Here is a 57671-nt window from a genome sequence, read left to right as displayed (position 1 = left end):
TTTTTTCTTTGTCATTCACCATTATCAATTTCCAGCTATAGCTACCTATAACGGGAGTTTCTTTAAAATTTTCATGATAAACACGAAGTATCCCCTCATCCTTCCACGTTTCAGATTTACCGGACACCAGTTCAAAACCACCATTAATTGCAACCGGAAAAGTCTCCTTCATTCCATCGGCTATTTCAGCTTTTTTTTCATCCGTCACCTCTCCATTGACAATGATTCCTTGAGCATTCACTACCATTCTTTTTCCATACTCTCTGACTTTCACTTTTAATGCGGCAGTCTTACCATCGCCATCAGAAATGATTATCGTTGTTTCACCCAATGTTTTAGGAGTAATCTGCAATCTCTTGTACTTCTCAGAAACAGTCATTACAACAGCAACCACTGCTTCACCTGTATTATCGATTATTGAATAATCTCCATTTCCGCCATCAATACCAATATTTTCTCCCTCAGGTTTTATTGGATAAAGACTCACAGAAGAGATCAAATTAGCACATGTCCCAGTCTGGTATATAGGAGCATCACCTGTAAAAAAAACAATATCACGTTTATCATCACTACACGAAACCATACTCAAGCCCAACATAGCCAACAATAGAAAAGTATAAATGTGTCTCATCTTGATTTAAATAATTAATTTAGTTAGTCATTAACAGCTAAACGTACTTTCTGGGCACGTTGTACTAATTTTATAGTAGGATAATCTGTTCTATACCGGTCGGTAACATCTTCCACCAAATAAAATGGGTTCCGGTATTCTGTGCGGGTGACCTCTTGAAATCCGGTTTCACTATACATTATCATGTAATGAATATTTTTCCCACCAAAAGTCAAATCATAATATTCATGATCACACACAAAAGTACCTTCTTCCATCTTTGCATCCGGTGTACAGACTGTCAGTTTTCCTTTTTTCTTTTCTGAATAAGTTAAACGATAATAACCACCCTTTCTCAGAAAAACATCATCATAAAGATGCTCGACAATAAGCAAACTATCTTCCTTACTCACTCCTTCTATATGATTCAGCTCTCCACTCCATACATCCAATGTACGTACCGAAGTTCCTACAGTGACGGGAATATATATTTTATCACCTGTCTCACTGGATACAGTCACAACCGCCTTCCCTTGTTTCAAAGGATATACTGATAAATAAGAGTAAGATGCGCCTTCCGGAATTACCTTTTCTGCCTTAACAACAGCCTCATCACTGGAAACTACTGTCCAATCGCCACCGTCCTTTACTTCTAAAGCCTCAAGACTAAGAATTCCCAAATCCAGACTTGTACAAGGTTGATAACCGGAAATCACTTGTCCGCCCAATGGCCGAAGAACCTGAAACTCCTCATCATCCTGACAAGAGACCAAAAGGAGGGAACAGAGAAAGAATAATAGTTTTGTCTTCATAAACGTTATAGTTTTAGTTATTTACAAACAAAAGTAATTGTTTCGTCTGTAAATCATACAATCAAACAATTTGTTCTTTCGGGTAATTAACTAAATACAACGTTTGGGTCGCACGCGTAAAAGCAGTGTAAAGCCAACGAAAATAATCAGGTGTCAAATACTCATCCGTCATGTACCCCTGATCTAAAAACACATTCTGCCATTGCCCACCCTGCGCTTTATGACAAGTAATTGCATAAGCATACTTCACCTGCAAAGCATTATAATGTGGGTCCATCTTCATTTTCTTCATGCGGTCACGTTTGACAGGAATATCCGCATAATCTTCAAGAACACTGTAGAATAAACGATCATTCTCTGTTTTCGGCAAAGCCGGAGCATCTGAATGAAGGGTATCCAACAACAAGTTTGCTTCCAACTCAAAATCTTCATGGTCCGGAAAGGTCAGCACGACTTCTGCAAAACGAAAATCATACAATTCGCACGTACGGCGTACACGACGAACGACGGCTATCTCTCCATTCGCTATAAAATCCATTTCCTTACTTTTTTCCGTCCAATAATAATTATTCCTGGCTATCATAAGCATATCACCGGTATTCAACTCATCTTCCCGATACAATATCTGTGCCCTTATACCTTTATTATATATATTAGCCCGTTTATTGGAACGGCAAACGACAATTGTTTCATCCATACCGTCCCGTTCATAACAAGCAGTAAGCGTATCGATCAGCTCTCCTCCCGGGACCATCCTTATATCAGCAAAACCCAAAATCCTGATTTTGGGAAGAGAATTACATTCATCCTTCGCTATCAATTCACGAAGACGGGTGGCATTCCATAAAATACCGGAATCCTGTACCTGTCTCACTACTTGTGTCAAGTCTACCTCCCGTACTTCAAGGCCGTATCCTTTCAATGCATTTGTGAAAAGTGCCGGACTTTGTTCTTCTCCTACAGGAGGAAGCTGGGCCGTATCTCCCATCAATAACAAACGACAACCTGTACCGGAATAAACAAACTGTATCAGATCATCCAGCAAACGTCCTGTACCAAACATAGCTCCTGACAATCCTTCATTAGAAATCATGGAGGCTTCATCTACTATAAATAAAGTATGTGTAGCAAGATTGTCATTCACAGAGAAATTACTTATTTCATTCGAAAAAGACTGTTGCCTGTATATCTTTTTATGAATTGTAAACGCCGGATGTCCGGCATAAGCAGAAAATACTTTGGCAGCTCGGCCCGTAGGAGCTAATAGAACAGATTTCTGCTGTAACTTATCCATCGTTTTCACCAATGCTCCCACTAATGAAGTTTTACCGGTTCCTGCATACCCACGAAGTACAAACACGGCATCATTGGTCTGAGAAAGCAGAAACTCTGAAAGAGATTTTACAGCTATTTCTTGTTCAAAAGTTGGTTGATAAGGAAAATTTTCCTTAATTTGCCTTTCTAAATAGTTATTTATCATTTTTGTACGAGAAAAAAGTTCCCGGAACTATAGAATTTAGATTTATTTATTTTAATTTTGCGATGCGAATATAACAACTAAAAAACATATTTATCATGAAAACTGTATTTAATATCGTATTAGGTCTGTGTGCGCTTGCTTTGATCTATATTTGCTATTCGAGCATCATGGGGCCTATCAACTTTGAAAATGCTAAAAAGCAAAGAGATCAGGCTGTTATTGCACGCTTGATCGACATCCGTAAAGCACAGATGGAATTTCGTAATCTAAACAAAGGTCAGTATACTGCCAGCTTTGATACTTTGATTGACTTTGTAAAGAATAAGAAACTTCCTTTCCTTTATAAAGTTGGTGAGTTGACAGATAAGCAGTTAGACGATGGTATGACAGAGAAAAAAGCAATGGCTATCATCAACAAAGCTAAAAAGACAGGTAATTACAGCGAGGTTGAGAAAATGGGGCTTACAAATTTTAAGCGTGACACAATGTGGGTAGCCGTATTGGATACAATCTATCCGAGAGGTTTCAATGCTGATTCTATGAGATACATTCCTTTTGGAAATGGCGCTCAGTTTGAAATGGCTATTAAAAATGACACAGCAAAATCAGGTGCTCCGATCTTTATGTTTGAAGTAAAGGCTCCATACGATACTTATCTGAATGGTCTTGACAAACAAGAAATTGCTAACCTGAAAGACCTTCAAACTAAGTTAGGTAAATACTGTGGTTTAATGGTAGGTTCTATTGAAAGTCCTAATAACGGTGCCGGAAACTGGGAATAATAAAATAGACTATAGTAAATCGGAACAATATACATTATCCATCCGTCTGAGTACGGATGGATTTTCTTTTTCTATCTATAATCCGATTTACGAAAGTTCACTCTCTTTTTTTGAAAAAGAGATCAATCCTTCATTGTCTCTCACGGCAAATCTAAAACAAGTATTTCGCGAGACGGAGTTATTAACTCTACCCTACAAACGGATCAATATCCTGATGGCGAGCAATCGCTTCACTCCTGTTCCTTCAGAGCTCTTCGACGACGCACAAACAGAAACACTGTTTTATCACAATCATCCTAAAAAAGAAAATGAAACAGTGCTCTATAATGTTTTACCAAGAAATAATATAACAATTATTTTTGGAATGGATAAAAGTGCTTATTCTTTTCTCAAAGAGCAATATCCCGAAGCACGATTTTATTCACAAGCCAGTCCATTGAGTGAGTACTTTTCAACCAAAAGCCGGTTGGGTAATAGCAAAAAAATGTATGTATCCTTACGTAAAGATGCTATTGATTTGTTTTGCTATGAACGGGGACATCTGTTGCTGGTCAACTCCTTTGAGTGTAAACGTACTTCCGATCGCATTTATTATTTACTTTATGCCTGGAAACAACTGGATTTTAATCAAGAACGGGATGAACTTCATCTTACCGGTATCCTGGCAGATAAAGAAATACTAATAAAAGAATTACGAAAATACATTCTTCAGACATTCATAATGAGTCCTGAAACTAATATTGATATGCAAGCCCTATTAACATGCGAGTAATCAGCGGAATATATAAAAGAAGAAGATTTGACGTACCACGTACGTTCAAAGCACGTCCTACAACAGACTTTGCTAAAGAGAATTTATTCAACGTACTATCCAACTACATTGACTTTGAAGAAGGAATAACTGCTCTTGACTTGTTTGCCGGAACAGGCAGTATCAGCATAGAATTAGTATCACGGGGATGCGACCGGGTGATCAGTATAGAAAAGGATCGTGATCATCATTCCTTTATCTGCAAAATAATGCAAGAAGTACAGACAGATAAGTGTATCCCCATTCGTGGTGACGTATTTAAATTCATTAACGGAGGACGAGAACAGTTTGATTTTATCTTTGCCGATCCCCCTTATGATTTGAAAGAGCTGGAAACCATACCCGAATTGATATTCAAGAATAATCTTCTGAAAGAAGGAGGGTTATTTGTATTGGAACATGGTAAACAGAATAACTTTGAGGATAATCCGCATTTTATAGAAAGAAGAGTATACGGAAGCGTAAACTTCTCTTTTTTCAGATAAAAGCAAAATAAAGTTTTAAGGCGGTAAGGTTATACGGTAAAAAGAAGGTTTGGATAACAAATGCATAGTTGTCAAAGAAGTAATTACACGTTTTTTCAAAGAATAGATACAAGATTAGGACAGGCATGTTCAATATGATATAGCATCCTGATTTACAGCGAATACAAGTCTATACTTTAATGATCGGTAAGACTGTACACTTATCCGAGTGTTAATTGTGCACTTTTGTCACACAAGAGTGTACAATCTTGACATACTAAAGTGTACAATCTTGCAAAACAGCTCTCAAATGGTTAAAAAGGCAATTAACGATATTAACAAACGATACATTTGTCGGATGAGCCTAAAAGAAGAGACTGTGTATATTAAAGTAAGGGGGCAAGCAATCGTACTACTGACTCTAATGCTTTTTGAGGCCAGGGACGTTTCACCCAGTTTTTAAGGAATACCTGAGTACTTTCTCTTTGGTCAGTCATGAATATCTCCTTCATCTGTAAAGCAGTCTCCATATCATACATAAAAGCATTTACCTCAAAGTTATGTTCAAAACTACGAAAATCCAGATTGGTAGACCCAACCGTAGACAGCATATCATCTGACACCATCAATTTGGAATGTAAAAAGCCTTTCTTATAGAAGTAGACTTTTACTCCCGCCTGAAGCACATCTGCCAAATAAGAACGAGATCCTAAATGGGTAATCCGGTTATCGGCATGCTCAGGTAACATCAAGCGGACATCGACTCCGGCCAATGCAGCTGTTTGCATAGCTGCCAATATCTGCTCGGTAGGCAGAAAATAAGGAGTCTGCATATAGAAATACCTCTTTGCACCCGAAATAGCCATCGTCAATCCTTGCATGATCTCCTTCCAAGGACCCACAGGCTCGCTCGTCACAATCTGTACCAATGAGTCACCATATGAATCTATTTTCGGGAAATACCGGGAGGCGGTAATAAGCGTACGATCCACAAAATACCAATCGAGCAAAAAAGCACTCTGTAAGCCATGCACAGCTTTTCCCTGAAGCATTATGTGAGTATCCCGCCAGGTTCCCCAGGAAAATCCCCGCATATAACGTTCGGCCAAATTCATACCTCCAACAAAACCAACCACACCATCAATGACTACTATTTTCCGATGATTCCGATAGTTTACCCTACTCGTAAATAATGGGAACCGTACTTTTAAGAAACTACGTACTTCGATACCGGCCTCTCTCATCACTTCAAAAAAAGTATTCGGTACATGCCAGCACCCCACATCATCATATATCACCCGTACTTCCACTCCAGCACGTGCCTTTTCTATCAGTACATCTCTCACCAAGCGCCCGATTGAATCATCTTCAAAGATATAATACTCCATATGAATGTGCCGCTGAGCCTTCTGTAACTCGCGCAACAGGGCTTGGAGTTTGGAATATCCGCCGGTAAACACTTCCACCCGATTTCCTTCAAAAGGAAGAGCCTGATTGGTATGTTGAAACAGTTTAATAAGACGATCATACTCTCCTGGTAATATAGAGGGATCTTGTGCCAGATATTCTGCCATCGGCTTTTTCAGAAGTCGCCCATAACTTTTCTTCCCGATGATACGTTCCCGGCGCTGACTGCGTCCGAAGAAGAAATAAAAAACCAGACCTACGATAGGAAGGAACATCAAAACCAATATCCAGGCCATAGTCTTTACCGGGTTACGATTGTCGAGTATCACAACAATAATCGTACCGATAATGGCTCCGAAATAGACGATATCGAAAGCCACTGTTGCTATTTGGCTGAATATAAGATTCCAATCAATCATAGTAGCAAATGTAGAGAAAAGGATTGGTATATCAAAGTATATGATTCATTAGATTAAATTCAACTAAGACTTCGGGGATGGAAGTTATAATCTAACCGATAGAAGGTCGTAAAGGAACGATGTACGAGATGTGCATGTCGTACTGTATGAGATGCACATGTCGAGCAGCTCCACATGTGCATCTGGTACTGCACGAGATGTGCATGTCGTGCAATACTCCTCACTGAGGAAAGGAGGATATCTTGAAAAGAAAAACCGGTATTGTTTATGAAAGAAGGTTCATAGTCCTATTATAGAACCATGAACCTTCTTTCTAATATGATTATTGTAAGCTTAGAAACGGGGGCGTCCGCCACCATAGCCTCCGCCATGACCTCTTCCACCACCAGGTCCCATACCTGGGCCACGTCGTCCGGCAGCTTTACCACCAAGCGTATTGAACCGGTAAACAAAGTGCACCATAAAATAACTGCCCAATGTATTGTATTCCGTATCACTCATCTGTGTTTCACTGATAGAACGGCTTAAGTTGCTTTGCTGTTTCAATATATCGTATATTTTAAAACGGAGCGTCGCCGAATTGTTCTTGAGAAAATTCTTAGAGATCTGTGCATTCCAGATTAGTTCATTATTATTGAATCCTCCTGTATATCCGTCTTTAAAACGACAATTAATATCGGTTGAGATATGAATCTCCCAAGGAAGGTTTATATTGGTATCTCCTCCCACATAGTAATCAAATGTTTCACGATTACTATTCTCTTGCTTGCTGTTACGTACCAGATTGTAGTTAACCGATCCATTGAGTGACACATCAAAAAGATCGGAACGATAACTACCATTCAAACGCTGTCCGGCTCCAAAGTTATGTGTAGTACTTAACTCCTGATTGGCATCTTTACTTTTTCCCACAGTAGTATAGCTCACTGCATCACTAAAACGAGCATTCGTATTGGTAGATATAATAAACTTTTTATTCTTCAATGGAGTATTAAACGAAAAATATCCCCGGGTATTCCAGTTACCGTTCACATTTTCTTTCCTATAAGTACGAGCACCAGTCTGAGGATCATATGTCATCTTGTTAGCCACAGAATTAAGCGTATTAGAATAAGACAAGTTAAGATTGAAACTACGCATTGTTTCCGGAGTGAACTTATTATAGTACAACATAAAGTTATTGCTGAATGAAGGTTTTAAGTTCGGGTTACCATAGCGTAAATTCATCGGATCGGTGATATCAATTACTTCTTGCAAATCTTCGATATTGGGAGTATTACTCCGACCGCGATAACGGAATGTGAGCACATGCTGTTTTGTGAACATATAACGGAACATAACAGAAGGAGCCCAATTCAGCACATCTTGCTGAGGTAAATGCTTGTCTGAATTTGGGCCGATAGTTGTTTCACTCAATGAAGATTGAGGAGTAAGCCCAACACCGGCACTATACATCATTTTCGGATGAATACCACGCAGCGAGATATTGGCAGTATGTGTATCATAAAAGTTTTCTACACGGGTACTCAAATTGTTATCATATCCCCGTTCCAGATACTCCGGATAGGGATAAACATTAATACTATCATAAACTAAAGATTGGGCCAACTGTTTGCGATGAGAGAATTCATACCGAAACTGTAGGAAGTGATTCTTAAATACAGGTTCGGTATAAGAAGCAGATACACTCCAGTTACGACTGTCACTCGTACGATTCGTATATCGGGCAATATCTGAAACACTATCCAGTTCAAAGAATTCTGTACGCGATTCTGAGTAGCTGTCCGTTTCGCCATCGCTATAACCAAAGCGAGCGCCTACATACAGGTTTCTTCCTTTATTGTTTAAGCGACGAAACATCATCAAACTTCCATTCAGTGAATAGTTATCGCTATGTGAAGAGGAAGAAGCTATCTTAGCGTTCACCGGATCATGTACATTGTTCCAAGTGTCCGACCCTGAAGCACTTTCCGAATCAGTTTTAGAATAGCTCGCATTAGGACGAAAGATAATAGTGGTCAATGTATCCGGACGCCATTCCAGACGAAAGTCAGCACGTACATCATGACGTTTACGTCGGGAAGTATTTTCGCTGGCACCATATGAAGACTGCTCTCCAAGGAATGTTTCCGTAGATGTCTTCCGACGAGCATCGTTATCAGAGTAACCATACTGCACATTACCCCCTATCTGAATCTTCTTCGTATCTTTGGCAAAGTTAACTCCCAACGAACGTGCTGTAGTAATACCCGAACCGGCATTACCTCCGCCCAATCCCGAACCGGCATCACCAAATTCAGAAAATCCTTTGTTATTCGTATTATTGGCCGAACCGACGATAGAGATACTTGCATCATCTTTGAACCGGCTGACCATTGCTCCGGCTTCATAACGTTCTTCGCTACCATAACCGGCTATAAGGTTTCCAATCCAGCCTTTTTTCATTCCTTTTTTTACGGTAAGGTCAAGCACAGCTTCCTCTTCCCCATCATCAATTCCGGTAATACGTGCCATATCACTCTTCTTGTCATAAGCTTTCACCTTTTCGACCATATTAGCGGGTAAATTCTTCATAGACACACTTGGATCATCCGAGAAAAACTCTTTCCCATCCACCATGATCTTCTTAATTTCTTTACCATTAAGAGTAATCTTACCATCTTTATCCACTTCAGCTCCCGGTATCTTCTTTACCAATTCTTCCAGCATGGCTCCTTCTGCCACACGATAGGCCGAAGCATTGTATTCAGTAGTATCTGCTTTCACTACCACAGGAGGAGCTTCCGCCGTAATGACAGCTTCGCTCAACATCACTGCATCGGGATGCAACGTGATAGTACCCACATTCTTTGCAGGTGCCTTATCTGATAATTGGAGAGGAAGTTCCTGAGTAATAAATCCAATGTAAGAGATTCTCAATACATACTTTCCGGCTTTCACCTTGGGTAATGTAAAAGCGCCCTGTTTCTGTGTAGTAATGCCCGCTGCCTGAGTACTATCAGGTAAAGCAAGCAATTGAACCGTTGCCATCTCGACAGGTTCTTTCGTGTCTTCTTCGATCACACGCCCGGAGACGGTGATATTTTTGTTTTGTGCAAATGAGGAGAGGGTACATAGCAGCAACAGTACCATCCAGATAGATAATTTTTTCATTAGCCTATACGTTTGTAATAGTAACAATTGCTTTTTTGACAATTGGCAACGCAAAAGGTTTAATGAGACTACAATTATCTTTTAAATATTTTATCCACCATCGCCTTTTTCATCCCGAATTCAAGGCAAAGAACATTCATAATAAGGAAAGTCAAAAAGGAAGAAGTATCTACCGTTATTAAATCTCCGGTAGCTACCCGATAAAGCATTCCACCAAAAACAAACAATACGGTGAGGAAGATGGCATTACGTGTAGCTGAATTGCGTATTTGCTCCGTCTCACGACTCTCACTTTTGGATAAAGCAAAAATAATCATCAATGCACCCACTATCATCAGAAGTTTAGTACATTCCTTGTAAAACAGAAGATTAGTATCAGTTACTTTTCCCATCATCACGAGAATAAAAGGGATAAAAAGAGCGAAAACCAGGATTACATATCCCAGAGGACGGCAATAGACAGGTAGTAATGCTTTCATTGATTTGACGTTTTAATGAGACAAAAGTAAGCAAAAAAAGATATTTTATATACTTTTGCAGTAGAAAAAGCAAATTGAATTATGAGTAAGCAAGAAGTTATCCTATGTAAGAATCTGGAGTTGAGTCTTGGTCAGGCCATAGAGAAGTGCCCGTACGACCGCTTGTTCATCCTGACTGATGAACATACTCACCGCCTCTGTATGCCTCAGATGAAGGAAGTATCTTATCTGAAAGATGCAATCGAAATAACAATTGGAGCGGGTGATATACACAAAACGCTGGAAACCTTAGCTTCCGTATGGCAAGTACTGAGTGATAAGGGAGCTACCCGACATTCGCTGCTCATTAATTTAGGGGGAGGAATGATAACGGATCTGGGAGGTTTTGCCGCCGCCACTTTCAAGAGAGGATTTTCCTATATCAATGTTCCTACTACATTATTAGCAATGGTAGATGCATCTGTAGGAGGGAAAACCGGGATTAACTTCAACGGACTAAAAAACGAAGTTGGCGTATTTGCTCCGGCAAACAGTGTACTGATCGAAACAGAATTCCTACGGAGCCTGGACACTCAAAACTTTTTCTCCGGCTATGCGGAGATGTTGAAACACGGACTCATCAGCAATACAGCTCACTGGACGGAGTTGCTCAATTTTAATACAGAAAGTATTGATTACAGCTATCTGAAACAGCTTGTAGGACAATCCGTACAGGTAAAAGAGAATATTGTTGAACAGGATCCTTTCGAACATGGTATACGTAAAGCATTGAACCTGGGGCACACCGTGGGGCACGCATTTGAAAGTCTGGCACTCGCAGAAAACCGTCCTGTCCTTCACGGATATGCTGTTGCATGGGGAATTGTCTGCGAACTGTATCTGTCACATCTTAAAGCCGGATTTCCAAAAGAGAAGATGCGACAAACAATACAGTTTATCAAAGAGAACTATGGCATTTTTGCTTTCGACTGCAAACAGTACGAACAACTTTACGCCTTCATGCTACACGATAAAAAGAACAAAGCGGGAGTAATTAACTTTACTTTGCTGAAAGACATTGGAGATATCAGCATTAACCAAACTGCTGATAAAGATCTGATCTTTGAGATGTTCGATTTCTATCGGGAATGTATGGGAATATAAATTTATATGTATAGGTAAGTTTACAGTAGTTTACTTCTACTGCAAATTTACCTCCTGATAAGGTATAGTGAACCAGAAAGTGGCCCCCTTGCCCTCTTTTGATTCAACTCCGATTTCACCTCCCATACATTTCACAATCGTTTCACTTATTGAAAGCCCCAAACCAATACCCTGAACAAAACTATTCAGCTTCACAAAACGTCCGAATATCTTTTTTTGATACTCTTTCGGAATACCATGTCCGGTATCAGTGACATAAAAACGAAGCATGCCATTCTCTAACCGAGAAAAACCAAAATGTACACTTCCCTCAGCAGTAAACTTAATTGCATTTGAAATCAAATTATTCAGCACCTGTATCAGCCTGTTACGATCTACATTAATATAACACTCTGCATGCTGATCATCAAATTTCAATGATAAATGAGCCGCATTAGCTTTCGGGCAAAAAGCTCTTTCCAACTCCCTCATTATGTCATCCAGATAGACATTAGAAGTAACAAGTTCCAATGCCCCAGCCTCAATCTTCGACAGATCAATAATATCATTCACCAATTGAAGCAACAATTGATTATTGTATTCTATGATATGCAAATACTCCTTACGTTCTTTGTCCGTTTGAACAGTATCGAGTATGCTGGAAAATCCAATAATTGCATTCAATGGAGTACGTATTTCATGGCTTATATTAGCTATAAATGCCGACTTAAGCCGATTTGCTTCTTCAGCTTTTTCCTTTGCAACAATGAGTTCTTGCTCCATCTTTTTCCTGTCAGTAATGACCAAAACAGAGCCAATAAGAGTAAGTGGTTTCCCCTCTTTATCCACTTCATCGACTACAGCCCATGCCTCTACCCAATCATAGTCTTCCTTCGAAACTGCAAGAACACGGAACTGCTCGTTCACCTTATCTCTTTTACCTTCTTTGAGATCCTGAAACAATTTCTTCACGCGCTTTACATCCTCACTATGAATTCCTTTCACAATTTTTGAAACAGAAACAGCAAAAGCTCCTTCTTTCACTACAAATCTTTCATCATCTTCAATTAGTCTGCTCTTGTCAAACCAAACATTATCTTCTTTCAGATTCCATTTCCAGGGAGTAATATCGGCAATGCCAAGTGCCATAGATAATTTATGGTTAATTGTTCGCAAAGATTGACGGGTATGAATCAGTTCTGTAGTATCCATACAGAAAATATTAACCACTTCCGGAAACTTGGAAAGCATAACAAGTACATCATAGTTATGTCCATTCATCGCATGCATTGAAAAAGAAACAGGTTTTCGTTCCCGATAGGCCATACCCATATACTCTTTCAGTTTAGCAAATACTTCTGAACTATTCAACACACTTCCCCGTTTATTTAAAGCATCTTCTCTCTTATAAAAATGTCTCTCAAAACTGGGGTTCACGTCACTAATTACATAATCATCAACCTCCCCGTCTTCACCTTTTATCAACCTGCACTTCAGATAAAGAACGGGCATGTCATTGAATAAATCATTGTAAATGCTCATTAACTGAATCTGCTTTGATTGCATTTTACGAATATTACTCAGAAAATAGATACGTACTAATAAAATGATTATTCCAAAAAGTACACAGAGTAATATAGTGGCCAAGATATATTTATTCCTGTCAATGAAACTCACCGGCTTATAGTAGAAAAATGTATTCGGAGGGCAAAGTTCCGGATATAAATCAGCTCTAAGCAATTCTTCATAATTAAAAACCGGCCCCGCATAAACTTTCGTAACAGGTATATCAGATGCTTTCACTCCGCTTAGTATCTTATGGCTAATATCGGCTATCGTTTTACTGATATCTTTTGACAACGAAAAGTAACCACCGACCAAACCTGTTTGCCCAATCATGTCAGTCAATGTAAATACTGGCTGTGCGGAATATTGGTTTATTCTCTTATATGTACGTGGCAACAATGCTACATTAGTAGAAGATGAATCATAGCTTTCCCATGCCGCATATAATATTCCCGTATTTTTATCAGCTTGCTTGAGAGAGCCTATTACCTCTTCTATATTCTCTTGCCCTTCCGTAAAAAAGCGCAATTGTAGACCAGGGAAATACTTTACCACAGTTTCTGCTACCTCCTGCCGGTTCTGAGCACTAAACCATCTACGATCAGATATAAAAATCAGTTTGTTCATATCCGGTATCTGCTGATACATCAGATCGATTGTTTCTTTTACATAAAACGGCGCATAAACCAGAGTTATATTACGCCCCTTTATAACATTCCGCAACGGTATCTGTTCTTCACGAGTTATGGATGTTTTCTGCAAATAGGCATCAACAGGACCTATATAGCTTTTTTCTGTAAACAAAATAACCGGAATGTCCTTCCATCGCTTCTCTAACTCTTCATGAATTAATGCCCATGTATTTCCTCCCATTATAATAATAAGTCTCGGAATACTGTTTTCATATTCAGCAAACAAATCCCTTCGAATGGTATCCATCCGCTGTTCATCGTATACCCGCATCAAATTAAGGTTTTCAGACGATATAGTAGTACCTTTATATTCGACAGGTAATTTATATATAAGTTCACTAATAATATGATTACTCAAAGGCGAAAGATCCGAATTAGCATTAATAATAAGGATACATTCTTCTTTCACAAGCGAACCCACCGCAAATGAATTGAGGAGGAAAAACTGTAAGAATACAATTGTATATACAATTCTTCGCTTTAACATTAAACTATCTCTTGTTTGTTTCATTTCTGCATTCTATACTCTAAAAGTGACATTCCGGTATGTTTCCTGAAAAAGCGTCCCAGTGATGACTGATTTGCAAAATTTGTCTTTGTAGCAATTTGCTGAATATTTAAAGTTGAATTCTTAAGCAAAGCTTTAATCTCTAAAACCATATACTCAATGATCCAATCTTTAGCCGTTTTCCCACTCACCTCCTTAATAACCGCCGATAAGTATTTGGAAGTTATACACAGTTTATCTGCATAAAAAGCGACTTCCCTATTCTCCTTATAATATAACATAATCAGTTTAAAGAACTGATTGGCCAATTCTTCTTTACGGGCATCCGGCTTTGTTCCTCCCATCAATAGGGAACTATCAAGATAGGTATTATATAAATCAAGATAAAAGAATCTCAATAAATGTATCAATGCCTCTCTTCGGTAAGCAACCTGTTCTCGTTTGACCCGATCAGAAATCAAATTAAAATAACCACAAAAGCCAGCAACCTCACGCTCATTTAAAGGAAACCAAAAATGGCTTCTCATATAAACAAAAAAATGAGGAGAGAAACGGCGCATCCCACTCAAAATATCATCATAAAAAGTAGACGAAAGACTGAGAGTAAGCGTCAAAAAGTCATCACTTATATCCCTACATGAAATAAGCTGCCCCGGAAAAAAAACAGCTAATTGATTTTCAGACAATAAATGTTCATTATCATGTATATTAATACGTGCACTACCCTTCAAACAAAAAACAATCAACCCTGTCTGGATATAAGAAGGATAAGCAGTCAAAGGAAGATATTTCAAATTTCTACAAATTCTGAATTCTTCACCAAAAGCGTTGATTTCTAAAATTTCTTTTTTAATTTTATTGTTTGCCATTTGCCGATATTATGTATTAATATAATTTTCGCAAAAGTATAATATAACAAACTACTGTACAGCAAGGACAAGAATCCTGGTATTATATTGCAGAAAAAAAGTCCATGCAATTTACATTATTTCATAAACAAACAGCAACCATTTAAAGTTTTCTAAAAAATCATACTAAAGTTTTTTTTCAGCAACCACCTCTTGTTTTTAAACAATTCATTCATTTTCAACACATAACAGATTTGAAATAAAATAATTTATTCGATTCCCTTGCTATTTCAAAATAAAGCACTACTTTTGCAACCGCAATTCGGGATGTAGCTCAGCCCGGTAGAGTACGCGTCTGGGGGGCGTGTGGTCGCAAGTTCGAATCTTGTCATCCCGACTACTGGAAATCAGCCATTTACAACTAAGTAAGTGGCTGATTTATTTTTTAGTGGAACACATTTGGAACACAAACTACAAATAAAAGTAGCATGATTAGACATTAATTCAGTTTTATAAGTCTTTCAATTGTCTATCAAAAACAGAACTATCAAAATCAAAAGAATAGAAATCACCTTTCTTAGACTTAATATCCTTGATTATATGTTCTACACTTTTTGTTATATCTTTAACAGGAACATAATGCAACCATTTAATTAATTCTTCTATTCCAGGTTCTGTCAAAGAAACTTTCTTTTTCATATTATGTGAAATAAATGCAAACAAATCCTTATAATAAAATACAGTTACTTCGGTAGAACTTTTCCTAACAAAGAATGTGATACTGCCATCTACTATTGCTACAGCTTCACAGTTCTTCTGTTTAAAATCATTTATCTGAAACATCTCTAACCAATCTTTAGAAGAATGATTGACATTCCAAAACAAAGTAGGAATAATTACATGCTCTGATTCATTTAACTGGACTATGGTGACCATAGGATCAGAGGTTATGATATCTTTCTTTGTGAGTTTGGATAGAATTGCGCCATTGTCTGCACAATATTGAGACTTAAGTTCCAGAATAGTCTCTTGAGGAAGTTTATTAGCTCCCTTAGTTAGTGGTTCTATATGAGAAACATACACGGGATAATTATCCTTATTCCAAGATTGGAATACAGGAAGACTCTTTTGAGCCTTAGCAGTAAATGCTATCGCACTACATATAATACTTAAAAATATGCTCTTGAAATACATAATTATAACTTATTTGTTGTGGAATCAATTTTATGAATACCCTTCCGAATCACTCTTTGAAAGTCCTTTTTTAAGCAACGAATCAATTGAATACGCAAACGGAAACGCCTACGATAGTTTATTTCATAGAGCCATACATGCCCTTTCTCGAAACACTCCGGAACATTCCTTTCCAAATACTCAAATTCATCGTTACTTAAATATTGTCCATAACGTAAGTAAACGACCATATAAACATCAACATACCCATAAACAGGCATTTCTTCATGTAGCCATTTAACAAACTTCTCATAAAAATCCCTATCGGTTTCATTCTCTTGCACAAATTCATAAACCAATGGAATTGAATATCGTGCAAGATAGTTTATCTCATCAGGGTTGAAAATTGTTCCGCCTTTCATTCGTGGTGCAGACGGAACTTTCAAACTTTCCAAAAACTTTCTAAACGGTGTATCAATCTTGGTAACAATCATATGATTATTAATTTGGTTTACTTAAGAACAGCCAATAAAAAAGAGCAACGATTGCTACAACAACAGAATTTCCCCATTCTAATTTCTTCAAAAACACATTCCATTCTGATTTGAAAAACTTATCAGCTTGCGAAACTGCAAACTTATGGGCTAATTTTACAACAATTGGAAATACAATCAAAGGCAATAGAAACAAAAGTCCATATTTTACATCTGTCGCCCATGCACTAACATCGGCAATGATATAAACAATATAATTCAATACTAATAAGAAGTTACATATAAATTTCATAATATCAATATTAATCGGTTAATATTCAACATATTTATTTAGTTTGTTTTGGCATAATCTCGCCTGCATCAGCAACTACCCATCGCTTATTTGTAGAATCCCATTCCATAGACCTATATCCTGTTTCTTTTGTTTCTACATTTACGTATTTTACACTCAATGCATTATCCCGAAGTACAATATCTTCTATCAGACCTTTCTCGTTAGGATTAGGGTAATGTTGTATGGAATACAGTTTCCCTATAAACTTTTCTTTCAAGTATTCTATATGATTCTCTAAAATATAAGTTGTATAAGCAAACGCAGAGCCATCCTTCATTGATATTCCTGATATAAACTTGTCTTCATTCAGCCGTGTGAGAAAAAGTTCTCCGCTTTTACTTTCCATCAAAAAGATGGGAGATTCGCAATCATTACTTCCACCAAATTCTATGTCATTTTTAATCAAAATATCATTTTGTACAGATGGGGTTAAAAATGTTTTCCCTGAAACAAGTGATTCATAATAATAGGTTTCTCTTTTACCCAAACCATGTGTACTTTCACTTTTTGTAATAAGCTTTATTTGTGGGTCTTCTTCAAGAAGTTTCAAGGCTTCATCAAGAGTTAATATTTTCTTAATAAGATAAGAATCTCCTACCAAAGAAACATGTTCGTTTACTACAACATTATCAGGAGCGTATGCATTATATAAAACCATTGTATAAGGTTTCCGGTTTTTATCGTCCTTCTCATAACAGGACCAATTAGCATTATCCCCTCTCATATCATCAATAACCTTTACATTAGAAGATTGAGGTTCGACAGATTTAATGATTGGATGATACAAGTAAGTTGCTATTTGATTAATAGAAAAGTCCAGTTCTTTTTTCTTGTACTGAATGCAACCCTTTATCGGAGTAGGAAGATCGACAAGCTGACGTTTCAAAGCGTAACGGTTTCCATAAGGAGCAAAAGCCTCGTCCGAGATACAGAAAATTCGTTGATTGATAAATTTGTGGTAAGATTTATAGTCTAAAGAATCATTAAACCTCCCTCGATGTGATTCTCGTATATAAAGGTCTTGAGATACATCATAAACATCTTTTTTTTCTGGTTTTGGAGTTGAATTTTCTATTTTTAGTTGTGCAAAACAATAATTACAAGACAACGCAAATAACATACCTAAAATAATAGTTTTCATGTTTTTTTATCTTTAAATTGAACAAACACTTTTATTAGAATTACTTATACGTTTTACAAATACCTATCCGTTAGATAATTGCAATAAGATTCATTGCCATTATAAAATTCTTTTAACAGTTTCGCTATCACTTCTTGATAGGTTATATGACTAAACTTTATATTGTCCTTTTTAGCAATTTCTGCAAACTGCTCTATCTCTTTTCTATGCTTACTTCCCTCTTTCCCTATTACATCGTACCAAAGATATAAGAGATGAAAATTGCGTTTGAGTATCAAATTCCTTTTACCTTCTACAAAATGATGCTTTTGAACAAGATTTGCATTATATTCGTCACTGTTCTTTTTCAGTCCCAATATGTGTTTTATTAATTGTGCCGCATCTAAATACTGAAACTTAGTATCATCAGGAGAAATTTCTTTTGCTAATTCATACAGATTAGGCAATCCGTTCCAAAAAGAGAGATTTTCAACATACTTTTGTTTTAATCCTTTATGTTTTCTACTACTATATGGCTCTGTAAATTTAGACTCAATACCAATAGTAGACAGTGGAGTATAAATCACAACATCAATATTAGGTGAATGTGGAAATTGAGATTTATCTTCACTTATTTCAAACTGCTCTTCAAATTTAATTTCGTAATTGAGTGGAGAGGGAATTATGGGAATTTTTTCAGGAGAAACAGAACCGACATTCTTAATCAGATAGCCTACCTTAGTAGTTCTTGAAGTTAATTTGCATACATTTAGAATCGGGCAAACATCTTTTCCCTGCCAATATTGGAACAGATTAACCACAATCGCAGAAGATGAATGAAGTGCTTTCATTTTTGCCAATCGTGTTTTAGAGTCTTTTGTTTCGTTCCCGTCACCCGAATTATAAGAATCTAAATTCTCCTTAGACAACGGCTCAAACAAATTATCTGCTAAACTATACAAATAGTTTTTCTCTCCTTTGTTGGGAATTGTACCTCCTAGTAAATTGAAGTTTTTTCTTTTTGCCCAACTCTGTTGTTTCGATTTAATAAAATCTAATCCATTCATAGTAATTAGTAAAGTTGCGCCATTCGACTCCTTTAATGACAGGATTAGACAAAAAGAAAGTGTGGAGCCATTCGTTTATTGTGTAGGAGGTTCTGACAAAACCCAAAAGCAAATAAACAATACTCCACACCTGTTTAGTATATGTCTTTTGAACATACGCTACCCAAGTGATGAATGTCATTGCTTACCCCTGCTTTTTTGAAACTGTCAGATTTCCTACACAGGATAAAAGCGAAACACTTTCACTATTACATTTGCCACTATTTGTGACTTTGCAAAGATAGTAAAATACTTAAAACACTCTGATTAAGGAGTATTGTTTTCTTTGCCTTGGGTTATATTATTAATACGATAATAAAAATTAGAAAAGAGAAGAAGAAAAACACTTTTTCACTCTTCTCTTTTCTAATTTTTATTATCTAAAGTCCGTTAAATATTGATTATAAACAATTTAATTGAATTACTTTATTAATTTGCAAGTTTACCCCCTTTAGTTCATTATCATTATTTAACTATTAAAAGACATTATGGAGATTGTAACTCATCACTATTACCTATATTTTACTCCATGACATTCACATAAATAGAAAAATGTTCCAATTTTAATTCCTCCCTCATTTCTTTGATATTTCAGACATTTATTATATTGATAGTCACACTCACCTTCATCGTACCCATAATATCCTTTATACATACGACTAACCAAATGAAACCAATATCGTCCATTTTCTCCATACTCAGACGCTAATGCACATCCTACCTTAAACCAATCTTTATATCTAGAAGTAATATCAATTCCATTTTCCACAATAAACGAGACAGCTTTTTCAATGCGGTCACGGGTTTCATTCCTTTCCGTTACCGGTCTTATCATATCATTTGCCCACTTATCTATTTCCAGCATATGTGTAAATGGCATGGGATTTGGATTATAATAAGGCTCTGCGTCATAACTTCCTACTCGCAAACTAACAGGGCTCTTTACACCTTTGTCTACTTGTAAATGAAACACCTTATTAAGAAACAATTCAAGAGCCGCAAAATGCTGTTTATGAAATTCCGGGTGTGATATTCTAAAAATCAGAAATATTCCGTCTCCACCAATTGACACTCCGGCATAATATAAACTATTAAAGTATTCTCCCAATATAGCTTTACATTCCGGCAAATCAACCATTCGATTATCTTTAGAATCAATATCAATACATAATAAGTTAGTATGTTTAATAAGGGCAGACTCTCGCCTTTGATTGAATGTGCCACTTGGCGTGACACATTCAATACTTTCTTTTATCTTTTTCCTTATTTTTTCATCGGTATTAGTCCTATACAACTCGACCTTTTCTTTAAATTTACGAGTATGCAAAAAACTACTTAGCTTCACTTCCCTAATTGGTTCTTTACTATAAAAGTTTTCAAATAAAGATACTATTGGTTCTTCAAAAGGAGAAGTAAAGATTATGCAACTTTCCTCTTTCTTTTTATTTTTATTTTTTTTCTTTTCCTTATTAGAATTGTCATTCTTATTAAGGACGTTTTTCATGATATCCATATGATTAATTATTAATGGATTAAATGTGTTTTCTATTCTAAAACGGAACAAGATTTATTCTAAATAGAGCGTATTTTCATCATTATCTTCAAAGCTATCGTCTATAATTGAGGAACTTTTTTTTCTTGGTAATTGTACCTCTTCATTAAGCTTATCCTCAAAATCAGATGTCTTTTTTTGTCTCTTACTCTTAACTCTTCGATTGTAATTTCGAATAGTCGCATCAATATTAGGCTTAGCCATTTTCAAGATAATCGCTACTTGTGGTGGCAAATCTTGTATTTCTTCTTGAGTTAGAGCATATTTTGCAATCGCTTCATACGCTAACAACCTGTTTTTCTTACTTAACAGTTCTATCGCATCAAAATATGAGCGATAAAAAACAAAAGTTTCTCTCTCCATGTTTTCTTTACTAATCATTGTTTTCATGTTAATCATTTTTTCTTGGTTTAAAATTAATTTCTTTCTTCTCTCGTTTTTTAAAAGATTCTTCAAGAGTTTCAATGCAATTAGATTCTAACCATTGATTGATTTCCTCCCGTTTAAAGAAAATTCTCCGTCCGCCATGCGCTGGCTTATGAAAAGGAATTTTCCGCTCACAAGTAAGCTTATAAATAGTAGCTCGTTTATAACCTGTCAACTCTGAAACCTCTTGAATAGTCAGCATTTCAGTTTGAACGTTCTTCGATAATGTTGCTTCTTTAAGTGCACTTTCAATGATAGCCTTTATTTGACTAACTGTTAAATGCACAACCAACAAGTCATTGCAAATAAATTCGTTTTTCATAATCATTTTTTTTCGCTATAATTAGAATTCTAAAACAGCAATTTAACTCAACTATTTAACGAATCCATTCAACAAAAAGTTCAGCAAGACTATAATGCTAATATTCAGGTAATTACAAATAAATTAAAAAGAAAATCATGTACATAACAAAGCATATCCTTTTATACACCTTTTTTTAAGAGAAACATCACATATTTCAGATTGTTTCGTTGGATGTTTTTAAGAGGAATTATCAAGTAACTTATATTCATCCGTTCTTTAAGAATCGGAATAAAGCCATAAACATTTTGATTTAAAATAAGTCTTTTCTCTAAAAGCCTATTTTATATTTTAGTTTAAATTCTACTTAGGTTTAATAAACTACGAATACCCACAGAAATGCTATCTCAAAATTACACGTCATATAAAACCTTTGCAGCGTCATCTATTACAGTTGTATCAAAGCTATCTAAATAAGTATTGGTAGTTTTCATATCTGCATGTCCCAACATTTGGGAAATTTGTTCACGGGAAACATCATTGCGTTGCAACATCATCGCCATAGTATGCCGACTTACATATGTTGTCAATTTCATATCAGTTATTTGCAGTTCCTTTGCTAACTCTGCCAAATAATCATTATATTTTTTATACCTGTAACGGATGTGATTATATAGTTTTTCTCCTGTATATCCACTTATAGAAACTATTGGTACAATAAAATCATCCACTGTAGGGCTATTCTCTTTAAGGCTATCTAATAAACGCTCAATTTCTTTCGTTATTTTAATCTTAATAGGTTTCACCCCTTTTTGATGTTGTATTTTATGGCGTTTGTAGACAATATACTCTCCACCATTGAACTTTACAATATTGCTTCTTGTCAAATATGCCATATCAATAAATGATATTCCATAGCAATAATATGACAACAGAAATAGCTTGCGGGCGTACTCTCGTTGCGGCTTTTCCGATACGGTATTTTTTATTTTATTCAAATATTCTACAGGAAGATAACGCTTTTCTGTTTCTTCATCCAATTTTGCGATTTGAAAACCACCTTTACCAAAAGGATAAGTTTTTTCCGTTGCTTCCTTTTCTTGAATAGCCTTATTTAATATGCTGCGCAATGCTTTGAAATAATACTTTCTTGTATTTCCTTTGCATCCTCTTTTTTGAAGATAAATATCGAATCCATTTACAAACTTTATATCAATCTCTGAAAATACTTTCTTATCCAATTTGCTATCATAATGTTCAAGCATATTTAAAGTTGCAGCATAACAATTAGCATTGCCAACATGTCCCGTTTCACGTAAAATATTGATATGATCCTCCAAATAAGCTTTTATTTTCCCCTGCTTCGATTTATTCAAAAAAGCATCTGCAAATTGATTCAAAGTCCAATCTATGTGCTCTCTCCGAAAACTTCCTATTATTTCTTGCGCTTGCATCCTATAGCTATTCAGCAAATAATTATACTGTTTGCGTTGTTCGTTTTCTTCTTTCTGCTTTTTATCTCTCACATTCTTAAGAATACGGAAACATTCGTTTTCCTCATCCCAGTACTCATTATCCGCAAATATGTTTAAGGAAAAATACCTGCGTTGCCGTTCCTTACATATTCTCAAACGAACAGCATATAATCCTTGTGCATTAGCAACATCATTCCTTTTTATAAAACTTATCATGCTCAATATCTTTTATATCGTTATGAGGAGTATTAATACCTCTATATTCTCTAATACGATAAGAAGAAACTGAGATTCCTATTTTTCGTGCGTCATAAAACGGCAACAAACTGATAATCAAAGCTATATCCTTAAGGTTAAAAATATCTAAAGCATTTAGATAGAAAAGTTCAAGGTTTATCCTTTAATAATACCTCGACATTTAGACAAACGAATCGGTTCAGAAAACAATTTTATTCATTATCTTTGTACCCAAATTGAAATAACGTGTATATAGCTCTTTGTTTAGTGGAACACATTTGGAACACATGTAATCAAAATAAGTAAAACTCAATAAAAGATACTCTTTTGATTTACAGCTACATACACAATTAATATAAAGTAATATAACCAATAGATTATCATAAAAACACCTCTGGGGGGCGTGTGGTCGCAAGTTCGAATCTTGTCATCCCGACTGTTGAGCATTAAGGAGTTAGGTCTAAGACTTAGCTCCTTTTCATTTATAGCGATTACAGTTTGATTACATTTTCCCATATACAACCACACTCCCTTTTTGCACATAGCCTCTTTTATTCTTCTATCAGGAACAAACCCATCAAAACAAACAGAGGTTACGCCAGCGTTTTGGCACAACCCCTGTTTTATTTAGACTATTATATCAAGAAAAGTACGATGTCTCTTTTTTGAAATATATAATCTCTTCCCAATTAAAAGTAGTATAACTTTTAAATAGTACTTTTTTTCAGACTACTCATCATGGTCCTCTTCTGCTGTTGTACTAAGTACTATATTACGGGCAATGTGAGTTTCATTACCAGCTGCATCCGTACAATATACCATTAAATGATAATCCCCCGGGGTTGCATCTTCAGGAATTACTATGTCATGATGATGAACATGTACATTCTTCTTACCGGAAACGTCATACGAACGGTTAAAAACGAATGGAACTCTCCCTTCTCCCTCCGCTCTGGTTCCTCCATGTGAGTGATGATCAAAATTATTATGGATATCTATTTTATAAGATTTCAGCATGACGTCATCCGAAAGATCCATTTCAAAGTGTACTCCTTTTTCCGAACCAATCAACAAAGCTTGCCCCTCGGCAGGCTCATGAAGGTCAATCACCGGTTTGGTTGTATCACTATCTTCCTTATCACAAGAAAAAAATGCAAGAACAGAGATAACTAATATAGTTGTGAAATAAATTTTTGTTTTCATTTTAATAACTGTTTAATGGGTACTTTGATTAATAACTGAAAGTTTCTCCCCGGTTCAGGAATTTCCATCTTCCGGTAAAAACTAAGATGATTGTAATAACGGGTATCGAATATATTCCGGGCAGTCAGAGTTATTTCTACCTTCGTCCCTCCTATCGGAAAATTCAGAGTTCCTCCAAGGTGAAACAAGTTAGCTCCCGGAGTGCGGTCTTCATTACGATCTACACGGTTTTGCGAAGCAACAGATTGCCACTCGGCATAAACTGTAAATAGGTTCTTCTGCCAGGTTAGTACGTTACGCATAGAAGCAGGAGGTGAAAAACTCAGTGGTATATGCTCGTCACAATTATAAGTATAAACATACTCACCGGAAAAACGATAATTCAACCGACGCAGGAAATCGATACTAAACGATGCTTCTATCCCTGCAAACAGAGCTTCTGCACCTGTATACCGATAAATTTGCCCGGCATGAGGCAATACAGACCATTCTCCGGTGGGATGCAGAAAGATATAATTACTGAACCAACTCACATATGGAGAAACAGACACGGATAATCCTTTCCGCTCCAAAAGATAAGAAGTATCCAGTTGCCATCCCTGTTCGGAAGCAAGTGAAGCATCTCCCTGTTCATGACGGAAAGTGCCATGATGTACTCCGTTAGAAGCAAGCTCATTGGCTCCGGGCAAACGAAAGCTACGTCCTAAATTCACTTTTACCAAATGTGCCGGTAACGGATTCCACACTACTCCCAACGAAAGAGAATAGTCTCCGAAACGACGATCTACCTTATGACTATTCCAGCGATAAAAATCTACCTGCTCACTATCATACCCCTGACCCTCCAGATAAGTTGCCAGATAGTTATCTTCATGAGCCGAAATATGAATTGTACCATAATCGTAACGTATTCCTCCCGAAACAGAAAAGGAATTATTCGGACGATAAGTAGTGAGCCATAGCAATCCGGTAGAGAAGCGGTGATACTCCGGCAACAGAAAAGAATATCCGGAAATACTGTTCTGCTGATATTGACTATCCCAGCCAGCAGTATGCTCCCAGGAAGAAGAACCGAACAAACGCAGCTTAACCGAAGAACTAAAAGTATGAAGCATAAAAGCTAATTCTTTATCAGGATCTTTTTCCGGCAGAGGCTGTGTTCCATAATGTGTATGAAAAGCACTCCACTCTTCCCGATGATTATCCTGATAGCCAAAATCGCCGGATAGCAGTATACTTTCCCAAGCATACTGCTGATGGGTGGTAAACTTCAAGTGATTCACTTGGCTAAAAGGCAACTCAATATTACGACTATCCCCATCATCTTGCAGACGGGAAATATCGGGTATACCATGTGCTCCGGGAAAGAAACCATTCTTCTGAAACACATTACTAATCGCATAATCAGACTTATAATCCTTGTGATGATACTGAGTAAAGAAACTGATATTGCGTTCAAGCCCAGCTGTATTCTTTAGTTTCCGTCCATACAACGGCATCTTTTGAGTGAGATAAATCACCGTATCTGCCGGCACATGATAATCTCCGAAATGTTGCTCAGAATAACGCATTTTCGTAAACCAAGCATTCTTCCTGAATCCTAACATAACAGAACCTCCTACCGTTCCATTAACCGACTTTCCCAGAAGTGCCGCTTCACCAAAAAATTGATTAGTCAAGGGAACAATAGCAGGTGTTATATCGATCACTCCACCCATAGCATCACTTCCATAAAGTAGTGAAGAAGGGCCTTTCAGTACATTAACGACATCCACGTTGAAAGCATCCAATTCCAATCCATGGTCTGCACCCCATTGTTGCCCTTCCTGTTTCACACCATTTTCCAATACTACAATCCGGTTAAATCCCATCCCCCGGATCATTGGTTTAGAGGTACCTACACCGATGTCCATCGCCTGCACGCCAGGAATATTGGCCATAGCCTGCATAAGATTACCTGTAAAATTCTTCCGCAAAAAGTCCTTGTTCGCAACATCAACCGTAAGTGCAGTCTTTTTCATCTGATGTTGTTGATACGACTCCGTAACCACCACTTCAGACAAAGATACACTCTTGATTGAATCGGACTTTTGTGCATGGACAGCCAGGGCAAAGCATAGCCCTAACACGCCCGAAATAATTCCGATACGCATCATTTACAATTTATTGTTTATAATACTGTGAAAAGATAATATAGATAGTTATGCTATCGGAGGTGCACGCAAATAATGGGAATAAGAAAGCGTGTAAGCTATCTTTTCGGGGTAAGTAACACGCTCATAGGAAATGAGCGGTAATATAAGAGTAAAATCAAATGATATGGCTTCCGTAAAAAGAGAAAGAGAGAATTGGCAGATAAGACAGTCATCACAAGCATTATGGGAGTTATGAGAATGATGAGTGTCCGAACAAGAAGAAGATACAGCATTATCTCCTCCGTGGTGATGGAGTGCCTTCACCACAAAGAAAGGCATGAATGTTGCAAGCAACAACCATGAAATGCAGACTCTTTTTCTAATATTCCTCTTCACCGGTTCTTTGTTATATCAATAAGGGAATGTCGCAAAGATATGTATCCCCCTCTATATATGCAACTATATTGCATATCTTTTCATAAAACAGGTCTTATTTTACCAATAGATAGGTATATTAATACATCTGCTACCCTGATAGTTGAATTATGCAAAAATAAATCCTTATTTTTGCAGCTATATTAATCACTATTCGAATTATGACCATGCGTTACAAACTATCAGCTCCCTCTGTAGTGAGGACCACTATACAACTCCCCGCCTCCAAAAGTATCAGTAACCGTGCACTCATCATTAATGCACTGGCCCGGGGGACAACTCCTCCATGCAATCTGTCCGACTGCGATGATACATTAGTAATGATCAAAGCACTGGCAGAAAATAACGAAACCATAGACATCATGGCTGCCGGAACAGCGATGCGTTTTCTTACCGCATACCTAAGCACTGTACAAGGCACACATATTCTCACCGGAACGGAGCGGATGCAACAACGTCCGATACAAATACTGGTCAATGCACTCCGTGAACTGGGTGCACAAATAGAATATGCCGGTAAGGAAGGTTTTCCTCCTTTACGTATTCATGGAACTGAACTAAAAGGCAACGAACTAACCCTGAAAGGCAATGTCAGTTCACAGTATATTTCCGCCTTGCTGATGATCGGTCCGGTTCTGAAAAATGGATTACGCCTGCATCTTACCGGTGAAATCATCTCTCTCCCGTACATCAACCTTACATTACAACTGATGAAAGAGTTTGGTGCAAAAGCCGCCTGGACTTCGGAAAACAGTATCGAGGTAGCTCCGAAACCTTATACTCCGGTATCCTTTATGGTAGAGAGTGACTGGAGTGCCGCTTCCTACTGGTATCAGATAGCTGCCTTATCCGAGCAGGCAGAAATAGAACTCATGGGGTTGTTCCGTAACAGTTATCAGGGAGACAGTCGCGGAGCCGAAGTATTTTCACGCCTGGGCATAACAACTGAATTTACTCATGAAGGTGTACTTCTCAAAAAGAGCAACAGACTTGTCGAACAGCTAAACGAAGACTTCGTTGATATCCCCGACCTGGCGCAAACCTTTGCTGTGACCTGTTGCCTGCTGGGCATTCCGTTCCGATTCACAGGATTGCAAAGCCTCAAGATAAAAGAAACTGACCGCATTTTTGCGTTAAAAGCAGAACTCCGGAAATTAGGATATCTACTTCAGGATGCACAAGACAGCATATTGATTTGGGACGGTAAACGCTGTCAGCCCGAAGCACAGCCCGTAATACAAACGTACGAGGACCATCGGATGGCAATGGCTTTTGCTCCGGCAGCACTCCGCTTTCCGGAAATGCGCATTGCAGAGCCACAGGTTGTTTCCAAATCTTATCCCGCTTATTGGGAGCATCTACAACAGGCAGGTTTCCAAATAGACAATAAAGAATGAAACCTTATAAGGTTATCCCATATTTTCATTTCTCTATAATCTGTGTTAATCTGTATACTCTGTGGTAAATAAATCAGTACCTTTGCACAAAATGAGAGATTTAGAATTATGTGGATACTGATCGTAAGTCTGTTGCTACTCACCCTCGTAGCATTAATTGCCGGACACATCCGCAACAGAAGGTTGCAGAAAAAGATAGAAAACGGAGAGTTGGAAAGCTTTCCCGAAGTGAAAGAAGTAGACGTAGAATGTTGCGGACAACATGAAGTCTGCGAAAAAGACAGCTTGCTGGCTGCCGTCAGTAAGGAGATAGAGTATTATGATGATGAGGAACTGGATCAATTCATTGGCCGGGCACCGGAAACATACACGGAGGAAGAAATGGAAATGTTTCGTGATGTATTCTATACGATGCAGGAAACAGATGTAGCCGGTTGGGTTCGTAGCCTGCAACTAAGAGGTATCAACCTTCCCGATAATCTGAAAGACGAGGTATTCCTTATCATCGGAGAACGGAGAATGCATCCCTGATTATAATAAGTAGTACCTTTCTGCCGTTATTAATAATTAGTAAGTTAAGTATCTGAATGGATCTGTTACAATATACCTTTTTTCAGCATGCCCTCCTGGGTAGCCTGTTGGCCAGCATAGCCTGCGGTATTATCGGCACTTACATAGTGACGCGCCGACTGGTGTTTATCAGCGGAGGAATTACACATGCCTCATTCGGCGGTATCGGCCTGGGGTTATTTGCAGGTATATCGCCCATTCTTTCGGCTGCCGTGTTTTCGGTATTATCGGCTTTCGGAGTTGAGTGGCTCAGTAAGCGAAAAGATATGCGTGAAGATTCTGCCATTGCAGTATTCTGGACACTCGGAATGGCATTGGGCATTATGTTCAGTTTTCTTTCACCCGGATTCGCACCGGATTTATCAGCCTATTTGTTTGGCAATATCCTGACCATCACAAGAGGGGACTTGCTAATGCTGGGATTACTGGCTATAGTACTTATCATCTTCTTCTGCTTGTTCATCCATCCTATTATCTATGTAGCATTCGACCGCGAATTTGCCCGCTCCCAGGGAATTCCCGTAGCAGTATTTGAGTATTTGCTAATGATGTTCATAGCACTGACAATTGTTTCTTGCCTGCGCATGGTTGGTATTGTATTGGCTATCTCATTACTTACCATTCCGCAAATGACCGCCAATCTGTTCACTTATAGCTTTAAACGGATTATCTGGTTATCTATCGGCATCGGTTTTTTGGGATGTCTGGGTGGGTTGTTCGTTTCTTATCACTGGAAAGTACCTTCGGGAGCCTCCATCATATTTGTATCCATCCTAATTTATGCCGTATGCAAAGTGATAAAAAGATGAATCATGTGAATAATGTGCCAATGTGCCGATGTGACAATGTGACAATTGGCTGCGCTATGATCCGCAAGGCAATGGGTCGTACTATGATCCGTAAGGTAATTAGCACATTAGCACATTGGCACATTGGTACATTATTTATCATTGGTATATTATTTACCGGCTGTTCTACCAAGAAGAACACAGCGGGAAGCCGTTTTTATCATGCAATGACTACCCGGTATAACGTGTACTTTAACGGAAATGAAGCATACAAATCGGGATGCAAAGCCATTGAACAGGGCAACAAGGACAACTATATGGAGATGATCCCACTTTATCCTATTGGCAATAAATCAACTGTGGGAACCGGCAGTGGTGATTTTGAACGGGCTATAGAAAAATCCCAGAAGGCTATCGCAGTACATTCCATCAAACGGAAGCCTCAACGCAAACAGGGTAAACGCTACACGGAAGAGTACAAACAATGGCTGGCACGCCGGGAATTCAACCCTTTTCTGCACAAGGCCTGGATGTTAATGGGGAAAGCACAGTTTCAGAAAGGAGACTTTCCCGAAGCGGCTGCAACTTTCTCATACATTGCGCGCCTATATACCGGTCAACCCAAAATTACAGCAGAAGCGCGTATCTGGCTTGCCCAGTGTTATACACAGATGGGATGGTATTATGATGCAGAAGATGTTCTTCTAAAAGTAAACAACGACAGCCTGCCCTATACCCTCGCTCCTGCCTATTCACGAACTTACGGGCATTATCTGCTGGGTAGCCAACGCTACCGGGAAGCAATCCCACATCTGCTTACTACCATCAAAAATGAAAAGAATAAGCGGCAGAAGGCGCGCCAATACTATCTCCTGGGACAAGTATACCAGCTTCTGCAAGATCCCGCCAAAGCCTATCAAGCTTACGGAAAGGTTATCAAAATGAGCCCTCCCTACGAAATGGAGCTAAATGCACGTATCCGTCAAACAGAGGCCTTCCCGGCCGGGGAGGTGCGCCAGGCGGCGGAAATAAAGAAGGCGACGGATAAGCTGCGACGCATGACGCGGAGTGATAAGAATAAGGATTACCTGGATCAGATTTATTATGCACTGGGGAATATTTACCTGGCGGCGGGGGATACGGTGCAGGCGATTAAGGAATATGACCTGGGAGTAGAGAAGAGTACACGCGGAGGGGTGGAGAAAGGGATTCTGCAACTCACGCTGGGCAATCTCTGCTGGGAGATGGGGCGGTATGTGGAAGCACAAACGGCTTACTCCGACGCTATCGGGTTGCTGGAGAAGACGCATACGCAATATGAAGAGATCACGAAACGTTCTGAAATACTGGACGAATTGGTGCCCTACTCTACAGCTGTGGAGTTGCAGGATAGCCTGCAACATCTGGCATCACTGGATAGTGCCGCGCGGATGGTGGTGATCGACACATTGATAGCCCGTGTCATCCGGAAAGAAGAGGAGGCGAAACGGCTGGCAAAAGAGGCCGAACGGGATGCATTGCGTGAGTCTATTGCTGCCGAAAATGCCGCCAATGCCCCACAGCAACCTACTACAACGCAACCTACAATACCTACGGGAGATGACTCCTGGTATTTCTATAATTCGCAAGCAGTAACACAAGGTAAAGCTGACTTCCAACGGCTGTGGGGACGACGCAAACTGGAAGATAACTGGCGGCGGAGAAACAAAACAGTGGTTGCCCTGGACGATTTCGAGCCGGTCAACTACGATGAGGCGGCGCTTCCCGCGCAGGGAGATACGACAAGCGATGATAATAAAGATGCGGCAGGTGATGATGCAACGCTTCCCGCGCAGGGAGATGTGGCAGGCGATAAAGAGAATGATTCTCAGCTTCCTGCCGATACGACTTCTACCGCTGCCATCGATGAAAAGAATCCGATCTTCTACCTGCAACAGATTCCGTTGACGGAGGAAGCAATGGCGGCCTCTAACGAGATCTTGTCAGACGGTCTGTTCAACATGGGAATGATATTCAAAGACAGAATGGAGAACTTCTCCCGCGCTGAGCATTCCCTCGGACGGTTGGTTCATAACTTCCCGGACTTCGGCCAACTGGATGTGGCATACTATAATCTTTACCTCATGCTCGGACGTATGGATCGCATGGCAGATGCCAACCTATATAAACAGGAACTTATAGACCGTTTCCCGGATAGTAAGTATGCCAAGATGCTCGCCGATCCTGACTTTGCCTACATCGCCGTACATGGCAAGCACCTGGAAGATTCGCTTTATGCCAATACTTATAAGGAATACATGGCAGGCAATTACAAACAGGTAGTGGCCAATGCGGAATACTCTTTCAACAAATATCCAATGGGACAGCATCGTCCGAAATTTATGTTCCTGCATGCTGTAAGTGCCTTGCAGGTAGGGGATCAGAAGCAATTCCTGGCCGAGCTGAAAGAGCTTGTGCAACAGTACCCGGAAAATGAGATCACCGATCTTGCCGCCCATATCCTGAAAGGGGTACAGGAAGGACGTCTGCTGGCAGAAGGCAGTATCTCCTTTGGTAGTATCTGGTCGCGCAGAAGTGCGGAAGATCGGACAGACAGTACGCGTATAGCCGGAATGGACAGTACGCACGTCTTTACTGCCGAACGGAATACGCCTTACTTATTCATACTGGCCTACGAAGAAGGAAAAGTAAACGAGAACCAACTGCTTTACGAAGTAGCCCGTTACAACTTCTCATCCTTCATGGTGAAGAACTTTGACCTCTCCTTCTCCCACGACCGGGGTATCGGACGACTCGTCATCCGTTCATTTGCCAACTATGAGGAGGCACAGTATTATCAACGCCAACTTTACGCTGATCCGCATATGAACGAACGTCTCAGCGGAATGCGGGCTGTCCTTATCTCAGAAACCAATTATGAACTGCTGAACCAATTCTATAGCTTCGACGATTATGATGTGTTCTATAAGAAGACGTTCGATCCATATCCGACGGAGGAAGAAGTACCCATCGATGGAAGTACACTGGATGAACCCTTACTGAACCTTCCACCGGTCGATGAAACCGCCCCGGCAGAAGAGGACGAAGGCGAAGAGATACAACAATCCCCCGGCACCAACTACTTCTAGGCGGCGCTTCCCGGCGCTTCCCGCGCGGGGAGGTGCGACAGGCGATGGTGGCGGAATAATAATAGCAATAATAATTGCGCAGCCAAATAGTAAATAGTAAATAGCTAAATAGTAAATATCAAGATGAAGAATGACCGATTACTCTGGGTAGACGACGAGATAGACCTTCTCCGTCCCCATATCCTTTTCCTCGAGTCGAAAGGCTACGAGGTACATACCGTCAGTAACGGACAGGATGCCCTCGACCGTTGCCGTGAAACGGACTATGATCTCATCTTCCTTGATGAGAATATGCCCGGCATCAGCGGCCTTGAAACGCTGGCACAGATCAAGGATATCTCTCCGACCGTACCTGTTATCATGATAACCAAAAGCGAAGAAGAAGATATCATGGATATGGCTATCGGTAGCAAGATAGCCGACTACCTGATCAAACCTGTCAACCCCAATCAGATACTTCTTTCATTAAAGAAGAATCTGCACCGCCGTGACATTGTTTCCGAAGTAGCGCAAACAGCCTATCAGCAGAACTTCGGCAAGATAGGTATGCAGATCAATGACTCTCTCACTGCCGATGATTGGGTGGAGCTTTATCGCCGCCTCGTCTATTGGGAACTGGAACTGGAAGCCAGTGACAGCCCCATGAGCGAAATGCTTTCCATGCAGAAAACGGAAGCAAACACGGCCTTCACCAAGTTTATCAAGAAAAACTATATCGACTGGATGAAGACGATGGACCCCACACGCAAAGGAAATGCTGTGCAGGAAGCTCCGATGATGAGTCCGGACGTGATGAAACGTATCCTCTTTCCGCTGCTGGATCAGGGGGAGAAAGTGTTTTTCCTTGTGTTGGACAACTTCCGCTATGATCAGTGGCGCGTAGTTGCCAGTGAGCTATCCGAGCTTTTTACTTTCGAGGAACAGCTCTATTTCAGTATCCTGCCCACTGCCACGCAGTATGCCCGTAATGCTATCTTCTCCGGATTGATGCCGGATCAGATCGCACGCATGTTTCCCGACCTGTGGGTGGACGAGGATGAGGAGGAAAGTAAAAACCTCAACGAGGCTCCGCTGATACAGACTTGTTTCGACCGTTACCGTCGGCAGCACACCTTTTCTTATCATAAGATAAACGATGCGTCTGCCGGAGAACGTCTTGTGGGTCAACTTCCACAACTGATGCAGAATGACTTGAATGTGGTAGTATTCAACTTTATAGACATGTTAAGTCACACCCGGACGGAGAGCAAAATGATACGTGAACTGGCTTCGACAGAGGCTGCATACCGTAGTCTTACACTATCCTGGTTCCGCCATTCGCCGGTACGCGACTTGCTTAAAGAACTGGCAGCACGAAAGGTACGCATAGTCGTCACCACGGACCACGGTAGCATCCGCGTGGACAATCCGATCAAAGTACAGGCCAATAACGGAGAGATTAATACGAATCTGCGCTATAAGCTATCACGGAATATGTCCTATAACCCCAAACAGGTGTTTGAGATCAGCCGTCCGGCAGATGCTTTGCTGCCATCGCCCAACGTCAGCACCAAGTACATCTTTGCCAGTGGACATGATTTCCTGGCCTATCCGAACAACTTCAATTACTATGTATCGTATTACACCAATACCTTCCAGCACGGAGGGATCTCCATGGAAGAAATGATCATCCCCCTCATCACCCTAAAACCCAAATGAGTGGCGCTTCCCGGTGCTTCCCGCACGGGGAGGTGCGTCAGGCGGTGCTTCCCGGCGCTTCCCGCACGGGGAGGTTCGACAGGCGATGATAGTGGTAAGAGAAATAATCGTTCAAGAGTATAGGATATTAGTATTGAAACGCAGAAACTCACAGATTCACGCAAAGCATATCATCGCTCAAGTATAGCGCAGCCATTTAATCTGCGAAAATCTGCGATCATTTGCGTTTCAACAGAATGTTGTCATAATATAGACTAAATAGAAGTCCTGCTTAGTACAGCGCAGCCAAATAGTAAATAGTAAATCGTCAAATAGTAAATCATCAATAACTTTATGGAAATAAAAATTGAATCATTAGATCAGATACACGAAGCCGCCCGCGAGTTCATTAATGCGATGGGTGATAATACCGTGTTTGCCCTCTACGGAAAGATGGGAGCAGGAAAAACAACCTTTGTAAAAGCTCTTTGTGAGGAATTGGGTGTTTCGGACGTTATTACTTCCCCTACCTTTGCCATTGTCAACGAATACCGTTCGGATGAAAACGGAGAACTGATTTATCATTTCGACTTCTACCGTATCAAGAAGTTGAGTGAAGTGTATGATATGGGCTATGAGGATTACTTTTATAGTGGTGCCCTCTGTTTTATCGAATGGCCGGAACTGGTGGAAGAGCTTCTGCCGGGCGATGCTGTAAAGGTGACGATAGAAGAACTGGAAGGCGGCAGCCGGAAAATTACTCTTTAACACCGATGACACCGCATTATTTCATCTTAGGACTGTTTGCCCTGGCAGGTATCCTTTCATTGCTTGCCGCAGTGCTCAACTGGGGATGGTTCTTTACCGCACACAATGCCCAGGCTGTAGTACGACGGATAGGACGCTCCCGTGCACGACTTGTGTACGGAGCACTCGGATTGCTACTGATCGGGATGGCCATCTACTTCTTCCGGTCACTGAGATAATCAGAGGAGAATATGCCACAGGAATAGTACCGGGCTTTAGGAAGTGGCAGTAGATCGAAAACAGAGATGGCAGTAGATAAAAAAAGCAGATAAACGCAGATTTCCATCTATAAGAAGATGATTTTAGCATATTGCATCCTCGTCTCTTATCTTCGGAAATCTACGTTTATCTGTTTTTTAATAATCCCACCTCGTGAAGCCCGGCATCACGTTCCGGCAGGCTATTATACCGAAGGATCCTCCCCTTCGCCTTCACCGCCTTCGGAGCCGCTACCACCGGTTGAAATTCCCTTTGCCTTACGGTAATCGGTCAGTGAGGCATAGTTTACACCTTCTTCCAGCACGCCTCCGTTCTGATATTTGAGTTGTTGGATAATGTTCTGTCTGAACTCTTTGGAGGGAGTGAATAGGATACGGGGTTCTTTAATCATCACCCCGGCATTAAAATCATTGATATTTTCCACTCCATCACTTTTGAAGGTAATGCGCAGTGTCCCAAGGTCACCTACTTTCACGGTATGGCCCTGCAAGAGCTGTTCGGTAGCATACTTCCCCAGTAAGTCCAGTGCAGCTTCCATTTCGATGGGAGCAGTGCTGGTGTTCTCTGTAGCCGAACGGGTCATTGATTTAACACTTTGAGCTTCCCGGGTTTGAGGGACAGCATACCACTTTTTAGGTGCATCCGGCTTTGCCGGATTTCTCTTCTGTACAAGATTGAATTTCTGCATAACTTGTCTGCTTTTTAATTGTTTATAATGTCTGTGCGGCATATAAAATGGCACAGTTGTTCTGCTTTCAGAGACAGGCTGATGTCATACTTTATGACACCAATAATGTCATACTTTATAACATCAATAATATCGTGTTCAGTGACATCCTTAATGTTATGCTCGGTGACACACGTGTGTTATACTCGGTGACACACGTGTGTCATGCCCGGTGACACAGGTGTGTCATGCTCGGTAACACAGGTGTGTCATAACAGGTGACATCAGTGTGTTACAACAGGTGACATCAGTGTGTCATAATGGGTGACATCAAGGAACTATTTATCGTAGGCGTAAGTGCATTATTTTCAGACATATAGGTATATCATATCTGATAATTACAGAGGCGTCTTGATCGGTGACATACGTGTATCATTTCCGATAATAGGGATAAATCTTAAAGGAAGAGAGACGAGTATTATGTCAATTGCAAATATAACGATTCTTTTAATAAGATTAAGATTTCTTCCTATTTGTTTTCCTGTTTTTTCAATCTTTTTCTGTGGAGCGGCTTAAATAAGTTGCCTGGATTTCATCTCTAAATATTTATTGAGCACATCAATAGATAACTTATCGGGGGTAGTGAGTACGGAATAGATGCCGTTTTGTTTTAATGTAGTAACAATGAGACGCTTCTCATACGCAAACTTTTCGGCAATAACTTGCCGGTAATATCCTTCGGTATCTACCGGTTTCTTCGAGATATACTCTTTCAGATCAGCATCTTCAAAAAACACCACCAGCAAACGATGCTGCCGGGAAAGCTGCTGCAAATAAGCCAATTGCCGGTTCATACTGCCAAGACTGCCGAAGTTGGTATAGAGCACCAACAGGCTCCGTTTGTTTACATGTTTGGCCAAATGCACACAAAGCGCCGAGAAGTCGGTTTCTCCAAACGTCGTCTCCTGTGCATACAAACTTTCAAGCAAGGTCTGCATCTGCCCCGCCTGTTTGGAGGCAGGAACAAACGTATCGAAATGCTCATTAAAAGTAACCAGTCCGGCCTTGTCATCCTTGCGCATGGCAACATAGGAGAGCACAAGAGAGGCATTAATAGCATAGTCCAGCAATGTCACTCCCTGAAAGGCTTGCTGCATAACGCGTCCCTTATCAATCACATTGTATATCTGCTGCGAACGCTCGTCCTGGTATACATTCACCATCAGTTGATGCCGCCGGGCACTGGCTTTCCAGTTGATAGTACGGTAATCGTCCCCTTTTACATACTCTTTTATCTGCTCGAATTCGGTCTGATGTCCTACTCTCCGGATCTTCTTGATACCCAATTCCGTAAGATTATCGCTCATAGCAAGCAGTTCATAACGATGAAGCATCAGATAGGAAGGATATACTTTTATCTTCTGCCGTTTACCGCAGGACAGACGACGCTCGATTAACCCCAGGCGGGTAGAGGCAAACACACGGATCATTCCGAAATCATATACACCGCGATGGTTGGGACGCAGATTGTAAACAATCGTCTTTGCCTGTCCGCTATCAAGGGAGAGCTTGAAACAGATATCACGCTGCTGAAAAATCACAGGTACTTCATCTATTACCGACAGATGGACCGGAAACGGATAACGGCTCTCCACTCTTAATTTAACCTCATTGTTATCACCATTAGAAAAGCGGTCGGCACATGCGCGGGAAGCCTCGATACCCTTCGTACGATAAAGAAGAAAAACGTCTGCCACCACTGCCAGAGCAAGCAAAAGCAATGTTATCTGTCCTAACAGGAACAAAGACCCAAACAGGTATCCTCCGCATAGCAACAGAATAACAAGAATGGAAAACGTATAAAAGCGACGAGATAGGAATAACATAGGGAATTACTTATTTAGTTGACAATTGACAATTGACAGTTGACAGTGAGCTGCGCTGTGATGCTGTATAATGACTTTAAAGTGTTAATGACTGAGTTTGGGGGTGAAAGATTACTTAGTTGAAAGCTTATTTAGTTGACAGTTGACAATTGACAGTTGACAGTGAGCTGCGCTGTTATGCTGTATAATGACTTTAAACTGTCAACAATTCAGTTTAGGGTTGAAAGCTGAGAGCTTATAAAGCCGAAGGCCAAAGGCTAAAGAAAACTACTATGCAACATAATAGCGCAGCTCACTGTCAATTGTCAACTGTCAACTGTCAATTAAATAAGCTGTCAGCTTATTTCGGAACTTCCACCTTATCAATCAGTCGTTGCGTTACTTTGACCGGAGAGTAGCCCTCCATTTCTGCTTCGGCTGTCAGTATAAGACGGTGCTGAAGCACGTAGGGAGCAACAAATTTAATATCTTCCGGGGTTACGAAGTCACGTCCTTGCAACAGAGCATAGGCTTTGGAAGATTGCAGCATAGCTACCGAAGCACGAGGCGAAGCTCCCAGATAAACGGCTTTACTGGTACGGGTCTGCTGTACAATAAGAGCGATATACTGCAACAACGTGCGATCTACAAATACCCGGTCCATCAGGCGACGAAGTGTAAGAAGTTCATCACGGGTAATTACCGCACGGGCATCTTCCAGCTTGACTAAGGCTGCATTTGTATGATGACGTTCCAAGATATCGACTTCCTCTTCCAAGGATGGATAATCCATGGTTATCTTCATCAGAAAGCGGTCCAGTTGGGCTTCGGGAAGCTTATACGTTCCTTCCTGCTCCACAGGGTTCTGGGTGGCGAGGATCGTGTAAAGTTCTCCCATCCGGTAAGTAGTGCCGTCAATACTCACCTGACGCTCTTCCATCACTTCAAAGAGGGCGGATTGCGTTTTGGCAGGAGCACGGTTTATTTCGTCCACAAGTATCATATCGGCAAACACAGGGCCGCGGTGAAAATCGAACTCATTTGTTTTCATGTTGAAAACCGTAGTCCCCAACACATCACTCGGCATAAGGTCAGGAGTGAACTGAATGCGGCTAAAGTCAGCATCAATCAGACGGGCGGTCAGGCGGGCAAGCAATGTTTTTGCTACACCGGGCACCCCTTCTATCAGTACATGCCCATTGGCAAGAATGGCTGTAAGTATCAAGTCTACAGTATGTTCCTGCCCCACTATGACAGAAGCGATCTGTGACTTAAGAGCTTCTATTTTCTCTCCGAAAAGAGTCAGATCAGTACGTGGAGCCTCGCTCTGTACTTCTTCCGAAGGAAGGGCAGGAGGTGTTACTTCTGCTAAAGGTTCATTCGTATCATTCATAATCTATCTGTTATATCCGATTCAATATTTCATTCATACCATCTATATAGTCTTTCATCTCTTGTTCCCAAGCTTCCCGCTCTCCCCGGACAATGGGGCGAAGTCCGGCAAACAGTTTGGCTATCTTCTCCTCTTCCAGTCCCGTCTTGCCTGCTATCTTGCGGCAAAGGAGCGTATCATTGCTATCATCTTCTACGTCTATCTGTATTTCGCGCCGCAAGGCCTCAGCAAAATAAGTGAACTTCTTACGAACGAGGTCGCCATGCTCTTTCTTCTGGAAATAGAGTGTACCGATCAACTCGGTAAACTCCAACGTCTTATTCTCCGGCTGGCGGATAACAGGTATCGGCCTCTGACGCCGCCGTGCAGTGAATATCATAAAAAGCAGAATCGTAAACATGGTAAGGTACAATCCCCAGCGAAGAGCCGTCTGAGACAGGAAATACCGGAACGGCGATTGCTGTTCATATTCTGCTTTGGTATAGGCTTCCGTGCGATACAAGGGCAAGTCTTTTGCCAAAGAAAGCAGACGGAAAATATAAGCGGCATTGTTTCCATCCAGCATCCCGTAGTTGGTAAACAGCAAGGGAGTGGAAATAAGAATGATTTCTCCCTTTCCCACCGGACGACGAATAGCTACCGGACCACAGGGGAGATTGACAGCCAATCGTGCCGAATCCTGTGATTGAGGCAAAGAGTCTTTCAATGCTTTCCGTATCCCGTCATTAAGGGACAAAGTGATCGAATCTCCAGTCCTGGACGCAGCACTGCACTCTCGTCTCACCAACGGGATGGAAAGTGAATCGTATTTTGTGAAGTATACATTGCAGAGATGGGAATAGAACCCAAACTTCGCTTCCGGGTAAGAACTGACAGAATCGGGCAGCCAATAAAGTGTATCACGGCGATTGAACTCACTGACGGACTTTTTCAGTTCCGACGGACGGAACCAGGTGTACGTCATATCATATCCCAATGTGTCCGACAAAGAGAAAGCAGTAGCTGCCAGTATCACCTTGTTTCCTCTCTCGGCAAGGCTCATGATTGCCTTCCTGTCGGTTTTTGTAAAGCGGAAGTTCTGAGCCACAGCAAGTATTGCCAGCGGTTCGCCTGTCGTATCATTCGCGAAGTTATAGAAAGTCCAGTCATTGCAGTAATAGTCTTTAGGCCAGGAGTCAGCCACCACATCATCAAAAATGGCACATCCGAAAGGTTGATAGTCGTTCTGGCTGAAAGTAGGATTCCAGACAAACTTCTTGGGCAAATTGTATTCTACCAGAAACATTATTGCCAGAAGGACGACTATAATAAGAGTAAACCAATGGCTGGTTTTCATGACATGCCTCCTTTCACTATTTCTCTCTGCAAAGTCTGCATCTCATGAAAAAGTGCTTCGGTTGCCTCAAAATTACCATACCGCACCCGAAGGAAGCGGTTGGTCAGTTCGCGAAAAGGAGTCCGCAATGCATTTGCCTTTAATTCATAAGTATATTCCGTCGGAGTTTTATAAGGTTGCCAATCTATCTTTTCAGCATCACTCAATTGTTTCAGTGTATGCAGGTAGAGCAAGCGCACTGCTTCCCGGTACTCATTGCGCAGCATAGCTGCACTTATCTCCTTCTCAAAATCGATCCCATAAATAGTGTCTTCCTCAACATGATAGGCCAACTTCTTTCCGGAACGCATAAAGAGTTCCGGACGTTTTTTGTATAGGAACCAGATCAACAACAGTACTATAAGTATAAATAAGCCCGCCAGCACAATCTCAGTATACTGCTCGGCAAACTTACTGCCAAATATTTTCTGCAACAGCTTCCCTAACCACAAATTGAGCCACCCGATCAGATCGACCTCGGGGGTCTGTAATTCACGGTTATAGTCGTACTCAGAACCACTTTGCCAAATAGCAACGGTTGCGGTGTCATAAACTAAAGTATCGGCAGGTGCAGTCATCCAAAGAAAATCAGAGCTTGTCGAAGTTATCAATATCCTCTTCTACAGAAACACTATCCACCACTTCCGAAGCATGGCCATACTGATAGGCCAGACCAATAAGTGAGAAGATCATTGACAAATAGGTACCGAAGGTCTGCAAAATACCCAACAGATAAAGGAAAAAGCTATAGAGTGGAGATACAGTAACTACATTGCCCCCTTCACTCATGGCAAAGAAATATTTCACGATCGTAGCCACATACCAGGGTAACATAGTAATACCTTGCAGAATACTGGCAATGAAACTCATAATCAACATGATGAGAAAGACTCCTCCCCAAGTGGCAAACCCTAAACGAAACGTCTTTTGGAAAGCTGTTACGATACTCACGTTTTCAAACAGATAGATCGCAGCAAACAGTCCCATGGGAATACCACAAGCTACCAACAAAGGGATCGTGATGATCAAAGTAAATGGAGTCAATACAACCAGCCCTATTATTATTGCCAAAGTAACAAGGTACAACATGAAAAAGAATAAAGTCAGCTTCAGCATCCTGCCCATATTCTTCATCAGTAAAGGACGCAAGGCAGAAAGAGTAATACCTTCGAGGCGTTCTTCGCGCTCATTATAAGTCCTCATCAATGTATAAACCAGTGCGGTAAGCAGAATCACACCAATCATATAACAAAGAATGGTCAATCCGTAATTTACCCAAAACATCGCCCCGAATATAGCAAACGGATTACTGCTACCAGCTTGTATGTTGGAGGAAAGACTCATGGTGCTGCCCATCAAACCATTCAAACTTAATGCCTGCACAAGGCATAAAGGCAATAGAAGGTAAGTTGTAAACTTAAACAAAGGCTTCCAGTTCTCCTTTATAAAATCGAACGAGGCGTTCATCTTCTCTCCAAAGGTACGCTTCGCATACAATACAATTCTAGCTTTCTGTGACTCCATATGACTTTCTGTTTGGTAAATAAATATAATAGAATATGATAAATGCAAGTGAAAGAAGAATAATACCTAACCTCAACACTGTAGGGAACTCGGTATGACGGGTGAGAAACCCTTCGATAAACCCCGCCATAATAAACACAGGAACTGTACCTATTACTATTTTCAATCCCCGCTTCGCTCCACGGCGGAAAGACTCTGCACGGGAGTAAGTTCCCGGAAAAAGCCAGCCATTTCCCAAAGCCAACCCGGCAGCCCCCGCTACGATAATAGCCCATATTTCAAGCGTTCCATGCAACCAGATTGCGAGCATGGATTCGGCCAACAACCCTTCTCCGTAAAAGAAAGTCTGAAAAGCTCCCAACATGATTCCATTGGAAAGGAGCATGTATCCGGTACCGAAACTTGTGAGCAAACCCATAGCAAAGCAGTTGAAAGACACCATGATATTGTTCAGCGTAATACCCAGAAACATCGGCATCTCTTCCGAACCGTTATATACTGCCATCGGCTGACCGTTGGCAATGTTTTCAAGTGTCATATCTACATAGCCATTGCCCAGTATCAGCCGTACAAAGTCCGGATCGTTCCAGGCAGAGATAATACCGATAACCACACTGGCAGCAAAGATAAGAAAAGACACCAACAGCTCCTTACGGGCATCGTGCATAGTCTGAGGCACTTCACGCGTCCAGAAAGTAATGATACGTGTCCACTTCTCCCGTTTATTACGGTAGATCACATTGTGGAGGGCCGAAGCCAGATTATTAAGATAAATCGTGATACGTGAAGAAGGATAATGTGTCTGGGCAAAAGCCAGATCGGCAGTCAGTTCCGTATATGCGTCGGCAAGCCGGTCCGGATTAAGCTTGTCAGCTTTCTCCACAACCTTCTCTGTCTCTTTCCATTTTTCAATGTTCCGGCGGATAAACGTAACTTCTTTCATTGTTTAGGGGAGTCCGGATAGAAGTTTTGTCCGAATCCGAAGCAAAAGTAAGAGAAATATGATATATTTGCAACGGAATCACAAAAATGTTTAAAAAGAAATGGCAGAATCCACCATTATTACAGGACAGTTCGTACGCATCAGCCAAACGCCTGCGAGTCTTGGCGAGCGTATGCTTGCTCTGCTGATCGATTATACTTTCTTATTTATATATGTAGTAGGGCTTAGTCTCACGCTGGCTTACCTCAATGTACATGCCTTTTCCGGATTCTCCGTCTTCTTCTTTTTCTTGATTATCTATGCGCCGATTCTTACTTATTCGCTCCTTTGTGAAATATTCAATCGTGGACAGAGTTTAGGAAAACGGCTTCTCAATATACGGGTAGTCAAGGCGGATGGATCAACACCAAGTCTTAGCTCTTATTTACTCCGATGGTTATTATTCCCCATAGACTTACCGATTACAGGAGGTTTAGGGGTCATTTTCATTCTGCTCACCAAGAATCACCAACGTCTGGGCGACCTTGCCGCCGGCACTATGGTAATAAAAGAAAAGAACTACCGGAAAATACAAGTCAGCCTTGACGAATATGATTATCTGACCAAAGGTTATCACCCGGTGTATGTATCAGCAGCCGACTTATCTCTGGAACAGGTCAATGTAATAACCAAAACACTGGCATCGGGCAAAAAAGACCGCCCGCGTCGTGTCAGGTTACTGGCAGAGAAAGTTCGTTCCTTGCTATCCATTAAGCAAACGGAAGGGAACGACGAGAAATTCCTGCAAACATTATTGAGAGACTACCAGTATTATGCACTGGAAGAAATATAACTCCACAAGTAAACTCAGCCATCATAAAAACGCAGATTAACGCAAATATATCGCAAAGATCAAGTTCTGATCTGCGATAATTTGCGTTAATCTGCGTTTCCTTCTAAAGTTATCTGTTAATAGCTTTATCAGAACTTTAACGGGGTTTCACTGTAGAAAATCCGGAGACGAATTACTCCACTTGTCCCAGAGAGTTTCCATATTCCATTTCTCCCTGAACTACAAACAGCATTTCTTCAGGATCAAATTCACCCATTTCATCCTTTTTAGCCTCCTTCACGATGTAGTCCACCACCTTTTCCAAATCAATGTCAATAAAGCCATCTTCATCGGGTTGTGCATCCAGAATACCACTTTCTGAGTAATATTCATCAATCAGGTCAAGAAAATAGTAAAGCTCATCATCCGAGAACTTTTCCTTCAATTCCTGAGGCAAATAATTTTTGATGAACTCGATGGTCTTTTCATCATCGGCATCAGCGAGTAAAAAATCGTCTTCCAGTCCCATAATCTTAATTTGTTAAGTTGAAAGCTTATAATAAGTTCTTCACTTTCTCTACAAAAACAGGTTTGCCCACAGCACCTACCTGCTTATCCACAATTTCTCCGTTCTTAAAGAAAAGAACAGTAGGAATATTGCGAATACCATATTCTGCGGCCATGTCACTATTTTCATCGACATCACATTTGCCGATAATGACCTGTCCTTCAAACTCTGTTGCCAATTCGTCGATGATAGGACCTACCATCTTACAAGGACCACACCAGGGGGCCCAAAAGTCAACAACAACCGGTTTCCCTTCTGCAAGAATTTCCTTATAGTTGCTGTCAGTAATTGCTAAAGCCATAATTTTAAAAGTTAATAGTTAGAAATTGGTAGCCGGAAGGTTATAGCCTCCAATGCTACGGTGCAAATATACTTAATTTATCCGAAACTCAAGTTCGGGTCGTTCTTTTAAATAAGAGATTAATTCTTTCCCTACAGATAGTTTTACCGGACGGGATATCAAATCAACATGCATCTTTTCATCCCTGTCCGTCACTTTAAAATAGAGCTCGGTATTCCCGGGATGGTCTTTTGTCAATGAAGACAATTCGGCAACCATGGCCGAATTCAAGACAGACAACGGTACAAGGATTGTTATCTTTTCAACCAGTTTCTCCTTCACATCAGGAAGCAATTCCATGGAAGTGATTTTGATATCCAATTCTTCGGGACGCCATTGTTTGGGTTGGCAACGGGCTTTAATGAACAAGAAAGTTCCCTCTCCCAGATAACCTTGGAAAGTAACCCAGTCGTTACCAAAAAACGGTAACTCTGCCGAACCGGAGTAATCTTCTATCTTGGCAATACCATATGGATTACCATTCTTACTGATCCCCCGACGCACACTGGTCACTATTCCTCCCATTGTTATCTCCCTACCGACGAGCGCAGACTTGTCTTCAAGCTCAGCCATACGCGTATTGCAGACATGGTCAAGTACGATAGTATATTCATCCAACGGATGTGCAGAAAGATAAATTCCTACCAAATCTCTTTCTCTATTCAGTCGCTCCAGATCTCCCCAACGTTCGGCAGGAAGAATCTCAGGAGTAGCGATATCAATCACATTTTCTCCACCAAACAATGAATTCACCGCGGCAGCTTTATCTGCCTGATAACGGTTGCCGTAGCGCATCAGCGTTTCAAGGAACACTTCTCCTTTCGAATTTACAGCAAAGAACTGTTCACGTTTCAGTTCAGGGAAACTATCAAAACCACCCGAAAGTGCCAGGCATTCCATATTCTTCTTATTGCAAGCATTCAGATTGACACGCTGCACAAAATCGAAAATCCCCTTAAACGGGCCATTCGCCCGACGCTCTTCCACTATACTTTGTACTGCAGACTCTCCTACTCCTTTCACAGCTCCCAATCCAAAGCGAATATCACCATGCCTGTTTACCGTAAATTTAAGGTTACTTTCATTTACATCCGGACCAAGTACCTGTATTCCCATCGCCTTACACTCATCCATCAGCTTTGTGATATCAGTAATGTTAGACAAACTTCGACTCATAACGGCAGCCATATATTCCGAAGGATAGTTCGCTTTCAGATAAGCTGTCTGATACGCCACCCATGAGTAACAAGTAGCATGCGATTTATTAAACGCATACGAAGCAAACTTTTCCCAGTCGGTCCAAATCTTCTCAAGAACTTTCGGATCATGTCCATTCTTCCGTCCGCCTTCAATAAACTTCGGTTTCATATGATCCAGCTTATCACGCAACTTTTTACCCATCGCTTTACGCAAGGCATCGGATTCACCGCGGGTAAAGTCGGCCAGCAAACGAGACAGGAGCATCACCTGTTCCTGATACACAGTAATACCATAAGTATCCTTCAGGTATTTCTCCATCACAGGAATGTCATACTCAATCGGTTTACGTCCGTGTTTACGATCAATAAAATCAGGAATATAATCCATAGGACCCGGACGATAAAGAGCATTCATGGCAATCAGGTCCTCAAAAGTAGAAGGCTGCAGCTCACGCAGATATTTCTGCATACCCGCAGATTCAAACTGGAACGTACCGATGGTTCGTCCGTCACTATATAATTTATAAGTAGCAGGATCCTCTATAGAAATCGTATCAATATCCAGTTCAATATTCTTACTTAAACGGATATTCTCAACAGCTTCCTTAATGATAGACAAAGTCTTCAAGCCCAGGAAGTCCATCTTAATCAATCCGGTATCTTCAATCACCGAACCTTCATACTGGGTTACGAGCATCTTCTCGCCCGTTTCCTTATCATCCGCGGTGCTTACCGGTACCCAATCGGTGATATCATCACGACAGATGATCGTACCACAAGCATGCACTCCCGTACCGCGCACGTTACCCTCCAGCATTAAGGCATACTTCAAGGTATCACGCACCAACGGATCAGGCGACGCCTCGGCTGCTTGCAGTTCGGGTACATAATCGATGGCATTGCGCAAGTTTAATTTCTTTTCAGGGATTTTATCGGGAACGAGCTTTGCCAGACGGTCCGATTCGGACAAAGGAAGTTTCTGTACGCGCGCTACATCTTTAATAGCCAACTTTGTGGCCATCGTACCGTATGTAATGATATGTGCCACCTTCTCATGCCCATACTTTTCCGTTACCCAACGAAGTACTTCTCCACGACCGTCATCATCGAAGTCAATATCAATATCCGGCAGTGAAATACGATCCGGATTCAGAAAACGCTCAAACAGCAAGTCATACCGGATCGGGTCAATCTTCGTTATCTGCAAACAATATGCTACAGCCGAACCGGCAGCCGATCCACGTCCCGGACCAATAGAGACTCCCATATTACGTCCCGCTGCAATAAAGTCCTGTACAATCAGGAAGTAACCCGGAAAACCCATCGTCTTCATAATATGTAACTCAAACACGAGCCGCTCTTTTATCTCCGGACTTAACGGTTCTCCATAGAATTTCTTTGCTCCGTCAAATGTTAGCTTCTTCAGATAATCCGCTTCCAGTTTGATACGATATAATTTGTCGTATCCCCCCAATCGCTTTATTTTATCCAGTGCTGCGTCTTCACTCAGCACTACATTTCCATTTTCGTCCTGCGTAAATTCATCGAAAAGATCTTTCTCTGTATATTTCTGCCGATATCCTTCTTCTGTTCCGAACTCTTCGGGAATGGCAAAAGTCGGCATAATAGGAGGATGATCTATTGAATAATACTCTACTTTATCAAGAATCTCAAGCGTATTACTCAAAGCCTCAGGCACATCGGCAAAGAGCTCATTCATCTCTTCACGCGTTTTCATCCACTCTTGCTTGGTATAAAGCATACGCTTCGGATCATCCAGATCTTTACCCGTACTCAAACAAATAAGACGGTCATGTGCCTCTGCATGTGCTTCCTCCACAAAGTGAACATCGTTAGAGCAGATCAGCTTCACATTATATTTTTTAGAATATTCGATGAGATGACTGTTTACATTCACCTGCAATGGATACGCTTCATGATTGGCGCGAGGGACAGTAGCCTTATGGCGTTGAAGCTCCAGATAATAATCTTCTCCAAAAAGGTTCTTGTACCATTGGATGGCTTCCTCAGCTTCATCCAACAGACCTTGTGTTATCTTTTTAGGCACCTCCCCACCCAAACAGGCCGAACAGACAATCAAACCTTCGTGATATTTCTCCAACTCATTCCGGTCGGTACGTGGACGCATATAATATCCGTCAGTCCATGCATGCGATACCAACTTGATAAGGTTATGATAGCCCTTTTCATTCTTTGCCAATACTATCAGGTGGTAACCACTCTGATCCGGCTTTCCCTCTTTTTTATCCATCGTGCGACGGGCCACATACATCTCACAACCAATGATGGGCTTAAACAGTTTGGCCTCAGCTTCAGCTATTTTAGCTTTACAGATCGCTATTTCGGCCTCCTTGTCTTCACATTCCACTTTACCGGATTCAATAGCGGAAATACGTTTTTTCTGATCCTTTATCTCCCCCTTCGGTCCACCATTTTTCTTATTGACATAATTAGTAAACTCCTTGATACCGAACATATTTCCATGATCGGTTACGGCAATTCCCTTCATCCCATTTTTCATGGCTTTATCTACCAAAGCACTAACGCTGGCCTGACCATCTAATAGAGAATATTGGGTATGAACATGTAAGTGAACGAAATCCTGCATAATGAATAGGTTGATGATTTTGAGCCATAAAATTACAATCTCTGGGGTTACTAACAAAAATAATGCCCAAAAAGTTATCAACATTTGTATTTCTATGCTCATTTACTTGCTGGATTTTTAAATTAACTATATTTTTGCAGACAATTATCATTAAACAGCGCACATGGGCAGACTAAAGAAATTAAAAAAAATACGTATTCACCGTGAAGGTACTCATATTCTGTGGGGAGGTATCATCTTTCTACTGTTGATCAATGCGGCTCTTTACTGGGGAATAGACTGTAAAATACCATTTTATCTGGTGGCTTTGGCCAGTATCATTGTCTACGGATTGATGGTAAACTTCTTCCGTTGTCCGAAGCGTCTTTTCGGAGGAGAAACCGAGAAGATTGTCGTTGCACCGGCTGACGGTAAAATAGTTGTAATTGAAGAAGTAGACGAACACGAATACTTCCATGACCGCCGCCTCATGATATCTATCTTCATGAGTGTATTGAATGTGCATGCCAATTGGTATCCGGTAGACGGAACCGTAAAGAAGGTAGCCCATCATAATGGTAAGTTCCTGAAAGCCTGGTTGCCTAAAGCCAGTACAGAGAATGAACGTTCGACAGTAGTTATTGAAACTCCCGAAGGAGTGGAAATCATGGCACGTCAGATTGCCGGAGCATTAGCCCGCCGTATCGTTACTTACGCAGAAGTAGGTGAAGAATGTTATATTGACGAACATATGGGATTTATCAAATTTGGTTCCCGTGTAGACGTATATCTCCCATTGGGTACAGAAGTCTGTGTTACCATGGGACAATTAACCACCGGTAACCAAACGGTTATCGCCAAACTGAAATAAAAAACTGTCACAATGGCAAATGCCCTAAAGAACTATATCCCCAATGCAATAACCTGCCTGAATCTTTTTTCCGGTTGTATTGCTTCTGTCATGGCTTTCGAAGCACGCTATGACTTAGCTCTTACCTTTATTATATTAAGTGCTGTTTTCGATTTCTTTGATGGCATGTTGGCACGTACTCTCAACGCACACTCTCCTATCGGAAAAGACCTTGATTCATTGGCCGATGATATTAGTTTTGGTGTGGCACCCTCATTCGTTATCTTTTCATTATTAAAAGAAATGCACTATCCGGCAAACATCGAAGTGATTGCCCCCTATCTGCCATATGCAGCTTTTCTTATCTCTGTTTTTTCGGGTTTACGGTTAGCTAAATTCAATAACGATACTCGCCAGACCAGCTCTTTTATTGGCTTGCCGGTTCCAGCTAATGCATTATTCTGGGGTGCTTTGATTTATGGTGCCCATGACTTTCTGGTATCCGAAAGTTGCCATCCTGTATATATCCTGCTATTAGTCATGCTTTTTTCATGGCTATTGGTATCAGAGATTCCCATGTTCTCTCTCAAATTCAAGAGTTTATCCTGGAAAGACAATAAAATTAGTTTTATCTTTTTAATCGTATGTATTCCCTTATTGATCTTCTTAGGTGTTAGTGGATTTGCGGCTATCATCTTGTGGTATATCATACTTTCACTTTTTACAAGAAAAAATAGATAAACATTCCTTTTGGCACGTTTGTTGTACTATCAGTTTCAAACAACGTATAAAACTAATAGCTCATGTTTAATCTTCTTGGATTCTTTTTTATTCTAATAATAGCCATCCTTGTTATTGGCGTTTCAATTGTAGGAAGTATCTTGCGAGCTCTTTTTGGCTTCGGACGTCGCTCTACATCCAACACGCGTACTTATACCACTACAAATGAAAGACAGCAACAACAGAACTCCCAAAGAAGAGAACAAGAGGAGGAAAGCGTGACAGAAGATGATTTTCAGCCCCGAAGACACAAAAAAATATTCGCTAAAGATGAGGGGGAATACGTTGATTTCGAAGAAATAAAATAGGAAGCAAGGAGAGTTATAACATTATCCCCTTTTTGCCGCAAAGAACTCTTTCATCAAAGCAGCACATTCATCGGCCAATACACCTTTTACCACTATTGTTTTAGGGTGCAATGCCTGCGCGGCATACTTCTGATAACCACGTTTCTCATCTTCTGCTCCGAAAACAAGTTTTCCTGTTTGTGCCCAGGCAATGGCTCCGGCACACATCACACATGGTTCCACTGTAACATATAGCGTACATTCATTCAGATATTTACCACCAAGAACATTGGCAGCAGCAGTAATCGCCTGCATTTCGGCATGGGCAGTTACATCATTCAGGGTTTCAGTGAGGTTATGAGCGCGACCAATAATCCGCTCTTTACAAACAACCACGGCTCCCACAGGCACTTCACCTCTGTCGGCAGCCTTTTGCGCCTCTATGAGCGCTTGTTTCATAAAATAAGTATCGTCCAGCATAGGATTTTAGCGCCTCATATCGTGTTCACCAAAAAGAGTAGGATAATCCTCTTCCATATTTTTATGGATGAACATGAGAATCGTCTCACGAAGCCAACGTGATTTGTTCGTTATCTTATATTTCTCTAAATAACGATCTACAATCAACTGTTCATCTTCGCTTAGTAAAATGCTCATTCGCCGCTCACGCTTAGTGAGTTCAACATGCATCTTAAGGCCTTTTTTAGCTCTCTTTCCCATATTCTCTGCAAATTTACTTTTACTTCTGTAAAAACAAAGAATAAAAAGAGTATTTTTGCATATTAACTGCCAAATTCTGAATTCTAACTACTAAATCTATGGCTTCACACAATGAATTAGGAAAAGCCGGAGAAGATGCCGCCGTAGCCTATCTGGAAAAGAATGAGTATGTCATTCGTCATCGGAACTGGCGGAAAGGACATCTCGAACTTGACATTGTGGCAGCCAAAGACAATGAACTTATAGTAGTAGAAGTTAAAACCCGCAGTGATGCAACTATCATGCAACCGGAAGACGCCGTTACTGTGCAGAAAATCAGGCATACTGTAAAAGCGGCAGACACCTATATCAGGACTTTTCAGCTTGATGTACCCGTGCGTTTTGATATAATCACGGCTGTAGGCAAAGCAGGAGATTTTAAAATAGAACATATAAAAGAGGCGTTTTATCCGCCCCTATTTTGAGCGTATGAATGTAGAAAAAGCAAGAGAGTATTGTTTGAGCAAAAAAGGAGTAACAGAATGTTTTCCTTTTGATGATGTATCACTCGTTATGAAAGTGATGGATAAAATGTTTGCCCTGATCGATCTGGAGGGAACTGACAGTATTTCTCTAAAGTGTGACCCGGAATATGCAATAGAGCTTCGTGAACGCTATTCAGCTATCAACGGGGCTTATCATTTCAATAAGAAATATTGGAACAGTGTCTGCTTTGACCAGGATGCAGACGATCGTCTGATAGAACATCTGATAGACCATTCTTACGAAGAGGTTTTAAAAAAGTTCACTAAAAAACTGCGTGCCGAATATGATGCACTTCCCTGAATCGTTTCCCGTTTCTCTGGTTTATCTGAAAGAGACAGAGTCAACGAACAAATACTTGAATGATCTTTGCAACAAGCAATGTGTCGGAGAACTGACAACTGTTACTACGGATTTTCAAACCTCGGGCAGAGGACAACGTGGGAATAGCTGGGAATCTGAGAGGGGACAAAACCTGATGTTCAGCTTTGTCCTCTATCCTGCCTTCCTGAAAGCCCGCAAACAATTCCTGCTCTCCCAAATTATCTCTTTGGCCATCAAAGAAGAGCTGGACACACATGTTTCTGATGTCTCTATCAAATGGCCGAACGATATTTATTGGAAAGACAAGAAGATTTGCGGCATGCTTATCGAAAACGATCTGACAGGAACTCATATCAGCCGGAGCATTGCGGGTATCGGAATCAATATCAACCAGGAAGCATTCACCAGTCCGGCTCCCAACCCGGTATCCTTAAAACAAATCACAGGACAATCTTACAGCCCCGAACAGATATTGGCTTCTATCATGAAACGGATAAAAGACTACTATGCGTTACTACAAACAGAGAACGAAAGTGTAAACTCTCTCATAGCCGACCGATATACCGGATCTCTTTTCCGTAAAGATGGATTCCACCGATACACCGATGCCAATGGAAAGTTTCTGGCCCGCCTGCTGCGTGTAGAACCGGACGGACGGCTTATTCTTGAAGATCAGATCGGAACGGAACGAACCTATCTATTCAAAGAGGTACAATATGACATATAATAAGCCGCTAACAAGAACCTCTCTGCCCGCTCCGCTTACTTCATTTCGACCTCCAGCTTCCTTATTTTCTCCAGCGTTTTCATCACCTCTGTTGATGGAAACTGGCGGACTACGTTCTGCAGATATTCTTTCGCTTTACCATATCTTTCAGTCATAAGCCGGCTCAACCCATCCTTATAACGAGCATACTGCATACGGGTGGGAGAATTGATCTTCTTATAATCGCGCATCAACTGTTGCTTTTCCTGTTCAGCTTTCAGATAATAATAATTACCGACAAAGATATTAGCATCCAGATTATTAGCATCCAGTGAGAGCACCTTCTGATAGGTCTGCAAAGCCTCTTCTTCTTTCCCTCTACACACTTCTGTCTCTGCACAAGTCAGAAGCCATTTCACATCATTAGGAAACTTTTGAAGAAGCTCTTTACAAAACAGATAAGCCTTATCGTAGTTTCGTACATTTTTATAATGAAGCGTCAGTTCCTGAGCCATTTTAACACTGACATTGCTATTCTTGTCCACACTTGTCCAATAAAACATCTCAGACTTGTCAACATTAAGTTGAATAGCCTGACGGAACAAGCTGACAGCCTGTTCCCATTGCTCGGCAGCCATCGCTTCCGAAACCTTCTGCAACACATCTCCGGCAGCCTGTGCCGAAAGTGTAAGCGGGAAAGAAATCAAGAAAGTAAAAAGTAAAGTTAAGGCTCTCATTTCATTAATACTTATTTAGTTAAGGACTTTGCAAAGATAAGATTTTTATTCTCATCTTTCCAGTACGAACCAATTAAATAGAGTTATTGTTCAGTTAAATTTCATATATATATTTTTTAATCTAACTTTGTCCTCAGAATGAGCAAAAAGAGATCCATCAATAACGGAAATAAGCGTATCCTTGAGATTGCGATACCCTCTATCATTTCCAATATCACAGTCCCATTGCTAGGCCTGATTGACGTCACTATTGTGGGACATTTAGGGGCACCTGCCTATATCGGAGCCATTGCGGTAGGTGGTCTGTTGTTCAATATCATCTATTGGATTTTTGGGTTTCTGCGTATGGGTACAAGCGGAATGACCTCACAAGCTTACGGAAAACGCGATCTGGACGAAGTAACCCGTCTGCTACTACGTTCTGTTGGCGTAGGGTTATTCATCGCCTTTTGCCTGTTATTACTTCAATATCCTATCCAGAAAACGGCTTTTACTTTCATTAAGACCAGCCGGGAGGTGCAAGAACTTGCCACTCTCTATTTTCGTATCTGTATATGGGGAGCACCTGCCATGCTCGGACTTTATGGCTTCGCCGGATGGTTTATCGGTATGCAGAACTCCCGATTTCCGATGTATATCGCCATTACGCAAAACGTAGTGAATATTGTGGCCAGCCTAAGCTTTGTTTACCTGCTAAAGATGAAAGTGGAAGGTGTTGCCCTTGGCACTCTCATTGCCCAATATGCCGGCTTTTTCATGGCGTTGCTGCTATGGATACATTATTATAGACCACTACGGAAACGTATCACTTTCAAAGGGATCTGGCAAAAGCAGGCCATGTCCCGTTTTTTCTCTGTAAACCGGGACATATTCTTTCGGACACTCTGCCTGGTGATTGTCACCATCTATTTCACCTCGGCCGGAGCAGCACAAGGTGAAATTGTACTTGCAGTGAACACGCTCCTGATGCAGTTATTCACTCTCTTCTCTTATATTATGGATGGCTTCGCCTATGCCGGAGAAGCATTGGCCGGTAAATATATTGGTGCCCGCAACCGGATAGCACTACATCAAACCGTACGCCAATTATTCAATTGGGGTATAGGGCTTTCACTTGTCTTCACGCTACTCTATGCTATCGGGGGCAAGTCTTTTCTCGAACTACTGACCAATGAACCTGCAGTGATCGACGAAGCAGGCAACTATTTTTATTGGGTACTTGCCATCCCGCTGGCAGGTTTCTCCGCTTTCCTCTGGGATGGCATCTTTATCGGAGCCACAGCCACCCGGCAAATGCTTGCCTCGATGCTTGTGGCTTCCGTAAGTTTCTTCGTCACCTATTATGCTTTTCATGCCCAAATGGGAAATCATGCTTTATGGCTGGCCTTTCTGGTCTACCTTTTCCTCCGGGGAGTCATACAGGCATTTTTGTCGAAAAAGATTTTAAATACTATCCCGGATACTTAACCGGACATGCTCCGGAGGCTTTATTCGACGTAAACTTTCGTAGTATAATCCGCCCTACCTTTCGTCTGAACATTTACCACATAGACACCTGAAGCCAATAAATGACTCTTGACGGCATTCCCGGTAGTGACGGCAAATGACTGCAACTGCGTACCATTTACATTATATATATTCACGTGCCCCATGGTCTCTGACGAAATCACCACTCTTCCTTTTTCTACCGATACGCGTGGCTGCTGTCCATCGCTTTTTGCGATAGTTATCCCTGTAGCCTTCTTACGAGCTGCCAACTGTGCATCGTAAAGCGATTGCGGTTGCAACCCTTTCTTCTTTTGTCCTTCTATGTATCCGGTGGTATATACACTCGTATTACGGTATTTACGGATAGTTTTTGCCGTACAGCCAATCGCATAATTCTGTCCGGTAGGTACCTTATCCAGGTAAATCATGCCCTGTTGCACATCGCAATTCCAGAATACACTGTTGGTTCCTCCCCAACCATGTCCGCTACCCATATTATCACGTAGAAACATGCCTATTTTACCTGCATTATTTTTCACCGTACCTACTTCTTTCCAGTTATCAAACAAAATTCCCTGCGACCAGAGCCGGTGTCCTTCGGAAGATGCCAATGAAAGCTCCGAACGGAAATTCTGAACTACAATACCACTTACTGTGGCACAACCATTAGACAGGTAATGGTGGCGTCCGTTTCGCCCATAGCAGTTTTTGAGCAGTACTAGCTGGGAACGATGATACGTTTCAAAATTATAATAAGTCCCCCCGGTACACAATCCTGAAGGATCAATAGAATAGCAATCTTCTATCGTACTACGTGTAGTAGAAGTTATTTTAATTCCCGCATGGATAAATCCGGTCATTGATACCCCCTTTACCCAACTGTTTTCCAATGAACTCATATAAATACAGTTCTGGTCGGCATTTACTTTAGAAGTACTTGGAGTACGTTCAAAAGAGATATGCAGATTCTCTATCCCGATATTATGACGTATGGTTGCGGCATTATTTATCTTATAAATATATGCCTGAGAATAAGCTTTGTCAAGTGTATAAAACAAAGGTGCGTCCAGAGTGATCGTATTCCCTTCCACTTTCGTCACATAGCGGTGATAGGACATATCTACATCCTTTGCCTTCCATTTCATAGACGCATCCGTATTCCGGTTAGTGTTTCCACCGTACCATACTGCTTCCAGCCACGCTTCCGTAGTAGGATACTTCACACAAATAAGATCTCCTGCTTTGTAGAGACTTGCATCTGCCACACTAAAACTATAATCTCCCGGCATCACTTTCTCTGTAGTGACATTCGTATGGTTACTTCCCGAACCATTCCCCCAGTTATGCGCCGAGCTGTTTCCCATCAAAATTAACCGCTTTGCTTTCTCTTTGGCATTTCTTCCAAAAAGTACCGTAGAGTCTGTCGTTGCATAACAGTTACCTTCACCGCGCAAGATCACTCCGGGATAAGTCATATTAATCGTTCCGTCCACATTATATCGTCCCGCTTTAAGCAGCACTACCCCACGTATGCCATTTCCATCAGGCGTATAAGCCCCTACTTTATTGATAGCAGCCTGTATATGTGCCGTATTATCCGCCGAAGCATCCGGAAGGGGACTAATGGTCTCTGTCCGGTCAGGTAGATCAACCACGGGGATAGGTTCTCCGTTTTTATAACCCGCCTGACTGAAATCAGGCAAAACAAACCCGTCGGCATCCCGCACATAGGTAAGCGAACCATCATCGCTCATCTTCAATAGTTTTGATTGCCAGGAATCCTGAGCTTGAAGTACGCCTGTACACAATGTAAGGGCAATTCCTAAAGAAAGTAATTTCGTATTGTTTCTCATAATAATTAATATTTCGATTTCTGCAAAGAAAGGCAATATCTCCTATACCGCTTTGCAGCATTATTTCAAATGCTATTAAAATTATCTCAAAACTATCGGTGAGATTAATTAAATAATTTGCCGATATATACCAATACGCCAATGCCTTTCGACGATGCAACGTAACCAATTGGTATACCGACAGAGTAGTATATTGGCAAATCAGCCATCAATTTTGAGTAAAATGACCTCTGCCGTTGCTATCTATTCCTTTCTCCGGTATTGATTAAGTTCTATCTCTTAGAGTAACGTATCGATCTCCGGTACAGGGCCGACGCATTAAAATGCGCTGTCCTGTAAAAGTGTTGACAGGTATTTTTCATCCCATCCTGCTTTCAGCCT

General features: G+C 40.8%; 53 protein-coding genes and 1 tRNA gene (1 of these 54 running past the window's edge). 20 read left to right on the top strand and 34 right to left on the bottom strand.

Translation table 11 applies throughout. The features are described from left to right. The 3 genes from ACESQI_RS12135 to ACESQI_RS12125 form a co-directional block, all read right to left on the bottom strand. A protein-coding gene (locus ACESQI_RS12135; RefSeq protein WP_373126169.1) for a hypothetical protein crosses the window boundary here: on the bottom strand, positions 1-631 show its 5' portion. 191 nt of this gene lie to the left of the window's left edge; the window shows 631 of its 822 coding nt (coding positions 1-631); its start codon is at positions 629-631; its stop codon lies beyond the left edge, outside the window. 23 nt (positions 632-654) lie between these two features. Continuing rightward, a complete protein-coding gene (locus ACESQI_RS12130) occupies positions 655-1422 on the bottom strand; it encodes a hypothetical protein (RefSeq protein WP_373126167.1) in 768 nt (255 codons plus the stop codon). A gap of 61 nt (positions 1423-1483) precedes the next feature. Continuing rightward, positions 1484-2902, bottom strand: coding sequence for an ATP-dependent RecD-like DNA helicase (locus tag ACESQI_RS12125; RefSeq protein WP_373126165.1), 1419 nt, complete (start codon positions 2900-2902; stop codon positions 1484-1486). 95 nt (positions 2903-2997) lie between these two features. Here ACESQI_RS12125 and ACESQI_RS12120 point away from each other — a divergent pair, with 95 nt between their 5' ends. Genes ACESQI_RS12120 through ACESQI_RS12110 form a run of 3 tightly spaced genes read left to right on the top strand, consistent with a single transcriptional unit; the run spans position 2998 to position 4980 of the window. Beyond that, positions 2998-3684: a hypothetical protein gene (locus ACESQI_RS12120; RefSeq protein ID WP_002559271.1), complete on the top strand. Its 687-nt coding sequence runs from the start codon at positions 2998-3000 to the stop codon at positions 3682-3684. Beyond that, the gene (locus ACESQI_RS12115; protein WP_229127676.1) at positions 3647-4456 is read left to right on the top strand and encodes a DUF3822 family protein; all 810 of its coding nucleotides are present in this window, start codon (positions 3647-3649) and stop codon (positions 4454-4456) included. Before ACESQI_RS12120 ends, ACESQI_RS12115 begins: the two co-directional genes overlap by 38 nt. After that, positions 4447-4980: an RsmD family RNA methyltransferase gene (locus ACESQI_RS12110; RefSeq protein WP_002559269.1), complete on the top strand. Its 534-nt coding sequence runs from the start codon at positions 4447-4449 to the stop codon at positions 4978-4980. Before ACESQI_RS12115 ends, ACESQI_RS12110 begins: the two co-directional genes overlap by 10 nt. Before the next feature lie 365 nt (positions 4981-5345). Here the strand turns inward: ACESQI_RS12110 and cls are convergent, their stop codons facing one another. From cls to ACESQI_RS12095, 3 genes are all read right to left on the bottom strand, one after another. Further along, complete coding sequence (gene cls / locus ACESQI_RS12105; protein ID WP_025867550.1) at positions 5346-6785, bottom strand: cardiolipin synthase; 1440 nt, start codon at positions 6783-6785, stop codon at positions 5346-5348. A 333-nt stretch (positions 6786-7118) separates the two neighbouring features. After that, positions 7119-9938 (bottom strand): TonB-dependent receptor, encoded by a 2820-nt coding sequence (locus ACESQI_RS12100; RefSeq protein WP_195348660.1) that lies wholly within the window; start codon positions 9936-9938, stop codon positions 7119-7121. Positions 9939-10012: 74 nt separating this feature from the next. After that, positions 10013-10417 carry a hypothetical protein gene (locus ACESQI_RS12095; protein ID WP_002559266.1) on the bottom strand — a complete coding sequence of 135 codons (405 nt, stop codon included), beginning with the start codon at positions 10415-10417 and terminating at the stop codon, positions 10013-10015. Between the two features lie 81 nt (positions 10418-10498). On the opposite strand from ACESQI_RS12095, the gene aroB reads away from it, so the two are divergent. Next, entirely contained in the window at positions 10499-11560 is a 1062-nt protein-coding gene (gene aroB, locus ACESQI_RS12090; RefSeq protein ID WP_025867549.1) for a 3-dehydroquinate synthase, read from the top strand. A 36-nt stretch (positions 11561-11596) separates the two neighbouring features. Here aroB and ACESQI_RS12085 read toward each other — a convergent pair whose 3' ends face one another. After that, positions 11597-14284 (bottom strand): ATP-binding protein, encoded by a 2688-nt coding sequence (locus tag ACESQI_RS12085; RefSeq protein ID WP_373126161.1) that lies wholly within the window; start codon positions 14282-14284, stop codon positions 11597-11599. 20 nt (positions 14285-14304) lie between these two features. After that, on the bottom strand, positions 14305-15174 hold the full coding sequence (locus ACESQI_RS12080) for an AraC family transcriptional regulator (protein ID WP_007484037.1): 870 nt from the start codon (positions 15172-15174) through the stop codon (positions 14305-14307). Between the two features lie 302 nt (positions 15175-15476). On the opposite strand from ACESQI_RS12080, the gene ACESQI_RS12075 reads away from it, so the two are divergent. Further along, positions 15477-15550: transfer RNA gene (locus tag ACESQI_RS12075), tRNA-Pro, on the top strand. Positions 15551-15663: 113 nt separating this feature from the next. Here ACESQI_RS12075 and ACESQI_RS12070 read toward each other — a convergent pair. The 12 genes from ACESQI_RS12070 to ACESQI_RS12015 all read right to left on the bottom strand — a co-directional run bounded on the left by ACESQI_RS12070 (position 15664) and on the right by ACESQI_RS12015 (position 27105). After that, a complete protein-coding gene (locus ACESQI_RS12070; protein WP_055278642.1) occupies positions 15664-16347 on the bottom strand; it encodes a hypothetical protein in 684 nt (227 codons plus the stop codon). 2 nt (positions 16348-16349) lie between these two features. Further along, positions 16350-16820: a hypothetical protein gene (locus tag ACESQI_RS12065; RefSeq protein WP_055278643.1), complete on the bottom strand. Its 471-nt coding sequence runs from the start codon at positions 16818-16820 to the stop codon at positions 16350-16352. 7 nt (positions 16821-16827) lie between these two features. Next, positions 16828-17112 (bottom strand): hypothetical protein, encoded by a 285-nt coding sequence (locus tag ACESQI_RS12060; protein WP_055278644.1) that lies wholly within the window; start codon positions 17110-17112, stop codon positions 16828-16830. A 34-nt stretch (positions 17113-17146) separates the two neighbouring features. Then, a complete protein-coding gene (locus ACESQI_RS12055) occupies positions 17147-18295 on the bottom strand; it encodes a hypothetical protein (RefSeq protein ID WP_055278645.1) in 1149 nt (382 codons plus the stop codon). 53 nt (positions 18296-18348) lie between these two features. Beyond that, entirely contained in the window at positions 18349-19341 is a 993-nt protein-coding gene (locus ACESQI_RS12050; RefSeq protein ID WP_055278646.1) for a hypothetical protein, read from the bottom strand. A 550-nt stretch (positions 19342-19891) separates the two neighbouring features. Beyond that, positions 19892-20893 carry a PriCT-2 domain-containing protein gene (locus ACESQI_RS12045; RefSeq protein ID WP_055278647.1) on the bottom strand — a complete coding sequence of 334 codons (1002 nt, stop codon included), beginning with the start codon at positions 20891-20893 and terminating at the stop codon, positions 19892-19894. A 54-nt stretch (positions 20894-20947) separates the two neighbouring features. Then, positions 20948-21322, bottom strand: coding sequence for a DUF6291 domain-containing protein (locus tag ACESQI_RS12040; RefSeq protein ID WP_143919454.1), 375 nt, complete (start codon positions 21320-21322; stop codon positions 20948-20950). A 1-nt stretch (position 21323) separates the two neighbouring features. Further along, positions 21324-21680, bottom strand: coding sequence for an AlpA family transcriptional regulator (locus tag ACESQI_RS12035; protein WP_070099494.1), 357 nt, complete (start codon positions 21678-21680; stop codon positions 21324-21326). A 392-nt stretch (positions 21681-22072) separates the two neighbouring features. Beyond that, complete coding sequence (locus ACESQI_RS12030) at positions 22073-23350, bottom strand: phage integrase SAM-like domain-containing protein (RefSeq protein WP_373126157.1); 1278 nt, start codon at positions 23348-23350, stop codon at positions 22073-22075. 750 nt (positions 23351-24100) lie between these two features. Then, positions 24101-24574 carry a DUF4625 domain-containing protein gene (locus ACESQI_RS12025; RefSeq protein ID WP_002559261.1) on the bottom strand — a complete coding sequence of 158 codons (474 nt, stop codon included), beginning with the start codon at positions 24572-24574 and terminating at the stop codon, positions 24101-24103. Next, positions 24571-26727: a TonB-dependent receptor gene (locus ACESQI_RS12020; RefSeq protein ID WP_373126206.1), complete on the bottom strand. Its 2157-nt coding sequence runs from the start codon at positions 26725-26727 to the stop codon at positions 24571-24573. Before ACESQI_RS12020 ends, ACESQI_RS12025 begins: the two co-directional genes overlap by 4 nt. Positions 26728-26775: 48 nt before the next feature. Further along, positions 26776-27105: a hypothetical protein gene (locus ACESQI_RS12015; protein WP_025867546.1), complete on the bottom strand. Its 330-nt coding sequence runs from the start codon at positions 27103-27105 to the stop codon at positions 26776-26778. Positions 27106-27311: 206 nt separating this feature from the next. Between ACESQI_RS12015 and aroA the strand changes: the two genes are divergently transcribed. From aroA to ACESQI_RS11980, 7 genes are all read left to right on the top strand, one after another. Next, the gene (gene aroA, locus ACESQI_RS12010; RefSeq protein ID WP_234130723.1) at positions 27312-28541 is read left to right on the top strand and encodes a 3-phosphoshikimate 1-carboxyvinyltransferase; all 1230 of its coding nucleotides are present in this window, start codon (positions 27312-27314) and stop codon (positions 28539-28541) included. 108 nt (positions 28542-28649) lie between these two features. Beyond that, a complete protein-coding gene (locus ACESQI_RS12005) occupies positions 28650-29072 on the top strand; it encodes a hypothetical protein (RefSeq protein ID WP_002559258.1) in 423 nt (140 codons plus the stop codon). Positions 29073-29128: 56 nt separating this feature from the next. Next, positions 29129-29920, top strand: coding sequence for a metal ABC transporter permease (locus ACESQI_RS12000; RefSeq protein WP_007484033.1), 792 nt, complete (start codon positions 29129-29131; stop codon positions 29918-29920). Further along, entirely contained in the window at positions 29917-33027 is a 3111-nt protein-coding gene (locus tag ACESQI_RS11995) for a tetratricopeptide repeat protein (protein WP_373126154.1), read from the top strand. The genes ACESQI_RS12000 and ACESQI_RS11995 overlap by 4 nt, the downstream gene beginning before the upstream one ends. A 123-nt stretch (positions 33028-33150) precedes the next feature. Beyond that, positions 33151-34725 carry a PglZ domain-containing protein gene (locus ACESQI_RS11990; RefSeq protein ID WP_373126152.1) on the top strand — a complete coding sequence of 525 codons (1575 nt, stop codon included), beginning with the start codon at positions 33151-33153 and terminating at the stop codon, positions 34723-34725. Between the two features lie 333 nt (positions 34726-35058). After that, the gene (tsaE, locus tag ACESQI_RS11985) at positions 35059-35472 is read left to right on the top strand and encodes a tRNA (adenosine(37)-N6)-threonylcarbamoyltransferase complex ATPase subunit type 1 TsaE (protein WP_002559254.1); all 414 of its coding nucleotides are present in this window, start codon (positions 35059-35061) and stop codon (positions 35470-35472) included. Positions 35473-35477: 5 nt separating this feature from the next. Beyond that, positions 35478-35690 carry an immunity 17 family protein gene (locus tag ACESQI_RS11980; protein ID WP_002559253.1) on the top strand — a complete coding sequence of 71 codons (213 nt, stop codon included), beginning with the start codon at positions 35478-35480 and terminating at the stop codon, positions 35688-35690. Positions 35691-35914: 224 nt separating this feature from the next. Here ACESQI_RS11980 and ACESQI_RS11975 read toward each other — a convergent pair whose 3' ends face one another. The 7 genes from ACESQI_RS11975 to ACESQI_RS11945 all read right to left on the bottom strand — a co-directional run bounded on the left by ACESQI_RS11975 (position 35915) and on the right by ACESQI_RS11945 (position 43497). Further along, positions 35915-36418, bottom strand: a complete 504-nt coding sequence (locus ACESQI_RS11975) for a hypothetical protein (protein ID WP_122200837.1) — start codon at positions 36416-36418, stop codon at positions 35915-35917. Positions 36419-36969: 551 nt separating this feature from the next. Further along, positions 36970-38283 carry a DUF58 domain-containing protein gene (locus ACESQI_RS11970; protein ID WP_122200836.1) on the bottom strand — a complete coding sequence of 438 codons (1314 nt, stop codon included), beginning with the start codon at positions 38281-38283 and terminating at the stop codon, positions 36970-36972. 340 nt (positions 38284-38623) lie between these two features. Next, positions 38624-39655, bottom strand: coding sequence for an AAA family ATPase (locus tag ACESQI_RS11965; protein WP_373126149.1), 1032 nt, complete (start codon positions 39653-39655; stop codon positions 38624-38626). 10 nt (positions 39656-39665) lie between these two features. Further along, on the bottom strand, positions 39666-40991 hold the full coding sequence (locus ACESQI_RS11960) for a DUF4350 domain-containing protein (RefSeq protein ID WP_373126148.1): 1326 nt from the start codon (positions 40989-40991) through the stop codon (positions 39666-39668). After that, on the bottom strand, positions 40988-41608 hold the full coding sequence (locus ACESQI_RS11955; RefSeq protein WP_368107635.1) for a DUF4129 domain-containing protein: 621 nt from the start codon (positions 41606-41608) through the stop codon (positions 40988-40990). Before ACESQI_RS11955 ends, ACESQI_RS11960 begins: the two co-directional genes overlap by 4 nt. Positions 41609-41618: 10 nt before the next feature. After that, positions 41619-42554: a hypothetical protein gene (locus ACESQI_RS11950; protein WP_122200833.1), complete on the bottom strand. Its 936-nt coding sequence runs from the start codon at positions 42552-42554 to the stop codon at positions 41619-41621. Beyond that, positions 42535-43497, bottom strand: coding sequence for a stage II sporulation protein M (locus tag ACESQI_RS11945; protein WP_195571464.1), 963 nt, complete (start codon positions 43495-43497; stop codon positions 42535-42537). The genes ACESQI_RS11950 and ACESQI_RS11945 overlap by 20 nt, the downstream gene beginning before the upstream one ends. 100 nt (positions 43498-43597) lie before the next feature. Between ACESQI_RS11945 and ACESQI_RS11940 the strand changes: the two genes are divergently transcribed. After that, entirely contained in the window at positions 43598-44329 is a 732-nt protein-coding gene (locus ACESQI_RS11940) for an RDD family protein (RefSeq protein WP_002559242.1), read from the top strand. Positions 44330-44501: 172 nt separating this feature from the next. Here ACESQI_RS11940 and ACESQI_RS11935 read toward each other — a convergent pair whose 3' ends face one another. From ACESQI_RS11935 to dnaE, 3 genes are all read right to left on the bottom strand, one after another. Beyond that, a complete protein-coding gene (locus tag ACESQI_RS11935) occupies positions 44502-44837 on the bottom strand; it encodes a hypothetical protein (protein ID WP_002559241.1) in 336 nt (111 codons plus the stop codon). Between the two features lie 25 nt (positions 44838-44862). After that, positions 44863-45177, bottom strand: coding sequence for a thioredoxin (gene trxA, locus ACESQI_RS11930; protein WP_007484014.1), 315 nt, complete (start codon positions 45175-45177; stop codon positions 44863-44865). A gap of 72 nt (positions 45178-45249) precedes the next feature. Then, complete coding sequence (gene dnaE / locus ACESQI_RS11925; RefSeq protein ID WP_025867535.1) at positions 45250-49044, bottom strand: DNA polymerase III subunit alpha; 3795 nt, start codon at positions 49042-49044, stop codon at positions 45250-45252. A 163-nt stretch (positions 49045-49207) separates the two neighbouring features. Between dnaE and ACESQI_RS11920 the strand changes: the two genes are divergently transcribed. The 3 genes from ACESQI_RS11920 to ACESQI_RS11910 all read left to right on the top strand — a co-directional run bounded on the left by ACESQI_RS11920 (position 49208) and on the right by ACESQI_RS11910 (position 50961). Then, the gene (locus ACESQI_RS11920) at positions 49208-49894 is read left to right on the top strand and encodes a phosphatidylserine decarboxylase family protein (RefSeq protein WP_002559238.1); all 687 of its coding nucleotides are present in this window, start codon (positions 49208-49210) and stop codon (positions 49892-49894) included. Positions 49895-49906: 12 nt separating this feature from the next. Further along, positions 49907-50614, top strand: coding sequence for a CDP-diacylglycerol--serine O-phosphatidyltransferase (pssA, locus tag ACESQI_RS11915; RefSeq protein WP_007484012.1), 708 nt, complete (start codon positions 49907-49909; stop codon positions 50612-50614). A 62-nt stretch (positions 50615-50676) separates the two neighbouring features. After that, entirely contained in the window at positions 50677-50961 is a 285-nt protein-coding gene (locus tag ACESQI_RS11910; protein WP_025867532.1) for a DUF4834 family protein, read from the top strand. A gap of 21 nt (positions 50962-50982) precedes the next feature. On the opposite strand, the gene ACESQI_RS11905 is transcribed toward ACESQI_RS11910, so the two are convergent. Together ACESQI_RS11905 and ACESQI_RS11900 are read right to left on the bottom strand one after the other, a co-directional pair. Then, positions 50983-51420 carry a nucleoside deaminase gene (locus ACESQI_RS11905; protein WP_002559235.1) on the bottom strand — a complete coding sequence of 146 codons (438 nt, stop codon included), beginning with the start codon at positions 51418-51420 and terminating at the stop codon, positions 50983-50985. Positions 51421-51426: 6 nt separating this feature from the next. Next, positions 51427-51660: a hypothetical protein gene (locus tag ACESQI_RS11900; RefSeq protein ID WP_002559234.1), complete on the bottom strand. Its 234-nt coding sequence runs from the start codon at positions 51658-51660 to the stop codon at positions 51427-51429. Between the two features lie 98 nt (positions 51661-51758). Between ACESQI_RS11900 and ACESQI_RS11895 the strand changes: the two genes are divergently transcribed. The 3 genes from ACESQI_RS11895 to ACESQI_RS11885 are packed head-to-tail and all read left to right on the top strand — an operon-like array spanning position 51759 to position 53233. Beyond that, complete coding sequence (locus ACESQI_RS11895) at positions 51759-52124, top strand: YraN family protein (protein ID WP_002559233.1); 366 nt, start codon at positions 51759-51761, stop codon at positions 52122-52124. Positions 52125-52128: 4 nt separating this feature from the next. Further along, complete coding sequence (locus ACESQI_RS11890; protein ID WP_007484010.1) at positions 52129-52485, top strand: MmcQ/YjbR family DNA-binding protein; 357 nt, start codon at positions 52129-52131, stop codon at positions 52483-52485. Further along, positions 52469-53233 carry a biotin--[acetyl-CoA-carboxylase] ligase gene (locus ACESQI_RS11885; protein ID WP_002559231.1) on the top strand — a complete coding sequence of 255 codons (765 nt, stop codon included), beginning with the start codon at positions 52469-52471 and terminating at the stop codon, positions 53231-53233. The genes ACESQI_RS11890 and ACESQI_RS11885 overlap by 17 nt, the downstream gene beginning before the upstream one ends. 35 nt (positions 53234-53268) lie before the next feature. Here the strand turns inward: ACESQI_RS11885 and ACESQI_RS11880 are convergent, their stop codons facing one another. Continuing rightward, positions 53269-53949: a lipopolysaccharide assembly protein LapB gene (locus ACESQI_RS11880; RefSeq protein WP_195660916.1), complete on the bottom strand. Its 681-nt coding sequence runs from the start codon at positions 53947-53949 to the stop codon at positions 53269-53271. A gap of 138 nt (positions 53950-54087) precedes the next feature. Between ACESQI_RS11880 and ACESQI_RS11875 the strand changes: the two genes are divergently transcribed. After that, positions 54088-55416: an MATE family efflux transporter gene (locus ACESQI_RS11875; protein WP_007484005.1), complete on the top strand. Its 1329-nt coding sequence runs from the start codon at positions 54088-54090 to the stop codon at positions 55414-55416. Positions 55417-55436: 20 nt separating this feature from the next. Here the strand turns inward: ACESQI_RS11875 and ACESQI_RS11870 are convergent, their stop codons facing one another. Next, positions 55437-57290, bottom strand: coding sequence for a T9SS type A sorting domain-containing protein (locus ACESQI_RS11870; RefSeq protein ID WP_007484003.1), 1854 nt, complete (start codon positions 57288-57290; stop codon positions 55437-55439). Between the last annotated feature and the right edge of the window lie 381 nt (positions 57291-57671).

Origin of the sequence: Bacteroides sp. HPS0048 (assembly GCF_964240755.1) — a bacterium.
In the GTDB taxonomy this organism is placed as follows: Bacteria; Bacteroidota; Bacteroidia; order Bacteroidales; family Bacteroidaceae; genus Bacteroides; species Bacteroides nordii.
This window is presented reverse-complemented; position numbering and strand designations above follow the sequence as displayed.

Coding starts and splice junctions, on each gene's coding strand:
- dnaE (WP_025867535.1), bottom strand. CDS start 49,044: ATGCAGGATTTCGTTCACTTACATGTTCATACCCAATATTCTCTATTA.
- ACESQI_RS12035 (WP_070099494.1), bottom strand. CDS start 21,680: ATGAAAAACGAATTTATTTGCAATGACTTGTTGGTTGTGCATTTAACA.
- aroA (WP_234130723.1), top strand. CDS start 27,312: ATGCGTTACAAACTATCAGCTCCCTCTGTAGTGAGGACCACTATACAA.
- ACESQI_RS11965 (WP_373126149.1), bottom strand. CDS start 39,655: ATGAATGATACGAATGAACCTTTAGCAGAAGTAACACCTCCTGCCCTT.
- ACESQI_RS11920 (WP_002559238.1), top strand. CDS start 49,208: ATGGGCAGACTAAAGAAATTAAAAAAAATACGTATTCACCGTGAAGGT.
- ACESQI_RS12030 (WP_373126157.1), bottom strand. CDS start 23,350: ATGATAAGTTTTATAAAAAGGAATGATGTTGCTAATGCACAAGGATTA.
- ACESQI_RS11950 (WP_122200833.1), bottom strand. CDS start 42,554: ATGGAGTCACAGAAAGCTAGAATTGTATTGTATGCGAAGCGTACCTTT.
- ACESQI_RS12070 (WP_055278642.1), bottom strand. CDS start 16,347: ATGTATTTCAAGAGCATATTTTTAAGTATTATATGTAGTGCGATAGCA.
- ACESQI_RS12120 (WP_002559271.1), top strand. CDS start 2,998: ATGAAAACTGTATTTAATATCGTATTAGGTCTGTGTGCGCTTGCTTTG.
- ACESQI_RS11900 (WP_002559234.1), bottom strand. CDS start 51,660: ATGGGAAAGAGAGCTAAAAAAGGCCTTAAGATGCATGTTGAACTCACT.
- ACESQI_RS11890 (WP_007484010.1), top strand. CDS start 52,129: ATGAATGTAGAAAAAGCAAGAGAGTATTGTTTGAGCAAAAAAGGAGTA.
- ACESQI_RS11995 (WP_373126154.1), top strand. CDS start 29,917: ATGAATCATGTGAATAATGTGCCAATGTGCCGATGTGACAATGTGACA.
- ACESQI_RS12050 (WP_055278646.1), bottom strand. CDS start 19,341: ATGAATGGATTAGATTTTATTAAATCGAAACAACAGAGTTGGGCAAAA.
- ACESQI_RS12095 (WP_002559266.1), bottom strand. CDS start 10,417: ATGAAAGCATTACTACCTGTCTATTGCCGTCCTCTGGGATATGTAATC.
- ACESQI_RS12060 (WP_055278644.1), bottom strand. CDS start 17,112: ATGAAATTTATATGTAACTTCTTATTAGTATTGAATTATATTGTTTAT.
- ACESQI_RS11990 (WP_373126152.1), top strand. CDS start 33,151: ATGAAGAATGACCGATTACTCTGGGTAGACGACGAGATAGACCTTCTC.
- ACESQI_RS12080 (WP_007484037.1), bottom strand. CDS start 15,174: ATGGCAAACAATAAAATTAAAAAAGAAATTTTAGAAATCAACGCTTTT.
- tsaE (WP_002559254.1), top strand. CDS start 35,059: ATGGAAATAAAAATTGAATCATTAGATCAGATACACGAAGCCGCCCGC.
- ACESQI_RS12045 (WP_055278647.1), bottom strand. CDS start 20,893: ATGGATATCATGAAAAACGTCCTTAATAAGAATGACAATTCTAATAAG.
- ACESQI_RS12005 (WP_002559258.1), top strand. CDS start 28,650: ATGTGGATACTGATCGTAAGTCTGTTGCTACTCACCCTCGTAGCATTA.
- trxA (WP_007484014.1), bottom strand. CDS start 45,177: ATGGCTTTAGCAATTACTGACAGCAACTATAAGGAAATTCTTGCAGAA.
- ACESQI_RS11955 (WP_368107635.1), bottom strand. CDS start 41,608: ATGACTGCACCTGCCGATACTTTAGTTTATGACACCGCAACCGTTGCT.
- ACESQI_RS12040 (WP_143919454.1), bottom strand. CDS start 21,322: ATGAAAACAATGATTAGTAAAGAAAACATGGAGAGAGAAACTTTTGTT.
- ACESQI_RS11960 (WP_373126148.1), bottom strand. CDS start 40,991: ATGAAAACCAGCCATTGGTTTACTCTTATTATAGTCGTCCTTCTGGCA.
- aroB (WP_025867549.1), top strand. CDS start 10,499: ATGAGTAAGCAAGAAGTTATCCTATGTAAGAATCTGGAGTTGAGTCTT.
- pssA (WP_007484012.1), top strand. CDS start 49,907: ATGGCAAATGCCCTAAAGAACTATATCCCCAATGCAATAACCTGCCTG.
- ACESQI_RS12085 (WP_373126161.1), bottom strand. CDS start 14,284: ATGTTAAAGCGAAGAATTGTATATACAATTGTATTCTTACAGTTTTTC.
- ACESQI_RS11945 (WP_195571464.1), bottom strand. CDS start 43,497: ATGAAAGAAGTTACGTTTATCCGCCGGAACATTGAAAAATGGAAAGAG.
- ACESQI_RS11910 (WP_025867532.1), top strand. CDS start 50,677: ATGTTTAATCTTCTTGGATTCTTTTTTATTCTAATAATAGCCATCCTT.
- ACESQI_RS11980 (WP_002559253.1), top strand. CDS start 35,478: ATGACACCGCATTATTTCATCTTAGGACTGTTTGCCCTGGCAGGTATC.
- ACESQI_RS11880 (WP_195660916.1), bottom strand. CDS start 53,949: ATGAGAGCCTTAACTTTACTTTTTACTTTCTTGATTTCTTTCCCGCTT.
- ACESQI_RS12125 (WP_373126165.1), bottom strand. CDS start 2,902: ATGATAAATAACTATTTAGAAAGGCAAATTAAGGAAAATTTTCCTTAT.
- ACESQI_RS12020 (WP_373126206.1), bottom strand. CDS start 26,727: ATGCGTATCGGAATTATTTCGGGCGTGTTAGGGCTATGCTTTGCCCTG.
- ACESQI_RS11940 (WP_002559242.1), top strand. CDS start 43,598: ATGGCAGAATCCACCATTATTACAGGACAGTTCGTACGCATCAGCCAA.
- ACESQI_RS11935 (WP_002559241.1), bottom strand. CDS start 44,837: ATGGGACTGGAAGACGATTTTTTACTCGCTGATGCCGATGATGAAAAG.
- ACESQI_RS11975 (WP_122200837.1), bottom strand. CDS start 36,418: ATGCAGAAATTCAATCTTGTACAGAAGAGAAATCCGGCAAAGCCGGAT.
- ACESQI_RS11895 (WP_002559233.1), top strand. CDS start 51,759: ATGGCTTCACACAATGAATTAGGAAAAGCCGGAGAAGATGCCGCCGTA.
- ACESQI_RS11970 (WP_122200836.1), bottom strand. CDS start 38,283: ATGTTATTCCTATCTCGTCGCTTTTATACGTTTTCCATTCTTGTTATT.
- ACESQI_RS12100 (WP_195348660.1), bottom strand. CDS start 9,938: ATGAAAAAATTATCTATCTGGATGGTACTGTTGCTGCTATGTACCCTC.
- ACESQI_RS11875 (WP_007484005.1), top strand. CDS start 54,088: ATGAGCAAAAAGAGATCCATCAATAACGGAAATAAGCGTATCCTTGAG.
- ACESQI_RS11885 (WP_002559231.1), top strand. CDS start 52,469: ATGATGCACTTCCCTGAATCGTTTCCCGTTTCTCTGGTTTATCTGAAA.
- ACESQI_RS12110 (WP_002559269.1), top strand. CDS start 4,447: ATGCGAGTAATCAGCGGAATATATAAAAGAAGAAGATTTGACGTACCA.
- ACESQI_RS11870 (WP_007484003.1), bottom strand. CDS start 57,290: ATGAGAAACAATACGAAATTACTTTCTTTAGGAATTGCCCTTACATTG.
- ACESQI_RS12055 (WP_055278645.1), bottom strand. CDS start 18,295: ATGAAAACTATTATTTTAGGTATGTTATTTGCGTTGTCTTGTAATTAT.
- cls (WP_025867550.1), bottom strand. CDS start 6,785: ATGATTGATTGGAATCTTATATTCAGCCAAATAGCAACAGTGGCTTTC.
- ACESQI_RS11905 (WP_002559235.1), bottom strand. CDS start 51,420: ATGCTGGACGATACTTATTTTATGAAACAAGCGCTCATAGAGGCGCAA.
- ACESQI_RS12065 (WP_055278643.1), bottom strand. CDS start 16,820: ATGATTGTTACCAAGATTGATACACCGTTTAGAAAGTTTTTGGAAAGT.
- ACESQI_RS12025 (WP_002559261.1), bottom strand. CDS start 24,574: ATGAAAACAAAAATTTATTTCACAACTATATTAGTTATCTCTGTTCTT.
- ACESQI_RS12130 (WP_373126167.1), bottom strand. CDS start 1,422: ATGAAGACAAAACTATTATTCTTTCTCTGTTCCCTCCTTTTGGTCTCT.
- ACESQI_RS12000 (WP_007484033.1), top strand. CDS start 29,129: ATGGATCTGTTACAATATACCTTTTTTCAGCATGCCCTCCTGGGTAGC.